Origin of the sequence: Arcicella sp. LKC2W (assembly GCF_034931005.1) — a bacterium.
Classification (GTDB): domain Bacteria; phylum Bacteroidota; class Bacteroidia; order Cytophagales; family Spirosomataceae; genus Arcicella.
Window position 1 is genome coordinate 57,672 of the sequence record NZ_JAYGIN010000021.1, and the last position, 57,671, is coordinate 115,342.

Annotated in this window: 43 protein-coding genes and 2 riboswitches (1 of these 45 only partly in view); of the genes, 26 read left to right on the forward strand and 17 right to left on the reverse strand. The window is 35.5% G+C overall.

The features are described 5' to 3' along the window. Positions 1-204: 204 nt before the first annotated feature. Positions 205-302: riboswitch (TPP riboswitch) on the forward strand. 260 nt (positions 303-562) lie between these two features. From thiS to moeB, 8 genes are all read left to right on the forward strand, one after another. After that, positions 563-766: a sulfur carrier protein ThiS gene (gene thiS / locus VB796_RS17265; protein ID WP_323347822.1), complete on the forward strand. Its 204-nt coding sequence runs from the start codon at positions 563-565 to the stop codon at positions 764-766. 221 nt (positions 767-987) lie between these two features. After that, a complete protein-coding gene (gene thiC / locus VB796_RS17270; RefSeq protein WP_323347823.1) occupies positions 988-2,844 on the forward strand; it encodes a phosphomethylpyrimidine synthase ThiC in 1,857 nt (618 codons plus the stop codon). 177 nt (positions 2,845-3,021) lie between these two features. After that, the gene (locus VB796_RS17275) at positions 3,022-3,624 is read left to right on the forward strand and encodes a thiamine phosphate synthase (RefSeq protein ID WP_323347824.1); all 603 of its coding nucleotides are present in this window, start codon (positions 3,022-3,024) and stop codon (positions 3,622-3,624) included. Positions 3,625-3,676: 52 nt separating this feature from the next. Further along, on the forward strand, positions 3,677-4,447 hold the full coding sequence (locus VB796_RS17280) for a hydroxymethylpyrimidine/phosphomethylpyrimidine kinase (RefSeq protein ID WP_323347825.1): 771 nt from the start codon (positions 3,677-3,679) through the stop codon (positions 4,445-4,447). Continuing rightward, the gene (locus tag VB796_RS17285; RefSeq protein WP_323347826.1) at positions 4,444-5,070 is read left to right on the forward strand and encodes a thiamine phosphate synthase; all 627 of its coding nucleotides are present in this window, start codon (positions 4,444-4,446) and stop codon (positions 5,068-5,070) included. Before VB796_RS17280 ends, VB796_RS17285 begins: the two co-directional genes overlap by 4 nt. A gap of 172 nt (positions 5,071-5,242) precedes the next feature. Beyond that, positions 5,243-6,004, forward strand: a complete 762-nt coding sequence (locus VB796_RS17290) for a thiazole synthase (RefSeq protein WP_323347827.1) — start codon at positions 5,243-5,245, stop codon at positions 6,002-6,004. Positions 6,005-6,006: 2 nt separating this feature from the next. Continuing rightward, on the forward strand, positions 6,007-7,116 hold the full coding sequence (gene thiH, locus VB796_RS17295; protein WP_323347828.1) for a 2-iminoacetate synthase ThiH: 1,110 nt from the start codon (positions 6,007-6,009) through the stop codon (positions 7,114-7,116). 100 nt (positions 7,117-7,216) lie between these two features. Next, entirely contained in the window at positions 7,217-8,269 is a 1,053-nt protein-coding gene (gene moeB, locus VB796_RS17300) for a molybdopterin-synthase adenylyltransferase MoeB (RefSeq protein ID WP_323347829.1), read from the forward strand. Positions 8,270-8,394: 125 nt separating this feature from the next. Here moeB and metE read toward each other — a convergent pair whose 3' ends face one another. Beyond that, positions 8,395-10,719 carry a 5-methyltetrahydropteroyltriglutamate--homocysteine S-methyltransferase gene (gene metE, locus VB796_RS17305; RefSeq protein WP_323347830.1) on the reverse strand — a complete coding sequence of 775 codons (2,325 nt, stop codon included), beginning with the start codon at positions 10,717-10,719 and terminating at the stop codon, positions 8,395-8,397. 168 nt (positions 10,720-10,887) lie between these two features. Beyond that, positions 10,888-11,088: riboswitch (cobalamin riboswitch) on the reverse strand. A gap of 468 nt (positions 11,089-11,556) precedes the next feature. On the opposite strand from metE, the gene VB796_RS17310 reads away from it, so the two are divergent. Beyond that, a complete protein-coding gene (locus tag VB796_RS17310) occupies positions 11,557-14,163 on the forward strand; it encodes a carbohydrate-binding domain-containing protein (protein ID WP_323347831.1) in 2,607 nt (868 codons plus the stop codon). Positions 14,164-14,433: 270 nt separating this feature from the next. Here VB796_RS17310 and VB796_RS17315 read toward each other — a convergent pair whose 3' ends face one another. The 5 genes from VB796_RS17315 to VB796_RS17335 all read right to left on the reverse strand — a co-directional run bounded on the left by VB796_RS17315 (position 14,434) and on the right by VB796_RS17335 (position 26,254). Next, entirely contained in the window at positions 14,434-17,706 is a 3,273-nt protein-coding gene (locus VB796_RS17315; RefSeq protein WP_323347832.1) for a glycosyl hydrolase, read from the reverse strand. 23 nt (positions 17,707-17,729) lie between these two features. Continuing rightward, positions 17,730-20,939 carry a TonB-dependent receptor domain-containing protein gene (locus VB796_RS17320; RefSeq protein WP_323347833.1) on the reverse strand — a complete coding sequence of 1,070 codons (3,210 nt, stop codon included), beginning with the start codon at positions 20,937-20,939 and terminating at the stop codon, positions 17,730-17,732. A 223-nt stretch (positions 20,940-21,162) separates the two neighbouring features. Next, complete coding sequence (locus VB796_RS17325; RefSeq protein ID WP_323347834.1) at positions 21,163-22,233, reverse strand: FecR family protein; 1,071 nt, start codon at positions 22,231-22,233, stop codon at positions 21,163-21,165. A gap of 341 nt (positions 22,234-22,574) precedes the next feature. Further along, complete coding sequence (locus tag VB796_RS17330) at positions 22,575-23,141, reverse strand: sigma-70 family RNA polymerase sigma factor (protein WP_323347835.1); 567 nt, start codon at positions 23,139-23,141, stop codon at positions 22,575-22,577. A gap of 488 nt (positions 23,142-23,629) precedes the next feature. Next, positions 23,630-26,254, reverse strand: a complete 2,625-nt coding sequence (locus VB796_RS17335) for a TonB-dependent receptor domain-containing protein (protein ID WP_323347836.1) — start codon at positions 26,252-26,254, stop codon at positions 23,630-23,632. Between the two features lie 166 nt (positions 26,255-26,420). On the opposite strand from VB796_RS17335, the gene VB796_RS17340 reads away from it, so the two are divergent. Next, complete coding sequence (locus VB796_RS17340; protein WP_323347837.1) at positions 26,421-26,642, forward strand: hypothetical protein; 222 nt, start codon at positions 26,421-26,423, stop codon at positions 26,640-26,642. Positions 26,643-26,650: 8 nt separating this feature from the next. Here the strand turns inward: VB796_RS17340 and VB796_RS17345 are convergent, their stop codons facing one another. The 3 genes from VB796_RS17345 to VB796_RS17355 form a co-directional block, all read right to left on the reverse strand. Continuing rightward, complete coding sequence (locus VB796_RS17345; RefSeq protein WP_323347838.1) at positions 26,651-27,349, reverse strand: LytTR family DNA-binding domain-containing protein; 699 nt, start codon at positions 27,347-27,349, stop codon at positions 26,651-26,653. Then, positions 27,339-28,382 (reverse strand): sensor histidine kinase, encoded by a 1,044-nt coding sequence (locus VB796_RS17350; RefSeq protein WP_323347839.1) that lies wholly within the window; start codon positions 28,380-28,382, stop codon positions 27,339-27,341. The genes VB796_RS17345 and VB796_RS17350 overlap by 11 nt, the downstream gene beginning before the upstream one ends. Positions 28,383-28,560: 178 nt before the next feature. After that, positions 28,561-31,212, reverse strand: a complete 2,652-nt coding sequence (locus VB796_RS17355; RefSeq protein WP_323347840.1) for an alpha-L-rhamnosidase — start codon at positions 31,210-31,212, stop codon at positions 28,561-28,563. Between the two features lie 461 nt (positions 31,213-31,673). Here VB796_RS17355 and VB796_RS17360 point away from each other — a divergent pair, with 461 nt between their 5' ends. Further along, the gene (locus VB796_RS17360) at positions 31,674-32,696 is read left to right on the forward strand and encodes a glycoside hydrolase family 53 protein (protein ID WP_323347841.1); all 1,023 of its coding nucleotides are present in this window, start codon (positions 31,674-31,676) and stop codon (positions 32,694-32,696) included. 572 nt (positions 32,697-33,268) lie between these two features. Here VB796_RS17360 and VB796_RS17365 read toward each other — a convergent pair. The 3 genes from VB796_RS17365 to VB796_RS17375 all read right to left on the reverse strand — a co-directional run bounded on the left by VB796_RS17365 (position 33,269) and on the right by VB796_RS17375 (position 38,343). Next, complete coding sequence (locus tag VB796_RS17365) at positions 33,269-33,658, reverse strand: DMP19 family protein (protein WP_323347842.1); 390 nt, start codon at positions 33,656-33,658, stop codon at positions 33,269-33,271. 1,013 nt (positions 33,659-34,671) lie between these two features. Continuing rightward, the gene (locus tag VB796_RS17370) at positions 34,672-35,013 is read right to left on the reverse strand and encodes a LytTR family DNA-binding domain-containing protein (protein ID WP_323347843.1); all 342 of its coding nucleotides are present in this window, start codon (positions 35,011-35,013) and stop codon (positions 34,672-34,674) included. Between the two features lie 117 nt (positions 35,014-35,130). Beyond that, the gene (locus VB796_RS17375; protein ID WP_323347844.1) at positions 35,131-38,343 is read right to left on the reverse strand and encodes a S8 family serine peptidase; all 3,213 of its coding nucleotides are present in this window, start codon (positions 38,341-38,343) and stop codon (positions 35,131-35,133) included. Between the two features lie 360 nt (positions 38,344-38,703). On the opposite strand from VB796_RS17375, the gene VB796_RS17380 reads away from it, so the two are divergent. Beyond that, complete coding sequence (locus tag VB796_RS17380) at positions 38,704-39,324, forward strand: response regulator transcription factor (RefSeq protein WP_323347845.1); 621 nt, start codon at positions 38,704-38,706, stop codon at positions 39,322-39,324. Positions 39,325-39,804: 480 nt separating this feature from the next. Here VB796_RS17380 and VB796_RS17385 read toward each other — a convergent pair whose 3' ends face one another. Then, positions 39,805-40,809 (reverse strand): replication initiation protein, encoded by a 1,005-nt coding sequence (locus VB796_RS17385; protein ID WP_323347846.1) that lies wholly within the window; start codon positions 40,807-40,809, stop codon positions 39,805-39,807. 1,787 nt (positions 40,810-42,596) lie between these two features. Between VB796_RS17385 and VB796_RS17390 the strand changes: the two genes are divergently transcribed. Beyond that, a complete protein-coding gene (locus VB796_RS17390; protein ID WP_323347847.1) occupies positions 42,597-43,538 on the forward strand; it encodes a ParA family protein in 942 nt (313 codons plus the stop codon). A 5-nt stretch (positions 43,539-43,543) separates the two neighbouring features. Further along, on the forward strand, positions 43,544-44,398 hold the full coding sequence (locus VB796_RS17395; RefSeq protein WP_323347848.1) for a hypothetical protein: 855 nt from the start codon (positions 43,544-43,546) through the stop codon (positions 44,396-44,398). 329 nt (positions 44,399-44,727) lie between these two features. Here VB796_RS17395 and VB796_RS17400 read toward each other — a convergent pair whose 3' ends face one another. The 4 genes from VB796_RS17400 to VB796_RS17415 all read right to left on the reverse strand — a co-directional run bounded on the left by VB796_RS17400 (position 44,728) and on the right by VB796_RS17415 (position 48,306). Next, a complete protein-coding gene (locus VB796_RS17400; protein WP_323347849.1) occupies positions 44,728-45,648 on the reverse strand; it encodes a hypothetical protein in 921 nt (306 codons plus the stop codon). A gap of 8 nt (positions 45,649-45,656) precedes the next feature. After that, on the reverse strand, positions 45,657-46,754 hold the full coding sequence (locus tag VB796_RS17405) for a cytochrome-c peroxidase (protein ID WP_323347850.1): 1,098 nt from the start codon (positions 46,752-46,754) through the stop codon (positions 45,657-45,659). 172 nt (positions 46,755-46,926) lie between these two features. After that, positions 46,927-47,742, reverse strand: coding sequence for an MbnP family protein (locus VB796_RS17410; RefSeq protein ID WP_323347851.1), 816 nt, complete (start codon positions 47,740-47,742; stop codon positions 46,927-46,929). Between the two features lie 171 nt (positions 47,743-47,913). After that, positions 47,914-48,306, reverse strand: coding sequence for a hypothetical protein (locus tag VB796_RS17415; protein WP_323347852.1), 393 nt, complete (start codon positions 48,304-48,306; stop codon positions 47,914-47,916). Positions 48,307-48,565: 259 nt separating this feature from the next. On the opposite strand from VB796_RS17415, the gene VB796_RS17420 reads away from it, so the two are divergent. The 12 genes from VB796_RS17420 to VB796_RS17475 form a co-directional block, all read left to right on the forward strand. After that, positions 48,566-50,185: an aromatic amino acid ammonia-lyase gene (locus VB796_RS17420; RefSeq protein ID WP_323347853.1), complete on the forward strand. Its 1,620-nt coding sequence runs from the start codon at positions 48,566-48,568 to the stop codon at positions 50,183-50,185. Positions 50,186-50,238: 53 nt separating this feature from the next. Further along, entirely contained in the window at positions 50,239-50,967 is a 729-nt protein-coding gene (gene fabG, locus VB796_RS17425; protein WP_323347854.1) for a 3-oxoacyl-ACP reductase FabG, read from the forward strand. A 5-nt stretch (positions 50,968-50,972) separates the two neighbouring features. Then, positions 50,973-51,395, forward strand: coding sequence for an acyl-CoA thioesterase (locus tag VB796_RS17430; protein ID WP_323347855.1), 423 nt, complete (start codon positions 50,973-50,975; stop codon positions 51,393-51,395). Between the two features lie 12 nt (positions 51,396-51,407). Then, complete coding sequence (locus tag VB796_RS17435; protein WP_323347856.1) at positions 51,408-52,556, forward strand: beta-ketoacyl synthase N-terminal-like domain-containing protein; 1,149 nt, start codon at positions 51,408-51,410, stop codon at positions 52,554-52,556. Further along, on the forward strand, positions 52,553-53,245 hold the full coding sequence (locus VB796_RS17440) for a hypothetical protein (protein WP_323347857.1): 693 nt from the start codon (positions 52,553-52,555) through the stop codon (positions 53,243-53,245). The genes VB796_RS17435 and VB796_RS17440 overlap by 4 nt, the downstream gene beginning before the upstream one ends. Positions 53,246-53,351: 106 nt before the next feature. Then, positions 53,352-53,621 carry a phosphopantetheine-binding protein gene (locus VB796_RS17445; RefSeq protein ID WP_323347858.1) on the forward strand — a complete coding sequence of 90 codons (270 nt, stop codon included), beginning with the start codon at positions 53,352-53,354 and terminating at the stop codon, positions 53,619-53,621. A gap of 16 nt (positions 53,622-53,637) precedes the next feature. Further along, positions 53,638-54,276, forward strand: coding sequence for a 4'-phosphopantetheinyl transferase family protein (locus tag VB796_RS17450; protein WP_323347859.1), 639 nt, complete (start codon positions 53,638-53,640; stop codon positions 54,274-54,276). Between the two features lie 145 nt (positions 54,277-54,421). After that, positions 54,422-55,609, forward strand: coding sequence for a beta-ketoacyl-[acyl-carrier-protein] synthase family protein (locus VB796_RS17455; protein ID WP_323347860.1), 1,188 nt, complete (start codon positions 54,422-54,424; stop codon positions 55,607-55,609). Next, positions 55,606-56,598 (forward strand): beta-ketoacyl synthase chain length factor, encoded by a 993-nt coding sequence (locus VB796_RS17460; protein WP_323347861.1) that lies wholly within the window; start codon positions 55,606-55,608, stop codon positions 56,596-56,598. The genes VB796_RS17455 and VB796_RS17460 overlap by 4 nt, the downstream gene beginning before the upstream one ends. Beyond that, positions 56,595-57,047, forward strand: coding sequence for a hypothetical protein (locus VB796_RS17465; RefSeq protein ID WP_323347862.1), 453 nt, complete (start codon positions 56,595-56,597; stop codon positions 57,045-57,047). Before VB796_RS17460 ends, VB796_RS17465 begins: the two co-directional genes overlap by 4 nt. After that, on the forward strand, positions 57,044-57,424 hold the full coding sequence (locus tag VB796_RS17470) for a hypothetical protein (protein ID WP_323347863.1): 381 nt from the start codon (positions 57,044-57,046) through the stop codon (positions 57,422-57,424). Before VB796_RS17465 ends, VB796_RS17470 begins: the two co-directional genes overlap by 4 nt. Before the next feature lie 192 nt (positions 57,425-57,616). Continuing rightward, positions 57,617-57,671, forward strand: the 5' end (the start) of a protein-coding gene (locus VB796_RS17475; protein WP_323347864.1) for a TonB-dependent receptor. 2,300 nt of this gene lie beyond the right edge of the window; 55 of the gene's 2,355 nt are visible here — the first part of the coding sequence; its start codon is at positions 57,617-57,619; the stop codon falls past the right edge of the window.

The window sequence follows — 57,671 nt, forward strand, 5'->3', positions numbered from 1 at the left end:
TTCTTTTATAAAAGAACATTTGAATGAATATTAGAAAATACAATTGCGTAAAATGAATTTCAAATGGATTGAAACTATTATGATTTATGTTTATCTATCTGAATTTCAATGGTTTGTGGTTTTTTGTTATTCGATTAAAAATCGGCAAAAAAATATTTTTTCCAATTGAAAAGCATCAGTATATAAAATTATCCTTTACATTTGTCCAAACTTTAGGGGTGCCTTTAATATTACGGGCTGAGATTATACCCTCAAAACCTGAACAGCGTAGTTGCTGCGTAGGAAAAAGTAAGGCAGACATTTCATAGCGATTCGGTGTATTCCGTTTTCAAAATTTCACTGCTTTTCTTGGTTAAATTTAATGAGTGACAATCAAACAAAATTGAAATTGTTGGGTTGCTTTGTTGAAATTTTATGACTGTTTTGGGTCTAAAAGCATTCGCTTTTTAGGCATAATCCCGTGTATTTTTTTGACCCATTAATTTTACCAATTTTCGCTTTTCCCATCATTAGGTCTTCTCCAAAAGTTCATTTGTAATTAATTTTTAAATCAATTGAACACATGAACATCTTTATTAACGACCAACCAACCGAGTTTGAACCTCCCCCAACAATCGTTGATATTTTAACAAAACTCCAAATTTTTGAAGTTCAAGGCATTGCCGTAGCCATTAATGACGAAGTCATCAGAAAAACCGATTGGCAAGAAATCACTTTAAATCAAAACGACCGCTTAATGCTCATTCGGGCTACACAAGGCGGGTAACACAGGTTTCAACCTGTAATTAATCTACGTAACACAGGTTTCAACCTGTAATTAATCCATGTAACACAGGTTTCCAACCTGTATTCTCTCATGTAACACAGGTTTCCAACCTGTAATTAATCCATGTAACACAGGTTTCTAACCTGTAATTTCTCATGTAGCACAGGTTTTTAACCTGTATTTAACCTCAATTGACAGGTTGGAAACCTGTCGTACTTTCAATGAAAAAAGCTGAAAAAACACCTCAAACAGAGGTTATTAGTAGAGCCCCATTTCCTGCCTCTAAAAAAATATATGTACAAGGGCAATTGCATGATATTCAAGTAGCTATGCGTGAAATTACGCTTTCAGATACTTCAATAAATGGTAAAATTGCCTCAAAAAATGCTCCTGTAACGGTGTATGATACCAGTGGCCCATTTACAGACCCGAACATTGATATTGATGTAAGAAAAGGCTTGCCACGTTTGCGTCAAAACTGGATTTTAGAGCGTGGCGATGTAGAAGAATTGGACTCAATTACTTCAAATTATGGACTTGAAAGATTGTCTAATCCAAGTTTGGATGCTCTTCGTTTTGAACATTTGAAAAAACCATTAAGAGCAAAAGCAGGACAAAATGTTTCGCAGTTGCATTATGCTAAAAAAGGCATTATTACGCCCGAAATGGAATATATCGCCATTCGTGAAAATCAAAGAATTGAGAGATTAAACAATATCGGACACCAACACGCTGGACACAGTTTTGGAGCAAATACGCAAAAAGGCTTAATTACGCCAGAATTTGTGCGTTCGGAAGTAGCCTTAGGACGTGCCGTAATTCCGAATAACGTCAACCATCCAGAAAGCGAACCGATGATTTTGGGACGTAATTTTTTGGTGAAAATTAATGCCAATATCGGAAACTCAGCCGTATCGTCGAACATTGAAGAAGAAGTTGAAAAGACCGTTTGGGCTTGTCGTTGGGGTGCCGATACCATCATGGATTTATCGACGGGTAAAAATATTCACGAAACCCGTGAGTGGATTATCCGTAATTCGCCCGTGCCAATTGGTACTGTTCCAATTTACCAAGCCCTTGAAAAAGTAGGCGGAAAAGCAGAAGATTTGACATGGGAAATTTTCAGAGATACCCTCATCGAACAAGCCGAACAAGGCGTTGATTATTTCACGATTCATGCGGGCGTGTTGTTGCGTTATGTACCAATGACGGCAAAACGGGTAACGGGCATTGTGTCTCGTGGGGGCAGTATTATGGCAAAATGGTGCTTGGCACATCACAAAGAGAACTTTTTGTACACCCATTTTGAGGACATTTGCGAAATCATGAAAGCGTATGACGTAGCGTTTTCGTTAGGCGACGGTTTACGTCCTGGAAGCATTGCCGATGCCAATGATGCTGCCCAATTTGCGGAATTAGAAACGTTGGGAGAACTGACCAAAATTGCTTGGAAACACGATATTCAAACCATTATTGAAGGGCCGGGACACGTGCCGATGCACCTCATTAAGGAAAATATGGATAAGCAATTACAAGAATGTCACGAAGCTCCTTTTTACACACTTGGACCCCTCACAACCGATATTGCTCCCGCTTACGACCACATTACATCAGGCATTGGGGCGGCAATGATTGGCTGGTTTGGCTGTGCGATGCTCTGTTATGTAACGCCAAAAGAACACTTAGGATTACCTAATAAAGAAGATGTAAAAGTTGGGGTGATTACCTATAAAATTGCGGCTCACGCTGCCGACCTTGCCAAAGGACATTACGGTGCTCAAATTCGGGATAATGCTTTGAGTAAAGCACGTTTTGAATTCCGTTGGGAAGACCAATTTAATTTATCCCTCGACCCAGATACCGCTCGTGAATATCACGATGAAACCTTGCCAGCAGAAGGAGCAAAAATTGCCCATTTTTGTTCGATGTGTGGACCCAATTTCTGTTCAATGAAAATTACGCAAGAAGTACGTGATTATGCTGATAATATGGGTGTTGACGAACAGGAAGCCTTAGCCAAAGGCATGGCAGAACGCTCAAAAAACTTCATTGAGGCAGGTTCAGAGGTGTATATTTAAGGATGATGATTATGGCACGCAGATACCGCAGATGCTTCGCAACGCAGATTTTTATTTTCAAAATATTATAAACTATCAACAATTTAGATTTTAAAGATTTCCTACAAATCTTTAAAAAATCTGTGAAAATCTGCGTTGCGTAGCATCTGAGTCATCTGCGTGCCAAAAAGACGAACCATGAAAAAAATAATCATTTCAAATCCGACTGATTTTGAGGGGGAAATTGGCTTGATAGAACAGTTATTAACAGATAATTCTTTGGTTTTCCATCTCCGAAAACCAGAGAAATCATCTGAAGAATTAATGGCATTTTTAAGGCAAATTTCTCCCAAATTTTATCGACAAATTGTGTTGCATTCACACCATGATTTATTGAAAAAATATAACCTCAAAGGCGTTCATTTTACCGAAACAATTAGGCAAAAACTATCTAACGAAACCTTGATTTCAACGGTAAAAACATTGCGAAAAAAAGGATTGACCGTTAGTTTTTCTTTGCATAGTTTGGAAGCCATTGAGCAATTGCCATGCAAAGCTGATTATGTTTTTTTGAGTCCTATTTTTCAAAGTATTTCAAAGGCTGATTATCCATCTGCTTTTTCAGTAGAAACATTAACACATTTCTTTGAAAATCGACAAAGTATTGTGCCTGTTTTAGCGTTGGGAGGAATAAGTAACGACAACATTGGAATAATACAAGCGATTGGTTTTCAAGGATATGCGTTGATGGGTTCGGTTTGGCAGGTAGGACAGATTTCTAATCTGTCAAGTAAGATTTAATTTCCCGAAAGTTCAAATTAAGGTAATAAAGAATATCCAACCTCAATAAACCATGAATAAAAGACCTTTTGCCCTCACCATCGCAGGTTTTGACCCATCGGGCGGGGCGGGACTCTTGGCAGATATTAAAACTTTTGAAGCTAATCAAATATATGGTTTAGGCGTTTGTACGGCTTTGACTGTACAACACGAAAATCGTTTTGATTCGGTGCAATGGGTTGATAATGAGTTGATTATTGAGCAAGCAAAATTACTGTTTGAGAAATATTCAATTCAATATGTTAAAATTGGATTGGTGAAAAGTTTAGAAGATTTATCAAAAATTATCACCGCATTATTGGCTTGGAATCCTGAGGTAATCATCATTTGGGACCCGATTTTAAAAGCCAGTGCGGGTTTTAACTTTCACGATAAAATCAATGTCATTACCTTAAAAACGATTTTAAAACAGATTTATGTACTAACGCCCAATTTACCCGAAGCGAATTTATTAGTAAATGACTCGATAAATACGGAACAGAAAGCCCAGATTTTAGCCGAAAATTGTGCAGTTTTTCTTAAAGGCGGTCATGGTAATTTGGACGAAAGTAAAGACGTATTATTTTATCAAAATCAACGATTTGAGTATTTCGCAAAACGAATTAAACAGGGTGAAAAACATGGTTCTGGTTGCGTACTTTCATCGGCAATTACCGCCAATTTAGCCAAAGGTTTGCCCTTAGAAAAAGCCTGTGAAGAAGCCAAAAAGTATATCACAGCATTTTTAGGCAGCAATAATAGTCTGTTGGGCTATCATCATTTTAATTCAAAAACAATAAAATGAAAATATCAAACTTACATTATATCACTCAAGATTTAACCCATATTTCGCATTGGGAACAAGCCCGTTTAGCTTGCGAAGGCGGAGCAGATTGGGTGCAATTACGAGTAAAAAATCAGGCATTTCCCGACTGGAAAGAAACCGCTTTGCGTACCCAAGAAGTTTGTAAAAACTTTGGAGCAACTTTAATTATCAATGATAATGCCCAAATAGCCTTAGAAATTGAAGCGGATGGCGTGCATTTGGGTAAAACCGATGGCTCACCGATTGAAGCAAGAGCGATGTTAGACGAAAAGTCTATCATTGGAGGTACTGCAAATACTTTTGAAGATATTCAGTTTCTGCACGAAGCAAAGGTAAATTATATCGGTTTAGGTCCTTTTCGCTTTACAAAAACCAAGAAAAATTTGAGTCCAATTTTAGGTTTAGAAGGCTATCAAGCTATTTTAGAACAGTGTAAAATGGCAAATTTATCATTACCAATTATTGGCATTGGAGGCATAACTTTAGACGATGTAGCTATGCTAAAAGCCACTCATTTGCACGGAATCGCCATTTCTTCTTTAATAAATTTAGCAGAAAATCCTGTTTCTGTTACGCAAAATTTGATAGCTGCTTTAAAGTAGGACAGGTTTTCAACCTGTCAGCCAACAAATTTTGAACAGGTTAGAAAACCTGTCCTACCAAATCCTTTTGAACAGGTTGGAAACCTGTCCTACCAAATCCTTTTGAACAGGTTAGAAACCTGTTGTACTCAAATAGACCCTTTTGACAGGTTGGAAACCTGTCGTACTGAAAATGAAAATAGCCAATAAAGAATTTACGTCAAGACTTTTTACGGGTACAGGAAAATTTAGTTCCAATGATTTGATGGAAGAAAGTCTGTTAGCCTCTGGTTCGGAATTAGTGACGATTGCCCTCAAACGGGTAGATTTACAAAATCCAGCCGATGATATTTTAACTCATTTGAACCACCCCCATATCAATTGGTTGCCCAATACTTCGGGCGTGAGAAATGCCAAAGAAGCCGTTTTTGCCGCTCAATTGGCTCGTGAAGCCATGCAAACGAATTGGGTAAAATTAGAAATTCATCCCGACCCAAAATACCTTTTACCCGACCCAATCGAAACCCTAAAAGCGGCAGAAGAATTGGTGAAATTGGGTTTTGTTGTGTTGCCTTACATTCACGCCGACCCTGTTTTGTGCAAACGTTTGGAAGACGTAGGCGTGGCGGCAGTAATGCCTTTGGGTTCGCCAATTGGGAGTAATAAAGGCTTACGAACGATTGATTTTTTAGAGATAATAATCGAACAAAGTAACGTTCCTGTTATTGTGGATGCAGGTATTGGGTCGCCTTCGGATGCCGCCAAAGCAATGGAAATTGGAGCGGATGCCGTGTTGGTAAATACCGCAATTGCCGTAGCACAAAATCCCGTTGCGATGGCAATTGCCTTCAAAATGGCAGTAGAAGCAGGTAGAATGGCTTTTGAAGCCAGATTAGCACCCCTAAATAATCACGCTGTGGCGAGTAGTCCGTTGACGGCATTTTTAAATTTATAACGATGAATTCTTTCCAAACGTTATTTCAGCAACATTCTTGGGACAGCGTCAAACAGAGTATTTTGGCAAAAACTGCCCAAGATGTTCAACACGCTCTGCAAACGTCCAAACGTAATTTGGAGGATTTTAAGGCGTTGATTTCGCCTGCTGCCATGCCATTTTTGGAAATATTGGCACAAAAAAGCCAACAGATTACCCAAAAACGCTTTGGCAAAACGATTCAAATGTACGTGCCTTTGTATTTATCCAATGAATGTCAAAATATTTGTACATATTGTGGCTTTAGTTTTGATAATAAAATCAAGCGAAAAACCCTCAACGACCAAGAAGTTATTGCCGAAGTTGAGGTATTAAAATCAATGGGTTTCGACCATGTTTTATTGGTAACGGGCGAGGCAAATCAGACCGTTGGCGTGCCGTATTTGAAGAAAGTAATTCAATTAATACGTCCGTATTTTTCGCATATTTCGATGGAAGTACAGCCTTTGGACGAAACAGATTATACTGAATTAATTGCCGAAGGATTAAATACCGTGTTAGTTTATCAAGAAACGTATCACGAAGAAGACTATAAATTGCATCATCCGAAGGGTAAAAAATCTAATTTTCAGTATCGGTTAGAAACGCCCGAACGTTTGGGGAAAGCGGAAATTCATAAAATGGGTTTAGGTGTTTTGATAGGTTTGGAAGATTGGCGAACCGACTGTTTTTATACGGCTTTGCACCTCGATTATTTGGAAAAAACATTTTGGAAAACAAAATATTCCATTTCATTTCCTCGATTACGCCCTTTTTCGGGTGGACTCGAACCCAAAGTAGTGATGTCGGATGCCGAGTTGGTACAATTAATTTGTGCTTATCGAATTTTTAATGAAGAAGTGGAGTTATCTATTTCAACGAGAGAGAATGAAATTTTTAGAGATAATGTAATAAATTTAGGGATTACGGCGATGAGTGCAGGCTCAAAAACAAATCCTGGAGGTTATAAAGTTGAGCCACAATCGTTAGAACAATTTGAAATTAGTGACGAAAGAAGTCCTGCTGAAATTGCCAAAATGATTCAGAATCAAGGATATGAACCCGTTTGGAAAGATTGGGATATGGCTTTTTAATAGTAACACAGGTTTTAACCTGTTTGTAACGTGGTGTCAGTTTTGAGAAACTGACACCAGAGCATAATAATTGACAGGTTTGAAACCTGTCCTACTTGAAATGAACACAAACCGTTATAATCGACAAATAATATTACCCGAAATTGGTGTTGAAGGTCAGCAAAAATTAATAGATGCCCGAGTATTAGTGATAGGGGCAGGCGGTTTGGGTTGCCCAATTTTGCAATATTTAGTAGCGGCAGGTGTGGGAAATATTGGCATTGTCGATGCCGACGTAGTATCTATTTCTAATTTACAACGCCAAATTTTATATACCCTTGCCGACGTAGATAAGCAAAAAGTAGTCGTGGCGAAAGCCCATCTTTTAGCTCAAAATCCAGATACAAACATTGAAATTTATCCCGTAATGTTACATTCTTCGAATGTATTGGATATTTTCCAAAACTATGATTTTGTGATAGATGGCTCTGATAATTTTGCTACCCGTTATTTAGTAAATGATGCTTGCGTAATCTTGAAAAAAGCCTTTGTTTCTGGTTCAATTTTCAAATTTGAAGGACAAATTTCGGTATTTAATTACCAAAATGGACCAACTTACCGTTGCCTTTATCCTGAACCGCCCACCGCAGGAAGCGTGCCTAATTGTTCCGAAATTGGCGTAATTGGTACATTAGCAGGCATTATTGGTACGATGCAAGCCGCCGAAGCCATCAAAATTATTACGGGAGCGGGCGAAGTGTTGAGCGGTAAATTATTGTTGTTTGATATGCTCACGATGCGTTCTCAAATTATTAAATTCAAAGCCATTGAAAGCAATAAAGAGATTACAAAACTGATTGATTATCAAGAATTTTGTGGCGATTTTCCAACTGATTCAACACAAAATATTAATGCCGAAACGCTACAAAGTTGGATAGATGAATCACGAGATTTTCAATTAATAGATGTAAGAAATCCGCACGAATTTGAGCGAGATAACATCGGTGGTGATAATATTCCGTTGGATGATTTATTAGAAAGCATCGCTCAATTAGCTTTACAAAACCCCATTGTTTTTTGTTGTCAAACAGGATTACGCAGTGCAAAAGCCCTTGAAATATTGGCAAAAGAAGGCATTGAAGGGAATTTTTATCATTTGGAGGGAGGTATTTAAGCGACGGATTTTAATCCAAAGACATTTTGGAAAAACATTCCGAAAATTTTAAACTTTCGGAATGTTTAATCGGCTTAATGAAACGACCTTATATTAAAATTCGTCGCTATAAAATCGGTCAAGTTTTATTCTGCCAAAGCCATTATTCTTAATTCTTGGGTTGCTAAAATCATATTCTGTAAAGCCTTTTCTGTCTCTGCCCATTTACGAGTTTTTAAACCACAATCTGGATTTACCCATAAATTTCGTGCAGGTATATTGACTAATGCCTTTTCAAGTAATTCTACCATTTCGTTCACTTCTGGCACTCTTGGCGAATGAATATCATAAACGCCCGGTCCAATTTCATTTGGATATTGGAAATTGACAAAAGCTTCTAACAATTCCATTTGCGAACGAGACGTTTCTATTGTTATCACATCGGCATCCATATCGGCAATGTGCTTGATAATATCGTTGAACTCAGAATAACACATGTGCGTATGGATTTGGGTCACATCTTTCACTTTCGAGGCACTCAAACGGAAGGCTTCAGTTGCCCATTGCAAGTAATTTTCCCAATCGGCTTTTCTGAGAGGCAAGCCTTCACGAATAGCAGGTTCATCTATTTGAATAACCTTGATTCCTGCATTTTCTAAATCCAAAACTTCATCACGGATGGCAAGTGCAATTTGGAAAGCCGTCGTTCTACGTGGCTGGTCATCTCTCACAAACGACCATTGCAAAATAGTGATTGGCCCTGTCAACATTCCTTTCATCAATTTATTGGTTTTTGACTGGGCAAATTTTGACCAACGAACCGTCATTGGAGTCGTTCGTTCTACATCACCATAAATAATTGGCGGTTTCACACAACGGCTACCATAACTTTGTACCCAACCATTTTGGGTGAAAACGTAGCCAGAAAGTTGTTCTCCGAAGTATTCAACCATATCATTTCGTTCAAATTCTCCGTGAACCAACACATCTAAGCCAATTTTTTCCTGCCAAATGATTGATTTTTCGATTTCCTTTTCAATAAAATTATCGTACTCAATTTGAGAAATTACGCCTTTTTTCAAATCTGCTCTCAACTTGCGTACTTCGTCAGTTTGCGGAAAAGAACCAATCGTTGTAGTTGGAAATAAAGGTAATTGCAATGCTTTCAATTGTAATTTCTGACGAATAGGGAAAGGATTTTGACGCACCGAATCAGTAGGTGTAATTTCCGCAACTCGTTGTTTTACAAATGGTTTGTGAATCAAAACTGAAGTTTTTCTATGTTCAATAACTCTTTGATTTTCAGCAAATGCTAATGAAATATTTAGGTCATATTTTGAATCTGCAATTTTCCCTAAGGCAACCACTTCTGTTAATTTTTGCTTAGCAAAAGCAAACCAACTTTTAATTTCTGGCGTTAAAACCGTTTCGTTTTTCTCCAAATCTAAGTCGCAAGGAGCGTGCAAAAGAGAACACGAAGGAGCAATCAAAAGTCTATCGGTAGCTAATTGCTCATTTGCCGTTTGAATAAAACTCAAGGCTTTTTTGTAGTCAGTTTTCCAAATATTTCGTCCATCCACAACACCCAACGACAAAGATTTATCTGAATCCACAAAATGTTTCAGGGTTAAAATATCACCTAATTGAGCAGGGCAACGGACTAAATCAATATGTAAACAATTGACAGGCAGGCTGGTAGCCAAATTGATATTGTCGCCAGAACACTCAAAATAGGTTGCCAAGAGAATTTTTAAGGCAGGCACACTTTCTCTGATAGTTTGGTAGGCTTTCTGAAACGCAATAATCTCATTTTCAGTTAAATCTAAGGTCAAGCATGGTTCATCTAACTGTACCCAAATAGCACCTTTGGCAGCTAATTCCTGTAAAATTTCAATATAAATAGGAAGAATTTTATCCAATAAATCAATCCTTTCAAAACCTGCTTCCTTTTCTTTTCCTAATAACAAAAACGTTACTGGCCCAACCAAGACAGGTTTTGTAATAATTCCTAAAGATTTTGCCTCTTCAAAATTCTGAATGGCTTTATTTGAAAATCGCTTAAAGTCTTGATTTTTAGTGAATTCTGGAACGATATAATGATAATTGGTATCAAACCATTTAGTCATTTCCATGGCCTGAATATCCGCCTGTTCGGTTTGCAAACCTCTCGCCATAGCAAAATATACATCAAGTTCAGAATTATGCTGATTGTCAACCAATACTTGATACCTTTCTGGAATTGCCCCTAACATCAACGACGTATCGAGTACATGGTCATAAAAAGAAAAATCATTGGATGGTACTAAATTCAAACCCGCATCCACCTGTGTTTGCCAATTTTGTTGACGAATTTTACTGCCAATGGTACGTAATTCTTCTTCCGAAATTTTGCCTGCCCAAAACTGTTCCAAGCCTTTTTTCAATTCTCGTTGGTTACCTATGCGTGGATAACCCAAATTGTGTGTAATCATGGTCTTTTTGTTTTTTTAAGTGAAAAAAACTCAAGACACCCAAACCGTCATTTAAAGTTGTATGCACACGATTTTTCCAACAACGTTATCCAAACGGACAAACTTGTGGTATCGTTTCAATGAAATAAAAATTGTTCAATGCGTGGCTTACACACTTTTCGTGAGCGTATAATCATTGAGATAGAAGGCAAGTCTCCTGACTGATAACATCTCTCCCGCCCTTCTCATTCTTTCGGAACAATGGGCAACGTGGGGATTGACTTGTTTCAAACTGAAACGGTTAAATACAGTAGCACGACTGTTCGTGATTCGCACACGATTCCTTTTTAATTTTCCCTTTACAGAAAAACCAACTATCCGATTGACGGGTATTTTTGAGATATTGCAAAGGTAAATATAGAAGGTTTTATGATTTTTGAAATTCTTTAAAATGTAAAATATATGGTTATTTTATCTATTATGTTGATTTTTTATTAAAATATTATCTTTAAATTATTGATTAGTTAGATAAATTATCATTTTGGATAAATGAGAAATTTAAAGTCAGGTTTGTTAATATTTTCATCTTCTACTAATAATTGCCCAAGTAGATTTTTGCCTAATTGAGATTTATCGTAACAATTTTTTAACAAGTATTTAATCTTGAAGCAATATGTAAAATCCTAACGGTGTATTTTATAGAAATAGATACCTTTATTAAGTGGGGCGATTGTGGTTGTATTTGGGTAATTAAGTTATACCCATTTTCAGTAGAACAAAAGATTATTACACATAATCGGTTCTTTTCCCTGTATAAATTTAATTCATGCTATTCTTGGCATTTTCTCTAAAATTAAGATGATGATTAAAAAAAGTCTCGTAGTCGTTAGCATCGTGCTGACCCTTATATTGAGTTTCCAGTCGTGCAAGACTGATGAAATAACAGCAGTTCAAACAGGAAGTATTACTGCACTTACTTGTTCAAGTACAACATTTTCGGCTGCTGCTACAAGCGGGGCTTCTTATACTGCTATTGCCAGCGTGCCTTATACTGGTGGCAATGGCGTTGCTTATACCGCAGGAACGCCCGTCGCTTCATCAGGAGTAACGGGGCTTACGGCAACTTTATCAGCGGGGACTTTGGCAACTGGTAGCGGAACTGCCAGTTTTGTGATTACGGGTACACCTGCAACGGCTGGAACTGCCAGTTTTCCTATTGATTTAGGTGGACAAAGCTGTACGTTATCATTGCCCGTAGTAGCTTCAAAAGCTAATATTTCTACCTTAATTTGTACCGTTGCTCCTGCCGTTGGTACCAATGGAACGGCATACACAGGCACCGTAACAATGGCTTATACAGGTGGAAATGGTGGAACTTATGATGTTTCGGTGGCATCTTCAACGGGTGTAGAAGGGCTTACGGCAACTTTAGCGGCAGGAACGTTAGCAAATGGTGCAGGAAATTTAGTTTATACCATTGCAGGAACGCCGACTTCGGCAGGAACGGCTACTTTTAATTTGAGTTTGGGCGGACAAAGTTGTACCGTTACGCTTGCCATTGCGGTAGGTTCTACGGGTACGGCAAGTGCTGCTAAAGATACCGTTGTGATTGCCTATTCAGGAACAAGTGCTGCCATTAATAATCCTTATCAGTCCTCTGGAGTAAGTGTTGCAGTAAGTGGTGCGGACGTTACTGTTACTTCTACCAATACGACCAAAGAAATCGTATATCTACTATCGGGTACTGCCTCAAAAGGTAGTTTCAAAATTTACAGTGAATATAAATATAACATTACTTTAAAAGGCGTGAGTTTGACCAATAGCACTGGCCCAGCCATTAATAGTCAGTCAAAAAAGAAGGGTACAATTAATGTTTTAGCAGGAACAAGCAATACCTTGATTGATGGGGCAACTTATGCTACCAGTAGCGAAGACCAAAAAGGTACTTTTTTCAGCGAAGGACAATTGAGTTTTATGGGAACTGGTACTTTAAATGTAACAGGAAATAGCAAACACGCCATTGTAGCAGATGATTATATTGAAATTAACGATGCCAATATTGTAGTAAAATCTTCTTTAAAAGACGGTATTCACGCAAATGATTATTTCTTGATGAATACAGGAACAGTTACGGTGACTTCTTCAAGTGATGGTATTGTGGCGGAAGAAGGTTACGTAGCCATTAATGGTGGAACCATCAATGTCAATAGTGTTGATGATGGAATAACGGCTCCGTATGAAGGCACAGATGCCACAATTACGCCTTATGTCTTAATAAAAGGAGGAAAAATAACGGTCACAACCACAGGCGATAAAGGTAATGCCATTAAAAGTGAAAGTTACACAACAATTGGAACTGCCGACGCTATAACTTTAACGGTTTCAGGGAAAGGTTCTAAAGGAATAAAAACAGGCGGAGATTTTACGCTGACTTCAGGAACGATAAAAATTACAACCACTGGAGCAGCCTATTATGTAACTGCTGATTTAGATATTGCAGCACCAGCAGGCATTAATTGTGATAAAAATTTGGCTATCAAGGGTGGAAATATAACCGTAAATAGCTCAGGAAGTGGAGCAAAAGGTATTAGTGTTGACGGTACTGCAACGATTAGCGGTGGTACAACAAATATAACTGCATCTGGTGCTAAATACACTTATAGTACAACACTCACGAGTGAAGCAAAAGGTTTTAAAAGTGACGGGGCATTCGTCATGAATAGTGGTGAACTAAATATTGCAGCAACCGATGATGGACTAAAATCAGGAACTTCCATTACAGTGAATGATGGGACTATCAACGTAACAAAGTCGTATGAAGGAATGGAGTCAATTATTATTACCATTGCAGGTGGTGTTACCAATTTAACCGCTTCGAATGATGGAATTAATACTTCTTACGGAACAGTTTCTGGTGGAACGGAATCAAACGATAACAGCCAATTAACAGTAAGTGGTGGTGTTTTGATTGTAACAGGTTCAGATGCGATTGATAGCAATGGGAACTTTACTTTAAAAGGAGGTACAACCATCGTAAATGGGAATGAAAGCGTAGATATTAACGGTAATTTTTTGGTAAACGGAGGTGTATTAATTGCTGGAGGTCCAAATTCGAATATGACTAAATCAATGGGAACGGCTTCTACTCAAGTAAGTATGTTTATTAAATCAAGTGCTTCAATTGCCACATCTTCACTTATTCACATTGAGGATGCTTCAGGCAAAGATTTAGTTACTTTTAAACCAAGAATTGCGACAAGTATTATCCATTTTTCCAATCCAAGTTTAGCAAAAAGTGCTGCTTACAAAATTTACTTCGGTGGAACTTACACTGGTGGAAGTTTTCTCGGAAATTCGTCCGCATGGGGATTATACAATGGCGGAACATATTCTAACACAGGAGCAACGTTAAAGTCCTCTCCTACTACTTCGGGGACGGCTACTGTAAATGCAATTTCTTTCTAAATTTAAGAAGCTGTTTAGGTTAATTTATTCGAGTTAAAAAAAGTAATTTTTAGGCTACAAATCATTCATAAAATTGAAACGTAACGCTGTTATGCTTAAATTTTATGAATGATTTTCACTCAAAAACTTATCATTTTCACGTTCAAAAAATTAACCTAAACAGCTTCTAAGAAAAATTGACTATAAATCAGTAGACGAAATTGTAAAACAAAAAGCGAAGGATGATTTTTCACCCTTCGCTTTTTGTTTTACTCAATTCATATAAAATCCTTATTTAAGAATCATAATTTTCACTTCTCCAATTAAACCCGACGGTAATAAAGGTTCTTGTCCTCTATAAAACGGCATGGTTGTAAAAGTGCTTTTGGTTTTCGCATCAGGTTGAGCATCGCCAATTAAGCGGTTTACCCAAAGATTTGTAACCTTAACTTGTATCGTATTTTCACCTGCTTTTACGGCTTCTGAAATATCCAAATTGAATGGTTTTTTCCAAGCAGTACCTACATTTTTTCCGTTTACAATTACTTCTGCAATGTTTTTTACGTCGCCTAAATCAATGACATATTTCGCTGATTTGTCGAAAGTAGCAACTTTAAATGTATTGTCGTAAGTAGCTGTTCCTGAGAAATATTTGATGTCATTATCTGAACTTTCCGACCATGATGATAATTTGTCGAACGTTACATTTTTATCATTAAAACCAACCTTCCAAGGCGTTGCAATTTGTGCTAAAGTCTTTTCTGTTTTTGTTGGATTCGTGAAACTATTAGCGGTTGTTTTTTCGCTGAAAACAATAAAAAAGGCATCCCAAGATTCAAATTTTAAAGGAATAATAGTTCTGCCATTTTTGATTTGGTATGATACTTTCTCGGTTTTTCCAGTTTGTGCATTCCATAATTCAGGAACTTTGCCTGTTACGTTAAAACTTACTTCCGCATCGGTAGCATCTGCTCCACGATTATTTAACCAATAAATTTCTTGATTAGCAGTTTGACGGTGACGGAACAAGATTATGTTTTTAGCATTCAAAATAATAACGTCTGGTTGTAGAGACGTTGTCTGCAACGTCTGCAAGGCTGTCACATTTGGTTTTGCCCAAATTTCATTCGCAAGTTTTTGAAAATCAGCATCATTATCAGCTAAACTTGGCGATTTTTCTGGTTTTGTACCCACTACTTTTATCCCTGCATCTACCAAAGTTTTGATTTTTTTCAACACGGGTAAAGTCATAAATTTAGCTGATTCATCTAACATCAAAACCTTGTAACTACTTCCGCTGTTGGCAACTAATTTTCCATCTTTCGCTTGAATGACATTTAACAGTGCAGATGAATTGACAAAATCAAACTCAAAACCCGCTGGAATATTGGGCAATTTATCTTTACATACTAAGGTCACATTGGTATTTTCTCCATAATAATAAAGAATATCAGCTACGTTTTTACCTTGTTGAAGCATATAACTACTACGTCCTAAATAACCCATCCAAGCCTTTCCACCTGCTTCTGCCCAAGTTTCCAGACGAGTAAAATATTGTCCGAAAGGTCCAAGTGAGAATCCCGGCTTTCTGTCGTCAAGTGGCTGATGCACAGAGGTATGAATCACAAAACGATTTAGTCCCGAAGCCATTTCCATATCGGCAGTACGTTTTAATTTTTCTGGATGCCAGCTAAACGCATTTTGAATAGAAGTCATAGATTCAGCCGCCACAATGTTTTGTCCGTAGATATTGGCAACCGATGCCGCTTCTCTAATATCGCCTTCACTGCGAGCTTCTTCTTCATTTCCACCTGCTAAACTTCCAGGAGTCCACATGGCAGACATTGGAATATCTGCATTGCGTTTTACGTCCATGCCGTCGGCTAAATAAATACGTCCATTTTCATGTGATTCTGTATAGCGTTTCATACCACGTTTGTGTAATTCTTCGCCAATAACGTCGTAATGATTTTCGGCAATCATTTCGCCTATGGTTTTTCTAAAATCCCATAAGAATTTTTCAGTTTCTTCAAGATTTCTTACCACTCTACCTGTCAATGCTGGAATCCATGAAATAATATCATAACCACGTCTTTGCTTGAATGCTTGCGGAAAATCTTTCGTCCAGTTCATGTGTCCAGCTTCGTAACTATCCAAAATCATGTATTGAAGTCCCTTCGCACCCATCAATCCACCTGTGGCATCTTTGTACATATCCAAATACGTATTGATGTATTTTCTAACGGCTTCTTTGTCTAATTTATCCACTTCCAAACCCGTCGCTTCTGGCGATGCAGGATGATTTTGGCGACCCGTAAGCGAATATCCAAAACGAACAACCATCCAATTCCCCGCAGGAACATCCCATTCAAGGCTTCCATCAACATTCATTTTACCTGTTAAATCTATCACATCTGTCGTCGGAATTGCCTCAACGTCTTTTGCTCCTGCCAATTTTCCATCTTCTTTCCACGCTGAAAAACCCGCTTTGTCTTCGGCTTGGTCGATACGAGATGTATTGAAAAGTACAAATTCCGAAATATTCGTTCCTGAAGGCTTAGGAACACCTGTCATGCCCATCATTGCCATGATAGGGTTTAATTCTCCTTTGAGCGTTTCAAAGCAAATACGCCAATATTTAGCCGTTGTAGTCGGAATTTGTGTCGTGATAAAAGGCAAGGTTGTATTAGAAACCTTAGCAACCGTTCTAAAATTCACACCATCATCACTCACTTTTAAACTACGATTGGTAGGACCGCCATTAAATTCAGACAATTCGCCCGCTTCTCCCATTCCAAGCCCAAACGCTTTGAAAGTTTGAGGTGAATCAAATTCATATTGTACCCACATATCCTGTCCTACTTCCATCGGAGGTAAAAGATAAGTTGTATTGGCATTGTGGTCGAGCATCAATTTGGTGTCAAAATCTCCCCCACTTTTAGACATTTTGGGTTGTAAGTCTAATAAATGTTTTTCGTTGCTCGGTAATTTATAAGCAACAACCAGAGCATCTGCTGAAAAACGAGGTTTTTCTCCAACATAACCACCCATAAGTCCGCCTCCATGTGTTTCAATATCGCCGTATTTCCCGATAACATCAGGTAGTTTAGGCAATTGAATCGTTTGCTTTTTTCCGCCTTCTACTAATGCTTCCGTAAAAACATATTTTTTCATGCCATCTTTAGGCTCAACCCAAGGCCCTCCCGTTACGCTCCACCCTGGTGAGCCAGCAATTGCCATTTCAAGTCCTTTTTTATCTGCCAATTCAGTGGTGAATTTAAACGCATCCTTCCAATCAGGTTGCATAAAAACCAATTTTTTAGGCACAATTACAGGAGTCATCAAGTTGGCATCAAAGTTTTGGAAACCACCAATACCAACTCTTTGCATCCATTCTAAATCTTTTTGGATACCATCTTTGGAAATATTGCCGTTCATCCAATGCCACCAAACACGTGGTTTTGCCGAATTTGGCGGACTTTGGAATTGACTTTTATCTTGTGCATAACTACCAAAACTTGATAGTATGCACAAGACTAAAATTGATTTTTTAGTTTTTTTCATGTTTATTTATTTTGCTCGTGTACTTAAAACTTATAACTAACCGTCAAAAAGTACGCTCTTGGTGGAATACTCACGGTTGAATATACGGCATTTGGGTTGGCTTCAAGCATTGCTTTTGTAAAACCGTCACGGTTGAGGGCAGCAGGAAAACCACCAGGTGCCGACCAGCCCATTACGCCATTTTGATTAAAAATATTGTTTATGTTTCCTTGTAATGAAACTTTTGAAGAAACATTGTAACCTAAAGATAAATTGCTTTGCGTATAGGCAGGTAATTTAAAAGCATTGGGTACATTGGCTTGGCGACTCCCCATATAAGTCCAGTCTAACGAAGCGTAAAGTTTATCATTTGTATAAGTTGGCGATACTCTGAACATCGTTTGGGGTACATTACCAGCTTCATTTCCAGAGAAATCTAAAACTTGGTCATCAGTTTTTCCATTTGCATTCAAAATCCAAGAACGGAAATTTACTGCCGTTGATTTTTGGAAAGTTGCCACTCCTTTGATAGATAATTGCTTGTTAATATTAAGATTTCCTTCTATTTCAATTCCTTTAGTTTCAAATGAATTATACAAAACAGGTGTGGCATAAATTGATGATAAATCAGCCGTTTCTTGTCCTGATTGTTGATTAGCTACGTTATTCAACAAACTATAAAATGGTGTAATAAATAAAGTAGCGTTGCTTGTTTTAGTTTTAAAACCTAATTCAACTTGCTGAATTTTTTGAGCAATTGGGTCTAAAAATTTCTGCGTAGCATCTGAATTTACGTTTACATATACATCCATATCAGGGGCTTTACTGCCATTTGAATAACGCCCATAAATAGCGTAACTATCTGTTATTTTATAGTTTAAACCCGCTGAATACGAAAAGGTACTCACTGTCTTGTCGTAGGTATAAGTATTTGTAATTTTACCTTCACTATTATCGTATAATGTTAATGGATTTCCGTCTGTACCACCATTCGTCAGTGCCACAGTTGAAGCAATTTGGTTTGTTCCTGCTACACCAACATTTTCGTAGCGAAGCCCCCAATCAAAATTTAATTTTTCATTCATTTGCCAATTATGACCAAAAAATAAAGCTGCATTATTTTGGGTCGCATCAATTATATTGAATGCAGCACTTCTACCGCTGCCACCTACTACTCCATCAGCATTGGTTAATTGATACGTTTTTCCATCAAAACCTGTATATGAAATAAGCGTTGGCGTTGGTCTTGGTGCGGTCATTTGGCTATACATCACGCCAATTCCTGTTCCTGAAAGTCTATGTAAACTCGAATTAGCATAAAAACCACCGAAGGTAAAACTCATATCTTTGATGCGTTTTGTCAAAGAAAATTGCTCAATAAACTCTTTCATATTATTGTTTTGATAAAAGAGCGGGTTGAATAAGACAGAGTTTTTCTGAACAGAAGCACCAGGTAAATTACTTTTATTTACCGTAAAATTAAAGCCTGCAAACTGACCGTTAATGATATTGGGAGCTTGTGTAATATTCGCCAATTCAGTACCTGTTGATAAATCTTTGAACGAATAATTGCCAAATTGTCCAATTTGTCCTGCAATGGCATACCAAACGATATTATCTACTGCAAAGGGATAAGCAACCGCAGTAGTATTCCAAAGCGAAGTTTTATCTGAGTATCGCATTTTGTTATCAAAAGTCCAACCATCGCCAAATGTTTTGTCAAAATTAAATCCTATCGACAAATCCTTTGAATGAATTTTATCTCGTGAATCAAAATGAACAGTTTCATTAGTTTGGTTGACCCTAACATCTGCCGTAACGGGTGGAATCAACACTGAATTAGTTTGGCTGACACCTGCGGGCAATTGAGGGTCGGTAAAACCAATGGTCGGTAAAAACTCAAACCACGCATTTTTATCATTCAAAAATTTTGCATAGAACTTTAATGAACCGCCTTTCAATTGTTTTACAATATTTGCCTTAATCTGTCCGCCATTATTCATCGGATAGCCAGGGTATCTTGCACCGTCAGCTTGTCTCCAAAATCCACCAATATTGTATGTTAAAGATTTGTCTTTATTTAGTGGGCCACCAATATTTGCATCAACTCTGTAGTATGGATTGATACCGTCGCCTTCTAAACCATATTTTGTACGAATTTCGCCTTCAAATGTTTTTTTGCCTGTTTTAGAAACATAATTGAAAATTCCACCTGGTGCATTATTTCCCAAAATAGAAGCCGTACCACCACGCACAGCCTCTAATCTTCCCAAGGTTGCATCTGAACGAAGGTAATAATCAGGCCCATAATTTCCGAAAGTTGCATTGGTAACAGGTAGTCCGTCTTCTTGCATCGAAATATAATAATATCCCGAAGCTCCATCATTTGAACCTACCGATACGCCACGAGAATAAACGGTATTACGGATTTCACCTAATGATGAATTGACATAAATACCAGGAATGTTTTTCAATAAATCAGCCGCACTTAGAGGGGCAGACATTTGTAATTGCTTGGTATTCAGTACCGAAATGGCAACAGATGATTCCATACGAGTACGTTTGTCGAATACGCCTGTTACCACTACTTCGTCCAGAGAAGCAATGTCTTCTACCAACGTAAGTTTAATTGTAGCTTGATTCCCAACTTTAATTTCTTGTGAAACATAACCGATAAAAGAGAAAATAAGAACGGCGTTTTCGTTGGGAACTTCAATGGAAAATCGACCGTCCAAATCAGTTCTTGTACCTTGTTGTGTTCCTTTTATTTGGATACTTACCCCTGGTAAAGATTCCCCTTTTTCACTGACTACAACACCAGTAATGTTTTGTTTAACAGAGAGTTTGGAATTAAACTCTATATCGCTCATTTTCCAAATTTCGATAGGTTTTATTATTTGTTCCTTTTGCTTTAGAATAATCTGATTGCCGCTCAATTGATAGTCAATATTGAGTGGCATAAATAATTTATTAAGCGTATAGGAAATACTTTCATTGAGACATTTTACAGAAACTTTTTGGTTAGCTTTAATAGCTTGTGGACTATAAAAGAATTTTACATTAGCGGTTTTTTCAATTTGAATGAGTATATTTTTTAATTTTTCGTCATTCGCTTCAATACTAATTTTTCGGTTAAGAATCTCTTGTGCTTCAGCATTTTTTGCAAAACCAAAGGCTACAAAATTGATAGCCAAGAGAATTTGTACCAACGAAATTTTCATACATTGGATGATTAAATCATGATTTTTTTTCATACTTTTGATTGTTTTGTTTGATTTTTGAGAAATTTTGAACACAACAATCCCCTTCAACCAAATTTTGGTTGTTTTGATTTTTGGGGACTTTCATCGCCAATGGTTGTTCGAGAACCATTGGCTTTTTTAGAAATAGGAATGATTTTTATTTATATCATACCTCGAAGATTTTAAGGTAGTTGATAGGTTTGTTTGTAAATTATATTTTTAATTGAAATTTCATTTATTCTCGACAACCGACTGAGTTTATCAAAATTTTTCCTTCCACTACTTCATAAGACCCTCCAATAATTTTTGTAATAATGTCGAGTTTCTGAAAAAGGCTCTCATTGTCGAATGTTCCTGTAACTTGGCAGCCGTGAAGCAAACCTTCATCAAATTCTATATCAATTCCATACGCTATTTCAATTCTTTTAAAAACCTCTTCAATTGGTGTTTCATTAAAGGAAAAACTGATTGGATTGGCATTGATAATAGTTGGTTTTTGAATAAGTTTTTTGTTGTATTGGTCAGATTCACGGTCAAAAATAGCCTGCTGATTGGGCAATAAAATCACACCTGTTAATTCGTTTTCGTGAATGGTCTTTTTCTTGTTTTTATAAACGCTTACTTTGCCTTCTTCAACCGACACCACAATGTCTTTCATACTTTCATAAGCTTTTACATTAAAGCGTGTTCCCAAAACTTTTGTTGTTACTTCATTAGCATACACCAAAAATGGTCTGGATACGTCTTTGGCAATGTCAAAAGTTGCTTCTCCCAATAGAATAACGACTCTTTTATCTTTATCAAAATTGGCAGGATATGAAATTTTACTTTTAGGAGCCAATTTTACTGCCGAGCCATCGGGTAAATGTACCAAAATAGCCTCTCTATGTTGATTCTCTTTTTCGATAACGTCTTGTTTCAATTCAGCTAAATTTGAATTGTAGGAAGATGTTTTATGTGTTAAAAAAACAGTTAAACAAACCAATATGACAGCCGCCGCTACACCCAACCAATGTGTTGGGTATTTAGAAAACTGGAAGATGTTTTTCTTTCTATTGGTTTCTTTTATTTTATTGAAAATGAAAGATTTAGTGTCTTCGGTTATTTCATTATTTTCATAACTGCTTAATCCTAAACGAATTGACTCAAGAATGCTAACTGCTTCTGTATAAGCGGTGTCTAAATGATGAGCCTGCCATTTAGTCCAGAAATTCACTGATAGGCTTGTCGGTTTTAGGTGTTGTCCAACAAACTCATCATCAGTCAGAAAATCTGATACGGCATATTTTGTATAGTCTTTTTCCATTCTGAAAATTTATTCTTTGATGTTAAGACACGCAGTATGAGGTTATATACTCACTAAAATTTTAAATAATATTGAAATAATTATAAATAAGTAGGTATTGGGGTTTAGTATTATAACTCACCATTAATCAAGCATAACCTGATTTTGTATCATTGTTAAGTAAGAAGCTGTTTAGGTTAATTTATTCGAGTTAAAAAAAGTAATTTTTAGGCTACAAATCATTCATAAAATTGAAACGTAACGCTGTTATGCTTAAATTTTATGAATGATTTTCACTCAAAAACTTATCATTTTCACGTTCAAAAAATTAACATAAACAGCTTCTAAAAGAAAATTCGAGCTTATAAATTAAACGAAGGGAAAGTTTTACGGAGTTTTTCAACAGCTCTAACAACCAAATTTTGAGCAGATTGGCGGTTGATACTCATCACATTGGCAACTTCACTGTATTCTAATTCTTCTACAAAACGAAGACGAAGGGCTTCTTGCTGACGTGGGGGTAATTGTGCGATAAGTTTATTGACTAATTCTTCTTTTGAAAAACCATAATTATTGAAAAATGCCATTTCATCTGAAATTGAATCTTCCCATAATTCATCAAATTCTCCATCTTTAATAGGTAAAAACTTACTTTCTCGACGTAAAATTTGATTTTGCATTCGGTTTTTTAACGCTTTCAACAAGTAAGAACGGATATTTGTAGGTGTGGTTATGGTTTTACGTTTCGCCCAAATTTCTGTAAAAACGTCATGAATACAATCAAAAACGAAATATTCGGATAATGAAGAAAGGCTCATGCCATATCGGTACATGGCACTAATATGTTCACGATAAATTATAGAATAGGCATCTTCGTCACCGTTTCTGAAGGATTCCCAAATTTCTATATCTTTAATTACCTGAAACATTGTACTCTAAAATAGCTTTTTTATTATTTTACAACAAAAAAATACAATTTCTACTGATTGACACTCATGTACTATCATGGAAAATACAAAAATAGTAACTGATTATTACTATTTTACTTAATTCTAAAATTTAGTCACAAACCTCAAAAACATCTTTTGTGTTGAATAATGTCACTCGGATAAGCAATATATTTTCGGAATTATAATGAGTTTGTCACAAGAAAAACAACGGAACTATCTACAATTTGTCGCAGAATAAAATTAGACCACAGATTGTACTGATTCAACGGATTTACACGGATAAATTTAAAGAAAAATCAGTGTAAATCTGTTTTATCTGTTCTATCCGTGGGCTAATTTTATTCTGCGACAAATAGTTTAAAGTTCTGTATCTTTTTATAATTAGTATAAATTTCGCTGTTCATCGGATTTAAAATAAAAGAGCAGACACTATGCCTGCTCTTTTATTTTAAATTTGTAATTCAATATTACTGCATTTGCATTCCTTCCATGCTTGAAGAATTACTGCTTTTCTTGAGTGAACTCATATCCATTTTACCAAAACGGAACGAAAGATTCAAACGAACAATTTGTGGATTTGATATTCTATAATAAGTCTGTGTAAAGCCCTCACCCGTTGATACTTGAGTATTTCCTCTGGTTTTGAAAATATCATTAACCGAAAGCGTAATTGATGCTAAATCATTTTTCAAGAATGTCTTTTTAACTGCTACGTCGAAACCATAAAACGGTTTAATATACCCCTGTGATGAACTTTGAGCTTGGTTCATTGGTGGGCCACCCATTCCTTGATTTTGTGTTATAGGTAAATTTGTTTTACCTTGATAGTCGCCAGAAAGTTGAATGACCCATTTTTTAGGAAGACTAATGTTATTATTTAACTTTCCAAAAACTGTCCAAAGAGCCTCCGTTGATGATATTTTGTCGATATTATCAATGTTAATTTTTGAATTATAAAAGTTGACATTTGCCGTTAAATCCCACCATTTTACAATCTTGTTAGTATAGGTAAATTCTGCTCCGTAATTAATACTTGAATTAGCATTGATGTACGTATTAATAAGGTCAAGTTTACCACTAATTGGATTAACTTCTTGATTCAAATATCTGGTTATCAGGTTGTTTGTGTGCTTATAATAAACCGAAGTTAGAAACGTAGCTGAACCTTTGGTTTTGCTATATGAAAACTCACTTGAGGTGGTAAATTCTGGTACTAAATCGGCATTACCACGTGTAATATTTAAACTATCACTGTAATCTACAAAAGGAATTAATTGAAAGAAATTCGGACGATTTACTCTACGAGTTACACTCAATTGAATTTGGTCGCTTTGGGTTAAGTTTTTGCTCAAAAACACTGATGGGAACAAACTTATTGGATAATTATTGCTGAATTTTTCGCCCGTATTCAATAATTTTCCGTCATAAGCAGAACTTTCACCTCTTAAACCCACTTTGTACGAAAACAACTTTTTCACTTTTCCTGCTACTGAAATATAAGCAGCATATACATTGTTTGTACTTTCGTAATTGGTAGATGCCGAAGTAATATTTTTGTAAGTGTCACTTCCTACCGCTTTCAAACTGTTATCGTTGATGTTTGACAGTTCATTAAGCTGAAATCTTAGACCTGTTTCGAGGGTTATTTCATTTTTTAGAGGCTTCACATAATCAGTCTGAAACGTCATAAATTTATTATCTCCCGAACCGATATTTTTCTGAATTTGTGTTCCTGTAATTTGCGTTCCATTTAGATAATTGGTTGAATACAAACCATCATTTTTGTTTGTACCTCCAAAATAAGTTAGGTCAACAGTTAATTCTTCGCCTGACTTAGCAAAAGAATGTTTTAAACCCAATTGCCCACCTCTTGGTTTAAAGCTACGTTCTGAAGCAGAAATACGATTGCTATAACTGGTAAATCCGTTTGTAGTGTTCTGAATATCAATGTCTTCTGAAGGAGAGAATTTTCCACTTCCAAAAATTCCTGCCATTGATAAACTTGTTTTATTAGTCAAATTATAGTCTAAACCCAATCTTGAAAACGTCATTGAACCTTTTGTTTTGCTTTCAATATCTTGGTAAACATTAGCATTTACTCCGCCAATTGTACTTGTTCTTTCGCTATATCCATTCGTATTATTTCTCATATTGAAGTTCATAATCATCAATGAAAGGTTTACTTTCTTTTGTTGAAGATTAAAACTTCCCATCACATTTGAACCGCCAAAACGGTCAGCTCCTGCATTGACAAAACCGTTATAACCATTGCGTTTATTTTTCTTCAAAACCACGTTGATAATACCCGCCATACTGCCAGAAGCATCGTATTTGGCTGAGGGATTGGTAATTACCTCAACTTTTTCAATCACATCCGCAGGAATTTGGTCTAAAGAAAGCGTGGTTGGTCTTCCGTCAATAAATACCGTTGGAGCCGCATTTCTAACTTTCACATTTCCATCAATATCCACTTGTACCGAAGGAATATTTCGCATCACATCAACGGCAGTTCCACCAGCAGTTACGATATTTTTATCAACATTGAATGTTTTTTTATCAATATCCATTTCCACGAGTGCTTTGGTCGCTTTTACCACTACTGCATCTAAAATTTTGCTATCCGTATCAAGTTTTAGTTTACCTAAATCCTTCTCGAAACCAGCCATAAATTTAGCAATCATAGCAGGGTCTGGTTGTTGACCAGGTTTTGGTGGCGTAAAACTTCCATCCATTTTAGGAAACTGAAAAGCAATCGGCATTTCAAGGTTTTTATAACCTACTGAACTGATTTTCAGCTTCAAACGTCCCATAACAGGCAAGTCTTTAAAGCTAAATTCACCATTCATTTCTGCTTGAACTGCTTTTACTAAAATATCTTTATTTTGCTTTGTGGCAGTATCTTGAACTGTTTTTAAAAGGACAACCGAAGCAAATTCAACGGGTTTTCCTTGTTCGTCAACGATTTTTCCGAAAACCTTTCCGAAGTTCATTTCTGGGGCTTTTCCTCCTTTGGCAGGAGCTCCAAAAGGCATTTGGGCAACACTTGTGAACGAAATAAATGCTGCCAATAGAGCAGAGAGTAAAATTTTCATTATGTATTTATTTTTAATTGAACGAAGTCGATTGATTATCAGAATCAAAAACTTGGGTCAAAGGTGTAAAAGAAGATTGATTCAATCAACCATTTGTATAGCAATGAATAGCAAGTGTATATCTGTGAGGATTCAGGGAGCGTAATGAGGAGAAATAGAAATAAGTTTGACTACCAATAACCAATTCTATTTTGGCATTTTAAAAATTTGTCCTAAAAGAGCCGTAGGCTCGGGAGATTTTGTAGCCCCGAAATTTATTTCGGGGAAAAGAAAAGGAATATTGAAAGGTTTTTGGTCATTTTCACCCCGAAATGAATTTCGGGGTGAAAAGATGGGGCAAGCCTACGGCTTTTTTCAAGAGTACCAAAGTAGAACTAATTTCCAGTAACCAATAATCTATTCAGAAAGAGCTTTTATGCTATCTACATATTTTTTGCCAACGGGCAATTCTACTGTTGATAATGAAACTTTTGATTGATGAAATCCTGTAATTTTTTGTTTATTGATAATGTATGAATTGTGAATTCGGGTAAAATATTTTTCGGGCAATTTACTCTCCATTCCTCTCAAATTGCTTCGAGTCATGAGTGGATGAACTCTGTCGGTTAGATAAATTTTGACGTAATCTTTTAGCCCTTCGATATAAATAATTTCGTTAAAAAGTAGTTTAACTTTCTGATATTCAACGTTAATTAAAATAGAGCTTTCTTCATTTTCCTCATTAAGTTTTTCACGAAGAGTGAGTTGGTCTTCTACTTTTTTTAGGGCAATTGCCAATCTTTCTTTTCGAATTGGTTTCATCAAATAATCAACTGCATTTAACTCAAAACCTTCTAAAGCGTATTGATGAAAAGCCGTGGTGAAAATGACTAACGGAGGTTTTTCTAAGTTTTTAATGAACTGCGTTCCAAGCATTTCGGGCATTTGAATGTCCGAAAATATCAAATCGACCTCATTTTTTTGTAAAAAATCAGGCACTTCCATCGGGCTATTAAATTTTTCAAGAATTTCTACATGGGCAAAGTCCAATAAATCGTCTTCCAAAATATTTAAAGCAAAGGGTTCATCGTCGATTAAAATACACCTAATTTTCATCTAAAATAAGTTTAAGTTTTACTTGAAAATAATCGTCTATCTGATTGATAGTCAGTTCATGACGATTGGGATAGAGTAATTCTAATCGTCTCTGAATGTTGGTCAGTCCTATTCCTTCATGATGTATTGTGGTTTGTTTTAAAAGAATTTTATTCTTGGAATTAAACAAAATTCCTTTGGGGGTTTTTAAAAATTCAAATGCTATATCGGGAGCATTTTTGCTGTCAATGCCATATTTAAAGGCATTTTCAACAAAATGAATAAAAAGTAAAGGTTCAATTAAAAAATTATTGATGTTTTCATCTACCTTAAAAACTACATTGCCTTCTATTGGTAAACGAAGCGTTTGTAATTCAATAAAATTCTTCAAATGTTCCATTTCTCGGCTAAATTCCACTTTATTGCCTTCCACTTCGTACAAAATATATCTCAGAATTTCGGAAAGTTTCATGACTGATTCCTCCGATAAATCTGATTTTTTTCTGATTAACCATCTAATATTATTGAGGGTATTGAACAAAAAATGGGGACTAATCTGCAATTTTAGCATACTCAGTTCGGCGGCAGTTTTTTCAAGTTCTATCAGTTTATTGAGTTCCTTTTGCTTGGCTTGTTCTTCATAGAGAAATAACATGGTACTCGTCAGAATACATAATAAAAAGATGATGGTGGGACCAATAACTAAGCGAATGAAAAATATATTTTGCTCCTCAAACCGCTTGAATTCTTCGACAGGACTAAAATGAATGGTTAGATAATTAAAGAAAATATAAATTGATAAAAGTATGAAAATTAGAACCGTGAATTTTATCCGTTTTTTATCGAAAAAATATTTTGGAGCAATAAAATAGATGTTCAAATAAAATGAAGTAGCAATAAAAAGAATGTTCAGAAAGTGTGTTTTGACGAAGTAAAAATTGAAATCACTGATTTTTTTTGGCTCGTACAAATAGCCAATAAAAGGCAAAAGAAACAATATCAGCCAAGTGATGAGATGTGATAAATACTGTTTAACAAAGGTTAAAGTGAACATTGTATTTTGTTTTTGTCTCATCGTATTTTTTTTGATAATTGATGACAAATGTATTGTTAATTCTGTTACAATGCTCAATCAAATACCATGTCAAATTTTAATTGCCAATTCAAAAATATTGTTTGAAAATCGCCTTTAGTTTATCAAAAAAACATCATCATCATAAATAATTGATACATTATTGAATTTCAAACTGATAACTTCCTGAAGTTAATGTATTGATTTTTAATTGTTTATGTGTGGGTGAAGTATTTTTTTCTTCTACTAAATATTGCTTTTGAATGTGCTGATTTAACTTGACATTTAATATTACCGTTGCCGTTGCATTAGCTGGAATTGTGATATTATAAACAATCTTCTTTCCTTCCCTTTTCCAAGATGAAATAATTTTTCCTTGTGGACTATCATGCGAAGCCTCAAAAGCGTTTAGATTTTCGACAAAATTGGGGGCTAAAATGATATTTTTAAACCCAGCCTGTGTAACGTCTGGCTTGATTCCCCCGATGCCTTTGTACAACCAAGCTCCAATTTCGCCAAACATAATATGATTCATCGAAATGTCACTTTTGGCATCAATTGGCCAGTTTTCAAAAAGTGTTGTTGCACCGTTGGCAATCCACCAACCCCAAGATGGAAAGGTTTCTTGCGAAGCTATTTTATAGGCCACATCTGCATAACCGTTCTCGCTTAAAGCATTCAAAATGGCTTTTGTACCTAATAATCCCACATCCAAATGGTTATTGTCAGCCTCTACTCGTTTGGCTAAATTGTTGGCAACTTTAGCCTTAAATTCTTCTGGCACTAAACCCCAATACAAGGGAACGCTTAATTCCGTCTGGAATCCGCTTCCATAAATCCCCGTTGTTTTGTTAAAATATTTGTTGTTGAAAGCGGTTTTTATCTTTTCTGCCAAAGTTGAATATTTTTCAAAATCTGCGGTTTTGTCAAATAATTTTGCCGTTTTTGCCAAAATGGTGACATCCACAAAATAGTAAGCGGAAGACGTTAATTCTACGGGTGTTTTTGATTTTACAGGAACCCAATCGCCTAATCCCCAAGTAGTTAATCCATTTGGGCTAATGGACTCAATATGATTGACATAACGTTTGAGGTTTTCATAATTGTCTGACAAAATTTTGGTGTCGCCATAAAACAAATAAATATTCCAAGGAATAATAGCAATGGTACTTGTCCAGTCTGGGCCATTTCCCCATTCATAACCCCAACCATCGGTAGGAATAATGGACGGCAAAACGCCATTGGTTTGTTGCTCGTCACGGTGGTCGGCGAGCCATTTTTCGTAAATAGTAATGCCGTCAAAATTATACAAACCTGTTTCGCTGGCGATATGAGCATCGCCTGTCCAACCATTTTTCTCTCTTTGCGGACAGTCGGTTGGGTAGCCAAATAAATTTGATAAATACGCATTATTAGTTGCCGTCCAGATTTTATTTATCGTCGGATTTGATGTATTTACTTTCCCCACCGCAGGGACATCGCTGTGCATAAAATAGCCCGAAAGACTTTCCTTTTTCAGTTCAATTGGCTCTGAACTCGTCACTTCTACATACTGAAAACCTTTATAATTAAAATGTGGCATGAAACTTTCTTCTCCCCTTCCCGAAAGTGTAATAATGTCCGTTTGAAAAGGGTCTTTATCATCCGTCGGACGATAATGGACATCAATATTCGATAAATCTGCCCTGCCGTTTGGATATAATCTTTCAGCGTGTTTTAAGCGTAAAATCGTTCCTGCTTTGCCCGAAACCTTGATTTTACTTACGCCTGAAATGTTTCTGCCTAAGTCAAAAACGAAAGTAGTGTCATTGATTTTATTCAAACTTTTACTCGAAATTTCTTCCACATTTCTAATTGGTTGTAGAGCCTGAGCCACGATATTATTAGAAGGAGCAGTTCTGAAAATAACATCTTTCCAGTTTTTATCATCAAAATTAGCTTTGTTCCAATCAGCTTGTTCCAGTCGGGCATCGTAATGTTCTGCGGTGTAAATGCTATTGAATATTATTGGACTTAAAGCCGTTTTCCAGTCTTTACCCGAAGCAATTACTTCGCTTGTTCCATCGGTATATTTTACCCGAATATCCATGCAAAAAGTGGGACGACCACGCCAAGGAGCTTCGTGAAAATACCAAACGGCAGTTGATTGATGATTGTACCAACCATTGCCCAAGAGTACGCCAATGGCATTTTTGCCCGTTTGTAATTGCTTCGTGACATCGTGCGTAACATATAAAGTACGTCTATCAAAACGAGTGTACATTGGGTCGAGGCGGTGATTACTGATTTTTTCACCATTAATATACAGTTCGTACAAACCCGCAACGGCAATGTAAGCCCGTGCCGAAACGATTTGCTTATTGGTCTGAAAAGCCTTTCTAAAATAAGGAGCAGGTTTAATATTTACATCCCTCGAATCACTAATCCAAGCACCTTGCCAATTGCCCATGTTCATCATGCCCGTTTCAAAAGTCGCTATTTCAGATTGTACAATTTGTCCATCTTTATCCCAAATTTTCACCCGCCAAAAGTATTTGGTAAAGGCTTGCAAAGATTTACCTTGATAACTCACCAAAGTTTGTGAAGTATTTTTTTGACCAGAATTCCATTCATTACCCGTGCCTTTGCTCAAAGCCATCGAATCAGTATTGACCGAAATCTGATATGCTTTTTGCTTTGCCCCTTGTCGAATATCCGCCAACTGCCAAGTAAAACGTGGCGAAGTGGCATCAATTCCTAAAGGATTAGCTAAATATTCACATCTTAAAGCCGTGACTTTACAAGGCGTATTGCCTAAAATAAGTTGATTCAACAGACAAAAAGTACATATTATGAATAGACAAATAGAGAAAGGTTTGAGGTTCATCGTTTTTTATGAGGATAAGTTAATGAAAGTATTGGCAAATTACCGAATGAATTTTTAGATACTATTCTCCTTTGTAGGTGATTTTAAGGGTTTTGATAAGTAGATTTTGAAGGCAGACTGTATTTAGATTACGGAATTATCTACTATTTGTCGCAAGACAAAATTAGACCACGGATAGAACAGATAAAACAGATTTACACTGATTTTTCTTTAAATTTATCCGTGTAAATCTGTTGAATTAGTACAATCTGTGGTCTAATTTTATTCTGCGACAAATTGTTGATAGTTCCGTTTAGCTATTTGAGGAGATTTTAAAATGGTATGAATCTTATTAATTTTTAAAACCGTTATTTAAGATTTTTTATTTAGTAGATTTATTTATGTAATTAATTGAAATACAAATGATTATGAAAAGAAGGAATTTTATTTTTTTAGGAATAATGTTGTTATTTATCAGTAGCAATATCAGTAATATGAAGTCAAATCATAAGCTCAATACCGATTTTGTGAAAGGAGCAGACATTAGTTGGATAACTGAAATGGAAGCTTCTGGACGAAAATTCTACGATTCCTCAGGTAAAGAAATGGATTGTTTTGCACTCATGAAATCTTTGGGAATGAATAGTATTCGTTTAAGAGTTTGGGTAAATCCTGCTTCCAATTACAATCATACGGCTGATGTTGTGGTTAAGGCTATTCGTGCCAAAAACTTAGGTATGAGAATTATGATTGATTTTCATTATAGTGATGATTGGGCTGACCCCTCAAAGCAAACTAAACCTAAAGCTTGGCAAAATTTAGATTTGGAAGGGTTAAAATCGGCAATTGGGAAGCATACAACCGAAGTTTTAACCGAATTAAAGAAAAATGATATTTCTCCAGAGTGGGTTCAAGTCGGGAATGAAACCAATAATGGAATGCTTTGGCCAACTGGCAAGGCTTCCATCAATATGGCTGGTTTTACTCAGATGATAAATGCTGGTTATGATGCCGTTAAGTCTGTTTTTCCCACATCAAAAGTAATTGTGCATCTTGCCAATGGTCACGACAATAATTTATTCAGATGGATGTTTGATGGTTTGACGGCAAACGGAGTGAAATATGATATTATTGGAATGTCCCTATATCCAACTTGGGCAGGTACTGACTGGCAAACTGCCAATGCTAAATGTTTAGTAAATATGAACGATATGGTGGCTCGCTATCATAAGGAAGTGATGATTGTAGAAGTTGGTATGCCTTGGGACAAAGCGGAAGATTGCCAGCAATTTATTAGTGATTTAATCGTAAAGACAAAATCAGTTTCAGAAGGAAAAGGTTTGGGCGTTCTTTATTGGGAACCGCAAGCCTATAACTGGGTTGGGTATAATTTGGGGGCTTTCGATAATTCGGGGAAACCTACCGCTGCCATGACTGCTTTCTCAAAATAAGTCATTTTTCTATTTTAGGGATTAAAATGATTAATCTGAATTTTACTTCCGATAATGAAAGGTTATCAGAAATAAACTGTTTCATAAACTCGGTTAAACTGATTATCTAATTTTCAACAAATGAAATTGCCTTCAATCAATTTTACGTAAGTTCTATACACTTAAATCCTGCCAAAACTATTTTGGTCATTTCCCAATCTTTTTAAAAGAGGAAAACATTTCAAGAATTATGATACATCTTCAAAATCAACAGAACTCTCAATCATTTGACGCAGAATAAAATCACAAAAAGCTTTGGTATAATTTTTCGGAATTATCTACTATTTGTCGCAAGACAAAATTAGACCACGGATAGAACAGATAAAACAGATTTACACTGATTTTTCTTTAAATTTATCCGTGTAAATCCGTTGAATCAGTACAATCTGTGGGCTAATTTTATTCTGCGACAAATAGTAGATATTTCCGTAATTTTATTCATTGAGAGTTCATGGTTTTAGATGATAATCCCAAATTTTACTCATAAAAAAAGCAGGCTTTCGCCTGCTCGATTATTTAGTGATTAGGTAATGTTAAGCATTTTCCTCCAAAAAAGATTCTAATAAGTCGTCCAAATTTTCATGCTCAATGGCTTGATACTGTTTGTCATAATGGCTAAGGTCTTCAATTGGTTCTCCATTTAAAGAATTCAATACATTTTGCAAAACGTTGAAGTGTTCGATACTTCCAATTTTTTCTAAATTCGAGAGTGCTTGTGAGGCAAACATCCCAAATGAACTGGCGAGATAACCGCTAAATCCCTCCGTTTTGACCTGATAATCTAACAATAAAGTTGTATAGACTGCTTGTTGTTGTGTGGGTAAATTAACCACATGATTATACCACTGGGGGTGATTGTTAACCATGCGTACATTCAAATCTTGTACTGCTAAAAGATAATATTCTTTAACTTTTTCTGGCATAATTGTCATAGGATTTAAGTTGGAAAATGAATTATTACTACTTACGCATTTTCATCATTGTAATTTATTTGAAAAACTCCGATTGATGCCTGGACGTATATAAAGAGCGTTCTAAAAGTACATTTATTTTTTTTCAAATACCTAATATAACCTCAGAAAGTACATATTGCCACTTAAATTGTCCATGTATGGACAATAACTATTTTAAAGAAAGAATGTTAAGAGCTAACGTATAGATGATTTAGGGCTATAAAGCATAAATATTGACTACCTATTCCGCATTTATAGAATGAAAGCCTATTTGATTGGCTTTTCTACTTACACTTTGAAAGTGTTAAGAATTGAAGAAATCACGTTTTGAATTACTCATTTACTGTTGGTTGCTTTATTTTGCCATCGTTTTTGTAAATAAACCTACAACAAAAGAAATACCTTTGAATTGGCTCAATATTAAAAATACCAAACAGAAAGTTTAAACAACGCATTGGTTTAAAAGCTTTCGGAACTATCTACAATTTGTCGCAGAATAAAATTAGACCACAGATTGTACTGATTCAACGGATTTACACGGATAAATTTACGGAATACTTAATGTCGCAAGTTAAATTTGAGTCGAAAAAACCTCACCCCCAACCCCTCTCCATCGGAGAGGGGGGGTGAGGTTTTGCGACATTAAGTACATACTTCCATAAATTTAAAGAAAAATCAGTGTAAATCTGTTTTATCTGTTCTATCCGTGGTCTAATTTTGTCTTGCGACAAATAGTAGATAATTCCGAAACTAAATAACAGGTTGGGCGGTTTAAATTAACCCTGTAATAATTTTATGGAGAATAGCCCAATTTTGTTGCATTGAGTGAATGTTTCCGTTTTAAACGCACTGTGCCTATTTTACTCACCGACTGACCGTGTGGTTAAAACCAAAATCTATCCCATGCAGGAGTCAATTATCAGTCAGCCGCCACCGCCGATGTTTGACTCTCTCGCATAAGATAGAATTTTAGAATATTAATTTTAGGCAACTACTCCTTTCAATACATTACGTCTTCTCCTTGAAATATTGGCTATTTGTCCATTACTCATTGTCAAAACTTCTTGTTCTGAATTGTAGGTTTTTATATAATTTGGATTAATCATGAATGCACGATGCACACGTATGAATCCGTTATTTTCAAGATGATTCTCATAAAATTTTATGGAATGTGACACGATTCTTTCTTTGCCTCCTTCCAAGTAAAATTTAGTATAATTAACATCTCCTTTTATGAGTATTACGCTATTAATCAATACTTTGACCGATGTTTTGTGATTCAAAATTAAGAGTGCATTATTACCTTTTTGTTGGTAAGTTTTCATAATATTTGATATGTTTTTAATCCAGAATCCTAATTTTAGTTTTTTGGTATTATCATTAAAAATAACTCCTGAATTGGGTGTGATTTCCACCTTTTGGCATTTTAGATAGTTATTTTATTAAAGTCCAAGATTGACCGCAATACCAGATGCTCCATAGTTCAATATACCTTTGACAGTCATGTCTTTTACTGTGGTAGTAGCATTTACCCTTACCGTATGACCAGCATCAATTATCACTACATCGCCAGCTTGTGGTGCTCTTCCTACATTCCAAGTGGTGTTTGATTCCCAATTTCCAGTAGCGATACTTATGACATTGGTGGTAGTATTAGTCAAACTTACCGATGAATTCACGATACCTATACATCCATTATTATTAATTGAAAATGCACTGTATATCCCTGATATTAGACCGTTTAGGTTGAAAGCTCCGCCAGCTACACTTACATTTTTGGAATTTCCCACACCTTTATAAGTAAGTGTATAATTGCCATTCGTGAGGTTACTGCTGAAAGCGATATTGCCATCTGGTGCGTTTGGTGGCGTTGGGTTGGTAACTGTTCCTATTGTAAAGTTTGGTGTAATATGGACAGTGGCAGTAACAGCCAAACGAGCAGCACTTTCTACATTTGAAATTGTTTGAGTAGCATAATAAATGGTACCATTAACTAATTGCGTATTGGTAGGTAACATACTTCCACCCGAAACAGTAGCATACCATTTGATAGCAGTACCTGTTGCTACTAAATCGGCTACGGTTTTTCCTGAACAAAATGTTTGTGAAGCCGTACCTGTTGGTGCTGGTGTTGAATTGCCTGCATTTACAGTAACCGTTAAAGAGGCTCTTGGTGATTCACAACCTGCCGCATTTACTTGACTTACATAATAAGTAAACATTCCAGGGTTAGTAGTAATTGGTGTTGGAGCAGTAGTGCTTGCAGAACCACCCGTTTGTGACGTACCATACCATCTTAAACTACTATTGGCATCGGCAGTAGCCACAAGTGGAACTGCTGTTGCATCCTGATTATAAGCAATAGGACTCGTTGCTGGGGCTTGAGGACTTGCACTTATGGTAATACTTGCCGTTGCCGTTGTGGGATTTGCACAGGCTGAAGTTGGAGGTGTTACTGTTACAGCATAAACATCGTTGGCTATGGCATTGTTAAGAGTAATATTCTGAAGTGATGAATAAGCTACTCCATTTCTTGTCCAAGCATAAGTCGGATTTGTTCCTCCATTAGTAACCGTAAGGGTTAAGTTTCCAGATGTTCCTGCACAAAATGTTGTAGGAGCAATACTTACCGAAGGCGTTACAGTAGCATTGACAGTAACACTGACTGCCCTTCTTGAACTTTCTGAACCATCCAAAGTTTGGGAAGCGTAGTAAGTACCCGAAGCCAATACCGTTGTGGTTGCCAATGCCGTACCACCAGAAGAAGCAGCGTACCATTTGATGTCAGTACCAGTAGCTACCAAATTTGCCACGGTTTGTCCAGCACAGCGAGTTTGAGCAAAAGCAGCAGGTGGGGCAACAGCAGTACCAGTTACTACCAACGATAGTGGCATAAGCGTAGCGGGCGAAGTAGCACTTTTTCTTATCACAATTCTATACTCCCCTCCTGCTACTGGATTTAAGATTTTAACTTGTTTGTAATTATTATTATTAACTTCAAACCAGCCCGTTTGCACGGTTGCATCTGCTGTTCTGTTAGCCATACCACTTGGTTTCCAAGGTCTGGTATCACTAAAAGGAGAGGTAATTCTCACCAACATATCATATTCATGTACTAATCTTGATGTGGTGGGGTCGGTGCCATTTGCTGATGTTTGCTCCGTACCTTTTTCGTCTGTCCAAGCCATTGATATAATTAAAGGTTCGCCACCTCTGGCAATCACCCAACGATTAATTTCCAATCGGTTGGGGTCAGTTTGTATATATGGGAGTAAATTATACGTTATTTCCTCCATGTATGAGCCTCTCGTTAATGTAGAATTAGGAGATGTACTTTGTGCCGTAGGGTTTCCTTCTGTACTTTTTGCTTTGATAACATTAGCGGCTTTTTCAACGTTGAGCAAACCCCAACCAAATTTATGGTCTGGTCCTGCTTGTCCTAAGTCTTCGGCAGTTCCCAACATCAGAGCTTTTAGGGTAGCAGCTTTCATATAATTGCCATACAGACTTTTATAATATTGTTGTAATAAAAGACCTGAGGCAGCAGCAGCGGGTGCAGCATAAGAAGTACCGCTCGACTCGACACCACTGCCACTGTACGAATTATCAGAAGGAATATTAGTGGTTTGGTTAGCAAATACAGATGAGTTAATCCCTGTACCTCTGGTTACAATTTCGGGTTTTACACGCCCATCATCGGTAGGTCCCCAGTTTGAATAAGTTGACATTGACTTGTCGGCGTTTAATGCCCCAACGGTCATTGCATTTTTGGATGCTGACGAACCTGTCATCAAATCATAACCAGATTTTGCGGAATTTCCATTATTAGATTGCTCATTCCCTCCCGCTACAAAAGGAAGATAGTAACTATTAACATTTGTAAGCGAATCCCATTTTTGGGCTTCTCTGTCATACGCTCCAAATTTCCAAAGGGGTGTAGTATTATCATTTGCTCCACCATAAGAGTGATTAGAAATCAAATATCCTCCAGCGGCAAAAGGTGCCATCTCGGCAAAATCATCACTAAAATCATAATTGAGAGCCGTTGCACTGTAGGCAATACCCCGTGCTGAGGGTTGATTGGCAATGTCTTTGCCCACGATTGTTCCCGATACATGGGTTTGATGGTCATTTCCTGGATAGGTAGTTACCCCATTTTCTATTTTACTACCATCCAGCGATTGTCCTGCCTGCATCGCCACTTTGCCTGTGAGCAATTCGTGCGTTGCCCGCACCTGTCCACCGTCCCAAATTCCAACGACCATATTCTGACCTGTAATATTAACACCCAAAGTACCGCCCGAATAAAGTTGATTTGCTTTAATCAAAGTTCCTGATTCTACGTTGCTTTTGGTATTGATATAAACAGGGTTTCCGTCTGCATCAATGTCTTTCAGAAAATAAAATGAACCGTTTTTTACGAAAGTTCTCTTGAAAGTTGGATGCTTTTGAAGATAGGCCTGTACTTTTAAATTGGTGGCAGTGGCTTCTTGCTTCAAAGCGGTTTCTGCCGACTGACGAGCATTTTTTGATTGTTTATTTTGAGCTTTATACTCCTCAACAATTTTCGCTCTGTCTTCGGCAGTTTGGGCTTTTGAAGAGATACTAAATATCAATAAATTCAATACTATGAGAAGTAAATATTTTGTGTGCATGGTTTTGGATGTGGTGATATGATGAGTGGGTTTTACTACTGACAAAATTAGAATAGATTATTTTTGTGAAACATAGGGGGTAACCCCCGTTTTGAGGTAAAAATTGATTATTAATGCACTGTTTAAGTACACTGTTTAATAAGTTTTCTGAATAATTTTCATCCTAAAATGTTTGATTGGAGAACTTCCCGAAAGTTTTAGAACTTTCGGAAGTTGAAATAACTTATTAAACAGTGTACTTAAGACTCCACTTTTAATTATTTTACCTCACTTTTCGACTATCAAACCTCTTTTCAAATAATTTAAAAATTATCATTGACTCAAACCCAAGTAGTAAAAGTTTTATCATTGAAATTCCCTATGAAAACGAAAGTAATAATCATTGATGACCACGCCCTATTTAATGAAGGAATGAGACTTATTTTGAAAGAATCAGGTTTTTTTGAGGTCGTTGAACAAGTTTACGATAGTCGTCAAGCTCAAATTAAATGTTTTTCTCTAAAGGCAGACCTTATTATTGTAGATTATAATATGCCTTATCTCAATGGTTTAGAGGTAGTTAGGCAATTAAATGCTTGGGATAGCGATACGAAAATCGTAATTGTGATTATGTATGCTGATAAGAAAGAAATAGAGCTTTTCAAAAAAGAGGGAGTAGATGCTTATATTACCAAAACTACTCCTGCTATTCAACTCATTGAAACGCTAAAAAAAGTGATGAAGGGTGAGAAAATATTTGCGTTCCAAAACAATGTGAAAGCAATAAGTGAAAATGATAGTTTTGCCAATAAACATCAATTCACAAAGCGAGAAATGGAAATATTGAGGCTCATTAAACAAGAAGAAACTACCGAAAAAATTGCAAATATGTTAAATATAAGTTTTTACAATGTTGAAACTCATCGCAAAAATATTAACCATAAATTGAAGTTCAAGAGTAAAAAGGAGTTTTATGACTTTTTGGATACAATTGAAGAGTAGAAATATCTTTTAGCTATTTTTCAAATCTACGTGTCTGGATTTTTGAAAATCAGTGCTTTCAAAGTTAGTTCTAATTTTTAATTGTTAGCTCACTCCGTTCTGCTGATACCATGATGAAGTACGAGCAGTTAAGTACAATCACGAATTACAACTAAATTAATTTATGGCTTTGAGAATTAGTTATTGATTATATCAAGCCCGTGTGATTAATTCTATTTAATTCTCAGTCGCTTCGTATATCTTTTTTTGAATATATTTAGTGTATAATGAGTTGATTTTTAGAAGATTACATTGATAGTATGCTTTGCCTAATATTTATATTCTCAAAATAAAAAATCTCCTAAAAAGCATTATGTAGCTAATTTGGGATTAATCCGAACATTTTTTGAGACGTTTATGATGTATTTTATTGGAAATGGATAAGTTTTATTTCACACAGTTTCATTCAGATGGTTTATAGAAATTAGTTACCACCACTATCTAAACCTTCGTTGTTTTCTTGGCAATCATCTCTAAACACGCCAGTATATAAGCCGTTTTATTCTTGACTTTTGGATGCAAATTATTTTCAAACTCAATGTGAAGTGTTGCAAATTTATTTAATTTATCCGTGTCGTTTAGAATTATGTTACGGTGATTTTCCCTAAAATTATATTTCGTTACCAAAATTTCTTCTAATTTCAGATTGACTAATTTTGGGTTAATAGTGGTTGCTTCCAAAAAATCTTGTTTTTCAGATTGACTAAGTTCGAAGGCTGTAAATACAGTAAATTGTAAATGAGTTACATTTCTAACTTTGTTACCACAATTTTCATAATCAAAATGTATTGGAATACCATTTATTTGTTTGAGTTCAAGTTTCACTGGTTCGAGAACACGCTTCTTAAAGTCATTCAAATTATTATATTTATCTTTATCTACTTGCAATAGCTTCCTAAGCTCGTCAATGCTGTAAATGAACGTTGTCCTATTTTGTCCCAGATGTAGCCTTATGAGTTTATACATCAAGGTTGAATAGATGGATTTAAAGTGAAGGATTGTTCTAAAATCGTAGCGAGTGTATTGAGTTCCTAAATTTGCCAAATATGGAGATAATTGAGCATTCGATTTAAACTCCAAATGTCCATTATTATCTTCATTATAACTTATACTCGAAAACATTGGTATATGTTTAAACTCTAAATTTGGTTTAGACAAATCAAAAAAGGTCATCACTTTTTGAGCCATGCTTCTGGTTACTGCTAATATTTGTCGTGGAGTAATAAACTCCTTGACCTTATCTAAAGGAATACGGATTAACATTCCATGATTTACATCGATTGAGCCATGGTCAATTTGATTTACAAAATATTCAAATAAACGCTGTTCTACTCGGGTAAATTGGGTATTACTAACCACGAGTTTATTGGGCAAATAGTTGTCTTTTCTATTTGGGGTATATGGGTGTTCGAGGTATTTCTCTGCTTCAAGAATTATGTTAGCCATAGTTGTAAGAATTGAGTAATAAAGTTAAGGATAAAATGCAAAAATGTCGCCTTATTTTGTAAAAATGTCGCCTTAAATGCGTAAAATTTTGTAAAAATGTCGCCTTACGAGTGTAAAAATGTCGCCTTAGCGTTTGTAACTATCTGAATAATAGATAGTTATAGGCTCTCTAAATCATTCAAATTATATGATAAAATTTAAAAATCAAGATAGAATTACTAAAAATAAAAGTATTTAGGCTTAGTTTAGCTAAAACCAGAACATAATCATTTATCTAATTCTTTCTATTTGAATAAAATCTGAACGGCTTTTTGTGTAAAAATGTCGCCTTAGCTGATTTGTAATGATAAATGTCACTTAATTGACCCTGTAAAAATGTCGTCTTAGTCTTAATTTGACTTCATTGAAGGCTATTTGACACTAAAATGGAGTTTTGGGAATCTAAAAACTCCAGATTTTACTAATTATTAGCATCTTGAGTAGGTTTTAGTGTAAAAATGTCGCTTAGAAGGGAAATTTACTTTTTTGATTCAGTTTATATTTTCTGATGAGCTATGAATGTAAGAGATTTAATAGTAAAATGCTCTAAATCAGTCGGTTAATGTTTGTAAAAATGTCGCTTAACGGAAAAAATTGACGCTATTTAATCTGTAACCAACAAGTTTTGTGTAATGAATGTAAAAACATAGTGATTGTTATATATATTAAAGTGTTATAAATCAGTTAGTTAGCGTTTGTAAAAATGTCGCCTAATCGTTTACTGATTTATGAATAGTTGGATTTTTAATATGCTAAATACGTGTAAAAATGTCGCTTTAGGTCATTAATAGCTTTGGTTTACCACAAATAACATATTTTAGCATTTATAATGATTATAAGGATTAGTGTATAATCCATTGATTTTAAGCGAATTACCATATCTGGTGTTTTGAACGACTATTTTCACGGTTTATTTTTTCAAATAGAATGCGTATGATAATACTTGTGTAAAAATGTCGCTTTAGGTTTATTTTGAGAATTGAGAAGATGTAAAAATGTCGCATTAACTATTGTTTGAAATACTTTAATTTGACGGATATTTCATAGAATAATACTTTTGTTTTAGTAGTCGCTTTTGTTTTAGCGGTCTGACTATCGTCTGACCGCTAAAACAAGCCAAATTAAAGTTTTTCAAGCACTATTTATGGCTCTCTTGTATTTTCACTTTTATGAGTTTTAAGTAAGAATAACAAATTAATTAATAATATTAAATATTGTCATCATGACGTAGGGGCGTATCGCATACGCCCAAAAAGTCGAGATGTGGGCGTATGCGATACGCCCCTACACAATATCAATTTATTTATTCCAAATACTTATACATAATAAAAGTAACTATGTAATGTTATCTTTCAATTTCCTCTCCCCTACTCTATTGTCGAGTTTTATATCGAATGTGTTTAAAATTTCTTACTCGGTATAAAATCTGGGTGTTCCAACAACTTCAATACAAAAAACGCTGTATTCAACGTATCAGCCTCTAATTTATTCTCAAATATGAAGTGCAAACAATGCTGATAAAATAGTTTATTTTTTCATATAGCAAACGGACAATTTGTCCGTTTGCTATATGAAAAAATAAACTGAGCTATATACTTAAAAATACAAAAAATAACATTCGTGGGTGATTCTATTGTAGGTAAAAAAGCACCGTTAGGGTCTGAATTAATAAGTTTACTATTCCGAAAATAAATTTGCTATTTGTGTAAAAAGATATACATTTGTATATCTTTTGTATAAATAATTGTATGATAACACAAGAAAAAATTGAACGCTTTTTTCAAACCAGAACAGGCTTGAATGTATCTCAAATAGAAAAGGAATCAGGAATGCCTGCAAGGACATTGCATAGGGCTTTTCAGGAAAAAAAAACGATTCCAAGCAAATATCTACCTGCTTTGGAAAGTGTTCTCCGTCAATATGGTTATTCAGATTCTCTTTTTGAAAAGGCAACTATCATTTCAGTGGTCAATCATAAAGGTGGAGTTGGTAAAACCACAACTACTATTAACGTAGGAAAAGCACTGAGTTTGATGGGAAATAGAGTTTTACTGATTGATATGGACTCACAAGGGAATCTTTCTCAATGCTATGGTATTCATCAACCGTCAGAGCAAATTATAAATGCTCTTTTAGATGATGACTCCCTACCGATTGTGGAAATTAATGACCGCTTACATCTTTCGCCATCTGATATTACAATGGCAGATAGAGAGTCTGAGTTTTCGAGTGCAGTTGGTGCTGAAAGAAGACTGGCATTAAAGATTCAAGAAATTGAAAAGAATTATGATTATATCCTAATTGATTGTCCGCCAAGTTTAGGTATTTGTACCATAAGCTCATTGGTAGCATCAAATCAATGTTTGATTCCGATTCAACCAGAAGCCAGTGCATTTCATGGTGTTGATAATCTTTTCAAAAGGATTAAGCAAGTTCAAACTTATAGTAATCCTAATTTAAGGATTAAAGGAATTGTGTTCACTATGGTTCTAAATCAAAATGTTCATAAAGCTTTGATGGAACAGATTCGAGAAAAATACAATAATTTTAACGTGTGTGAAAGTATGATTGATAACTCAAAATATCTAAGAGAGTCGCAAGTGATGCAACAAGATATTTTTACTTATAATCCGAAATCATTACCAAGTGAACAATATAGTAATTTGGCTAAAGAATTAATAAATGCGTAATACCGATGAAAAAAGATATATTTAAAAAAGCTATCCAAAAAAATACTGAAGCAATTCCCTTATCATTACTCGAAACGGAATCTAAAATCAAAAAAGAGTTTATAATTATTGACCAACTGAGAGATTTTATCAGTCCGCTAAGTAAAGAAGAATCGGAGGGACTTGAGCAAGATATTCTCAAAGATGGTATTTCTGACCCCTTAATTATTTGGGAAACAACCCCCGATGTTGTAGGAATCGAAAATTCAACCAATAAGTCAGTTTATGTGTTGGTAGATGGACATAACCGTTATAGAATTAGTCAGAAATATAATTTGGACTTTCGGATAATTCTGAGGAACTACAAAGACATTCAGGAAGTGAAGGATTCGATGTTGAACAAACAGTTGAATAGACGAAACCTGACCCCAGAACAAATTTCGTATTATAGAGGTTTGAAGTATAATAATGTTGTCAAAAGTCAAGAAGGATTGCCCAAAACTGTCAATGTAGCGTTTAATTTAGCTGAAGAATTTAATGTGAACGAAAAGACAATCAGGCGTGATGCGGAATTTGCCAAAGGTTTAAATAAACTTACGCCAGCATTGAGACAAGATGTATTGACAGGAAAAACCAAAGTAAGTAAATCTGATATAGTAAGTTTGGCAAAAGTAAATATCGACGAAACTGTAAATTTGAGTTCTCCGCAAGAAATTGTAAAAACGATTGCCAGAGAGAAAACGCAAAAAATAGGAGAGGAGAATCCAACAAATGTGAGTGATTTAGAAAACTCAATCAGAGAATTAGCGACTAATAAATTAGACAAACAGGCGTGTATAATTTTATTAGAAAAAATAAACACTTTGATGAATTATTTGTAAAATTCAATTATCTACAATTTGTCGCAAGACAAAATTAGACCACAGATAAAACAGATTTACACTGATTTATCTTTAAATTTATCCGTGTAAATCCGTTGAATCAGTACAATCTGTGGGCTAATTTTATTCTCCGACAAATTGTAGATAGTTCCGTAAATCTTTAATTATCCCGTTTATTCGGAACGTTGATTCAATTTTCGTTATTTTCCCGAAATAAATTTTGGGGTTACAAAATCTCTCGAACTTACGACTCTTTTGGTACAAATTATAAAGCACCAAAGTAAAGTAGATTTATGGGAATATTTAATTTGTTTCATCTCAACTGATTCTTAAATCATAATGGTAAAATGTACGTTTAAGCGACTATTGGTTTTTAACTCTCCATTAGCTAAGTTTTGAGTAATTGGACTTTGGTAATTGATACCAGCAGATATTTTTTTATGGTAAGATTCTAACCCAAAACTACCCAAAAGGGCTTCACCGCCTGTTCTGGTATTTTGGATACCTCTATCAACATCATAGGCAGCGTTTTCGTACGCAAATCCAATATTGGGAATAAGCATTAAGTTAGGGTTTATATTGACAAAACGAATTACTGAAATATTACTATTTATCCGATTCCCAAAACGATATTCATTAGCGTTTTGGGAATTCATTTTATACGAAAAATCAGAATTCATACCCCATTTCTTGAAACGCATGGTATAGAATACATTAAGTGTAAAATCGGTGCTTCCTGTACCTAATTGAAAATTTGGGTTTGCCACTTCGCTATCGCTCAAATAATCATATTTATACTTTCCTGACGGTAATTTAAAGCCACTGCCCACTAATAAATTATGGTGAAATTGATGCTGAAGTGTATCAGTTAAAGTATTGATTAAATTATAATTTATCAATAAAGACATATCTCCAATACCTTGAATATCAAGTTGTTTTCCTGTTTTGACGATAGTCTGTTTATTGAAATTGTAAGGAATAAAAGCTAATACCTGCACTTTTTTGAGAGGGTAAACTCTTGCCCATAATTCGGTTTTCCAAAATTGTTCTTGGGTTTGTAAATTCACACTTTTGACATGAGAATCATAACTGCGATATCCATAACGCAAGCCCACAAAACTCTTGTGTGACTGTGGCATGATTCCCCAAAAAGAACCGCCATTTCCGCAACCGCAAAGGTCACAAGCCAATGTTTTTTGACTCGTTCCCCAAAGGCAAAGCAGTAAAATAATATAAATGTTGTTTTTCATGTCTGTTTTCATTGTGGCGTAAACCGTTTATCTGCTAAAAATTGACGGTCGGTTAACGTTTTTAAAAATGCAATAATTTGAGTTTTTTCTGTGGTAGTAAGTGCTATGCCCAATTGCCCATTTTGGTATAAAATCGGGTCGAGATTTTGAGTATTTGTCACAGAGTTGCTATAATGATTTAAAACTTCTTCCAAAGTTTGAAATCGCCCATCGTGCATATATGGCTTAGATGCTTCGATATTTCGTAAACTGGGTACTTTAAATTTATTTTTGTCTTCAGCTTGTTCCGTAACATTGGCACGTCCGTTGTCATAAACAGGAACTAAGGTTACTTTTTTTTCACCGTTCACAATCGTAATAATAGATTGAGTGCGTTCGGTAGGAGGTAAGCCATTATTCCTAAAACTTCCATCCGAAAATAATTCCCCTGCATGACAAGAAGCACATTTTTGTTTAAAAATGGACAAACCTGATAATTCGGTTTCTGATAATGTTGCTCCTGCTTCTTTTCTCATATATTTATCGTATCGAGAATTTACTGAAACCAGCGATAACATAAATTGAGAAAGTGCCTTTAAAAACCGTTCAGACGTAATTTCTGTTGTGCCAAAAGCATTTTTGAACATGGCTGGATATTTAGACGTTTTGCGAAGTTTTTCAAGCACATTTCCTGTTTTTTCATCCATTTCTACTGGATTTTCAATGGGAGAAATCGAGAAAAGGTCTAAATCAAATACGCCACCGTCCCAACCAAATGTTTTTTCCCAAGCCAAATTTTGAAGAGCAGGAGCATTCCTTAATCCAATTTGGTTATCAATTCCATGACTCAAATCGTGCAAATGATGCGTAAAAGCATAATCTTGTCTGTGACATTCTCCGCAAGGCATTGAACCATCTCTGGAAAGAATTCCATCATAAAACAGACTTTTTCCAAGTTCAAAACCTTCTTGTGTGATTGGATTTTTATCTAAATTATAAGTTGGTTTTGGGAAATTATTTGGAGCAGTAAATAGTTTTTCGGGCTGAATAGTTACAGATTCAGTCTTTGAACATTCACTACATAAAAATATAATTATTATCAATGAAGTAATTTTAAGTGTTCTCATGAAATGTCAATTTTGATGAATCATTTTTCAAATTAAAACAGTTACCGCTAAAGCAAAAAGAAAAGACATTTACTAAACTTTATCATGCTCAACGTAATACTTAGAAGTGGCTGAAAGACGTTATCCGTTCTTTTCAGCCACATTTCTTATTGATTTAGAGGTGAAATGGTTATCAATGAGCCACGTTATGAATATGGTCAACTGAGAATATTTTGGCAACATTATTGGCAATCGGAGTAGCTGCTGCCATGCCATGAACCACATTTGTTGAGGTTAGTTTTAAGGTAGTTACCCCATCAAAAACTTTAGAAACATCAGCAAAAAGGTGAACTTCTGGGGCAATATTGGCACGTACAGTGGCGGCATCTGCAAACGATAATGTGACTGTACGAAGGTTATTAATGGTAGCGGAAGTTCTACCTCCAAAGCCGCCAACATGGTATTCAAATTTCTTTAAGCCTGCTGAATTGCTTGGAACAACTGACGAAATTCCTTCTATTTTAGTGAAGATATAACCCGAATTCCAAGCCCAATACATATTATCATTGCCATAAGAAGTTGGGTCAAGTACGCCAATACGCTGGCTTACATCCGAAATACTTTTTACGCTATCTACGCCAACCGTAAAAGTTACTTCTTTGTAATTGCCTGCGGGAATATCCTTCAACTCAGCATTGAGCGAAGATGCTACTGATTGACGAACTAAAAAGTAATCATTCGGAGATTTTACGACTGTTCCATCTTCTTTTTTGAACGAAACATTTGAGATAAAATAATTGAGCGTTGTTATCGTAAAATTCTCTCCAGAAGTATTTTTATAAACCCCCGTACCCAACACTAAAGTTTTGTCACCCACACGATTTTCAAAAGATAGAACAATGGAGTTTTTATCGTTAGGATTAATTTCATCCGTTTTTTTACACGAAACAATTGAGAAAGAAAGAAGACCTAATAAGGCTATAATTGATAAAATTTTATTCGTTTTCATTTTTGAATATAAGAAATTACTGGAGTTGCAAAAGCAATCCATTGATTGTTAGGGGAATACGCAATGCTTTATGTAAAGTATTTAGCTGAAAAGACTAAATCTTACACACAAAAAATTACACATAAAGAAAGAAGGAGGCTTTATAAGCCTTAAATGATGGGTCAAAATGACCTACGCCAAGCACGGAGGGTGAAAAAATGAAGTGGTAAAAACAGTATAAATAGATAATTGGTAAGTAAAATTAGATTTAGGGAAGATTTGTTTTACATCTAAATGATACGCAGAAAAGGTAGTAGTTTCAAAAACTTCTTCCAAAATTTTCTTAATAGATTGACCTTGTTTTTCCGTTTGTTTGGTAGCGTTATCTTCAGCTATTTTATGAAGTTTTTTCGCTAAATAACATTGACCGTTACATTTTAATTGAGGTTTGAAACGGTTTTCACAAAGATTTTGAATGATAAAATCTCGTCGTAACTCAAAGTCCAAATAAACAACAGGCACAAGTAGCGTTTTGATACTGATAAGTACCAATAAAAATAACGCTATGTAGTTCTTTACCGTCATGGAGTTTTCTAAAATTCGGCACAAATATACAGACGAAATAATAGGTTGATGCCTCGAATGTCAAATTTGCTGATAAAAATCATGAAAATGGGATGCGTTTCAAATCTTGAAAAATCAAATTAGTATAGTTAAAAATGGGTTTTAGTATAATTTTTTTTAGGGGACATATCCGATTTAGTAATTTTCAAATGTGAAAAACACCCGATTACCGATAAACCATATTGATAATTAAAATTACTAAACTGAAAACCATACTGACATGAAAATTACGATTGGTAATGACCATCTGACCCTCGAAGATTTTAAGAAAATTTTATTTGAAGACGCTAATATCGAAATTGGTAATAAAGCCACCAAGAGAGTGGAAAAATGCTATAATTTTTTGGCGGACTTTACTAAAAATAAGCTCATCTATGGTATCAATACTGGTTTTGGTCCAATGGCTCAGTATCGTATCGAAGAAGAAGAGCAAACACAATTGCAATATAATTTAATCAGAAGTCACACCACAGGAATGGGAAATGCTATCTCACCTATTTTTGTAAAATCCTTAATGGTGGCTCGTTTAAATACCCTTCTGAAAGGCTATTCGGGCGTACATCCTGAGTTGGTAGAACTCCTTTGTGAGTATATCAATAACGATGTTTTACCTGTTATTTACGAACACGGGAGCGTTGGAGCAAGTGGTGATTTGGTTCAATTATCTCATTTAGCTTTATCCTTAATTGGTGAAGGAAAAGTGAGCGATTTGAAAGGAAATATTCAAAATACGGAAGTTGTCATTCAAGATTTAGGTTTAGAACCCTTCAAAATTCGTTTGCGTGAAGCCTTGGCACTTATGAACGGAACATCAGCCATGACAGGCATCGGAATTGTCAACGCAATTCATGCTCAAAACCTGATGAATTGGAGTATTCTTGCGTCTGCAATGATTGTTGAATTGGTGGAATCTTTCGACGACCATTATTCTTACGAACTCAATGCCGTTAAACTGCACGAAGGTCAAGCTCATGTGGCTAAAAAAATGCGTAGTGTGCTTAAAGACAGCACTTTAGTGAGAAATAGGAGAGAGCACCATTACGAAAAGAAAGTGACGGTGAATGTCTTGAAAGAAAAAATGCAAGAGTATTATTCTATCAGATGCGTTCCTCAAATTTTGGGCCCAATTCATGACACCATCGAGCAGGTTATCAATGTGTTAATTGCAGAGGTAAATTCGGTAAATGATAATCCGATTGTGGATGCTGAACGTGGCGATGTGTATCACGGCGGGAATTTTCACGGTGATTATGTCTCTCTCGAAATGGATAAACTGAAAACTGCCATTACCAAATTATCCATGCTTTCTGAACGTCAATTGAACTATTTATTGAACGATAAACTAAATCAAATTTTACCGCCATTTGTCAATTTAGGAAAATTAGGTTTCAATCTTGGAATGCAAGGAGCTCAATTTGTGGCGACTTCAACGGTTGCCGAAAATCAAACTTTGTCTTTCCCGATGTACGTGCATAGTATTCCGAATAATAATGATAACCAGGATATTGTGAGCATGGGAACAAATGCGGCACTTTTGGCGAGTAAAGTCATCGAAAATACCTTCCAAATTTTGGCAGTTGAATTTCTGACCATCATTCAAGCCGTTGATTATTTGGGTTTTGAAGATAAATTGTCAAGTTGCTCACAAAGAGTTTATCAGCAACTCCGAGAACTCGTTCCTGTGTTTTCTAACGATACCATCATGTATCCAAAAATTGGAGCAGTCAAAGATTATTTATACACCACCACCATTGACATTACCTCAAAAGGCTGTAAAATGGTGAATGCTGAAGAAGCAAATACAGAAATTGAAATGGAAGTAGAATGTTGTCCTGTTTAAGTAAAATTGAACAAACTTATCAAACGTATATAGAAAAAGGTTAATCCAAAAATATGAAATACGCATTAGTTACGGGTGGTTCTCGTGGAATCGGTAGAGCCATTTGTTTAAAAATGGCAGAAATGGGCTATAATGTGCTGATAAACTACGTCAGTAATGAAGAAAAAGCTCGTGAAGTACAAACAGAACTTATTGAAAAAGGCGTTAAAGCTGAAATTTTACAGTTTGATGTTGCCGACCAAACGCAGGTGGACGACTCCATCAATACTTGGATAAGCAATAACCCAGAGGCAAGAATTGAGGTTTTGGTTAATAATGCGGGAATCAGAAAAGACCGCTTATTGATGTCGATGACTAATGAAGAATGGTATGGCGTGATGAATACTGGAATTGGAGGTTTTTATAATGTTACTCGCTTGATTATCAGAGAGATGATAAAGAAAAAATATGGGCGAGTAATCAATATTGTATCGCTTTCTGGACTTACGGGTTTACCGGGGCAAACCAATTATTCAGCTTCAAAAGCAGCTATTATTGGTGCAACAAAGGCTTTGGCACAAGAAGTTGGACGTAAAAATATTACAGTCAATGCCATTGCACCAGGTTTTATTCGTACCGATATGATTCATGATATTAGTGAAGAAGCCCATAAAGGAATGATTCCGATGAAACGTTTTGGCGAACCTGAAGAGGTTGCTGAATTAGTCGGATTTATAGCTTCTTCAAAAGCGTCATACATTACCAGTCAAGTTTTGGAAGTAAACGGAGGATTACATTCTTAAATAATATGGAAACTTTACAAATGACTTCTACCAAAGAAGTTCTCGTTCGCTTTAATGAAGTGGATTCTATGTCAATCGTTTGGCACGGAAATTACGTCAAATATTTGGAAGATGGGCGTGAAGATTTTGGGCAAAAGTTTGGTCTTAGCTATATACACATACAAAAAGCAGGCTATCTTGCTCCAATCGTTGATTTGAAAATTCAGTACAAAAAATCTTTGTATTATGGCGATAGCGTTTTGGTTGAAACCACTTTTGTGGAAACAGAAACTGCCAAATTGTTTTTCAAATATCGGTTAATTTCTCCAACCAATTCCAAAGTATTGTGTACTGCCACTACTACCCAAGTTTTTTTAGATACCAAAGGAATATTACAACTCACGCTACCTGATTTTGTCCAAAATTGGAAGAAAAAATGGTTTGCCTAATTTTCATGGATTATGAAAAATACCTACGTCATTGCCACCAATGTAGTTAGTCCTTTGGGATTTAGTACAGAAGATAATTTCGAGCATATTCAAGCTCAAAAATCAGGATTAAGCTTTCAAGAATTTGATTTTACCAACGAGCTTTTTTGTGTTTCTAAAATGCAAGAAAGTATTGTGAATCAGCGATTTAAAGTTTTTGGAGACTTCAAAGACGAATACTCTAAATTAGAAAAAATGTGTATTCTGTCAGTTGCCGATGCCCTAAAACAAACTACTTATAATTGTTTGGGAAAAGATTCGGTTTTGATATTTTGTTCGACCAAAGGGAATATTGATTTATTGGAGAATATTGTTCAAAATCAACGTTTTGATGTAGGACTTTTACTTGCTGAAACGGCTCATAAAATTGCTGAGTTTTTAGGTTTTGAAAATAAACCAATTGTAGTTTCAAATGCTTGTGTATCAGGCACTCAGGGGATTTTGGTGGGCAAAAGATTCATTGATGCAGGAATTTATAATAATGTAGTGGTTTTGGGAGGAGATTTGGTCACTAAGTTTACCGTTTCGGGCTTCAAGGCTTTCAATGCGTTGAGTGCCGAACCTTGCCAACCATTTGACGATAATCGCAAAGGAGTAAATTTAGGAGAAGGTGCGGCAACGGTTATTTTAAGTAATAAATCTAATGAAGACAAAGACCAAATTATCGTTAAAGCAGGCTTTAGCTCAAACGATGCAACTCATATTTCTGCTCCTTCACGCACGGGGCAAGGGCTATTAAAAGCCATTCAAAAAATATCAGAAGTGTCTGATTTAGAAGATATTGACTTCGTTTCTGCTCACGGAACGGCTACTCGTTATAACGACGATATGGAGTCGCAGGCATTGGCAAGGGCTGATTTGAATTTTGTACCCATTCATAGTCTAAAAGGCTATTTTGGGCATACTTTAGGGGCGGCAGGTGTTTTGGAATCGGTCATGGGAATTGCATCTTTACAACATAATCAGACCATTATTTCTAAGGGATTTGAGGTATCTGGAACGGTTCAAAATCTCAATCCCATCAAGTCGGTAGAAAACAAACCATTGCGTTCATTTTTAAAGACATCTTCAGGATTTGGTGGTTGCAATGCTGCCGTATTATTTAGCAAAATAAACCTATGAAAACATCCATCCAACACATTTGTCATATCAGCCAACAGACTATTAGTTTGGATGGCAAAATGGTCTTTCATCTTGATAATCAATTGGAATCCAATGAGTTTTTGAATGAAAGTTATCGTTTTTTGCAAATAGATTATCCAAAGTTTTTCAAAATGGATATTTTGGCAAAAATAGCTTTTGTTGCTACCGAATTTATTTGTAAGGGTTTGATTCTTAAAGATATAAATAAAGATTCAGTCGGGATTGTACTCGGTAATAAATCGTCCAGTTTGGTAGCAGATTTAACGCATCAACGGAGTATTCAAGATAAAAACGCCCACTTCCCAAGCCCAGCCGTTTTTGTATATACTTTGCCCAATATTATGATGGGAGAAATGAGTATTCGTCATGGATTTAGCAATGAAAATACCCTTTTTATTTCGGATAAATTTGACCCTGAAACCTTAGAAAAATATACAAATCATCTTTTTAAAGAGCGAATTATTGAGCATTGTATTGGTGGCTGGGTGGACGCACATCCAGGAAATTATGAAGCATTTATCTATTTCGTAGGTACAGGAAAATCTACTCTTTGGGGTGAACATACGGCAGAAAATATTTTAGCTTTGAAACAACATTCAGCCGAAGAAATTACAGAAAATTGCCATAAAATACCTTTTGTATCAGAAACTATTTCCTCCGAATATTGATAATAGTATCGTTAAAATGGCTATTTGTATAAATTATTTACAATCGCCATTCTTTGCAAATAAATTCGTACACAATTTAAAATCAACCTCTTAGATATTTACTAACATGGAAAAATCAGCACTAATTGACGTATTAAAAATTCAAATTATCCAGCAATTAAATTTGGATATTGACCCTAAAACTATCACCGAAGATTCATTTTTATTTGGCGATGAGGGACTTGGACTTGATTCAATTGATGCCCTTGAATTGGTCGTTTTATTGGATAAAAATTATAATATCAAAGTAGGAAATCCTGAAGATGTAAAAGAGCATTTCAAATCGCTAAGCACTTTAGCAGACTACGTTCTTGAAAATTCTTCAGTGGTTGCTTAATTAAACTTTTACAACGATGTTGGCTATCTATTACACCCAAAAATCAGAAGTGATGACTCCCTTATTTTGGGAGTGGTGTCGCCAGCAATTACCCCCAATAATTAGGGATAGAATCGAAAGAAAAGTTAGTCGTGAAAAAATCCAAACCAGTCTTTTGGGTTATTTACTTTTGAAAGAATCCTTTGAAAGAAATGGACTTCCTCAGGCGATTGATATGATAAAACAGTCGCCAACGGGACGACCAAATATTGTGCAAGATTTTGATTTTAATATTTCTCATTCTGCTCAATATGCCGTTTGTGCTTTTAGCAAAAAATATAGCATTGGCATTGATATTGAGAAGATTAAGCCTATTTCATTAGAATTCTTACAGAGTTTTTTTAACCAAGATGAATGGGCAGAATTACACCAAAATGAAAATACACAAGAGCAATTTTACCGACTCTGGACTAAAAAAGAAGCCGTAGTGAAAGCTGATGGACGAGGCTTGAATATTCCTTTGAAAGAAATAATTATCAAAAATAATCAAGGATTTGTAGAACGTGTAAAATGGTTTTTGCAGGAAATTCCATTAGACAAAAACTATATGATGCACGTCGCAACAAACGAACCCATCAGCGAATATCAACGAGTAAAAATCAGTTTTAAAGGATAGGTTATTTCCCAATAAATACAATGTTTTATAAGTTTTCTGAATAATTTTCACCCTAAAATGTTTGATTGGGGGACTTCCCTAAAGTTTTTTCCACTTTCGGGAAGTTGAAAAAACTTATTAAACAGTGCAATAAATCTCTGAAATAATGAATATTTACATCACAGGAATGGGCTGTATTTCGGCTCTTGGCAACGACATAAACCAGACACTTTATCATCTTCAAAATGAAAAATCTGGCTTGACTTACATGGATTTCGTCGAAACAGAATTTAAACAAAAATTCGTGGCAGGAGAAATCAAAATGAGTAATCAAGATTTGGCAAATCGTTTTGGAATTTCTGATAAAATTCCAACTCGTACCAGTTTGTTAGGGCTTTGGGCAGCTCAAGATGCGGTGGCACAGTCAGGGATTGAAATTGTCGATAAAACCTATAAAACTGGATTTATTTCTGCCTCAACAGTCGGCGGAATGGTTAATACTGAACGACATTTCGATAAATACTTAAAAGGTATTGATTATGAGGACTTTGTGAGTTCGAATGATATGGGAGACAGTACCGAATTTATTGCCAATTCATTAAAAATAAAAAGGTTTGTTACAACCATCAATACCGCTTGTGCGTCCTCATTAAATGCCATTATTTTAGGTACAAGAATGATAAAGCAAGGAATTTTAGACCGTGTAATTGTGGGAGGTTCAGATGCTCTTTGCAAGTTTACGATTAACGGTTTTAATGCTCTCATGCTTTTAGACACAGAAGCTTGTTTGCCTTTTGACGCTCGAAGAAAAGGAATTAATTTGGGAGAAGGAGCAGCGTATTTAGTCCTCGAATCAGAGAAAGCAATTAAAGATAAAAGTAAAATATTAGCAAAAATCAGTGGTTATGGAAGTAGTAATGATGCTTTTCATCAAACTGCATCATCACCCAATGGCTACGGTTTGCAATTGGCAATGAAAGCAGCCCTAACAACGGCATCTTTAAGCACCACAGATATTAACTATCTCAACGCTCATGGAACGGCAACTCCCAATAACGACCTTACCGAAGGCTGGGCGATTAAGGAAACATTCACCGAGGGCATTTCATTTAGTTCTACAAAGAGTTTTACGGGACATACTTTAGCGGCTTCAGGCTCTATTGAAGCCGTGTTTTCTATTTTATCAATCAATAACAATTTCATGCCCGCCAATTTAGGGTTTAATCAAGCCATCGAAGAACACGGGTTAATACCCATCAGCACTACCCAGCAAGGAGTTTCCTTAAAACATATCATGTCTAATTCTGCTGGCATGGGTGGCTCGTGTTCTTCTATTATCTTCTCAAAATCATGAAAGCATACATCAACAGTATTCACTGTATGGCTGCACAGGAAGTTGTAGGCAATACATCATTTAAAATAACAGACCCAAATTTTGCTGAAGTTTTGGGAAATAGTGGAGAACTCCGCCGTATGTCAAGATTGGTAAAATTGGGAATGTACGCTTCGCAAAAATGTATCCACGAAACGGCAACTGAGCAGGTAGATGCCATTTTGGTTGGAACAGGATTGGGCGGAATAGAATCTTCTGATAAATTCTTGGTACCATTACTCGAAAATGAAAATGCTACTCATTCTCCTACACCATTTATTCAATCATTGCCAAATTCTATTGCGGGGCAAATAGCCTTAAAATTAAAATGTTATGGCTATAATATGACTTATGTACATCGTGGATTTTCGTTTGAAAGTGCCTTAATGGATGCCTTAATGTTGATGGAAGAGAATCTGGAAAACAAAAATATATTGGTCGGAGGTTTGGATGAGTTAGTCGATAGTTACATCATTCAAATGAGAAAAGCGGGGTATTTAAAAGATAAAACGGAAGATTTAGGAGTTGTTTTGGGCGAAGGAGCAACATTTTTACAAATTTCTTCTGAACCAAATACACAAACGCAAGCAGTTTTAAGAGATTTAAGAATGCTATATCGTCCAGAAAATGACACTGAAATTATAGACGAAATATATCATATTTTGAATGATAATACTCTTGAAATCAATGATATAGATTTTGTGCTGATGGGTTCGTGTGGTGATAAAAACTTAGATGCTAAGTTAAAGAATATATCAGATAATCAGTTTGCCAATCATTCAAAAATGAATTTCAAAGAACAATGTGGAGAATATTATACATCGTCGGGTTATGCTTTATGGCAGGCAGTCCAGCTTTTAAATAATACTTCAAGTTTGTTTGATGAAGTTCCCAAAGCAGTCAATAATGTACTGATTATTAATCATTACAACGATATAAATTATAGTATTTTTCTAATTTCAAAACCATGAACATACTCGAAATAGATTTACTGGTAAATGTTGAAAATGTAGCAACTTTTCTACCTCAACAAGAACCTTTTATCATGGTTGATTCATTATTGGCAACGACAGAAAATACGGCTATTTCTCAATTTTTAGTAAAATCGGATAATGTTTTAGTCAACGATGGCATATTGCAAGAATCTGGTTTGATAGAAAATATTGCTCAAACAATTGCCCTAAAAGCAGGCTACGAATCGGTTTTGAGAAATGAAAAACCACAAATCGGATTTATTGTACAAATCAAAGAAATTTCAATTTTTGATTTTCCAAAAGTGAGTGAAATCATCACTACAAAAATTGAAATTATGATGCAATTACCACAAATGTTAGTGATAAAAGGTGAGTCGTTTGCTGATGAAAAAAACTTAATGGTCTGTGAAATGAGAGTATTTTTAGATAACCCTACAAAAGCATGAAAGCATTATTAGAGCATAATTTTGGGAAAATTATCAATACAGAAACGCATGAAAATAAAGTGATTTTTGAAGTCTCTCTCAATACAAATCATGAAATTTACAAAGGTCATTTTCCTTTCAGACCCATTGTTCCAGGTGTTTGTACTTTACAATTAGTGAGAGAACTATTAGAAAATCATTTGGGTAAAAAGTGTATATTTTTGAGGTCAAAAAATATAAAATTCAGTGGAATGATTGACCCAAATGTTACACCTCAAATAACCATAGAAATTCAACTTCTACCCACCGATTCTCCCCAAGAATTAAAAATCAAAGCTCTTGTATTTTGCAAAGAACTCACATTTTGTAAATATGATGGTGAGTATTTAAAGCAATAAAGTGAAAATGTTTTTTGAGTAAACCACTGATTTTTAAATAATTAATTAGGCGGCTGTACTTGTTGGAGAGAAAGACCCTTCATCAATCATTAAATAGGGACTAAGTTTTTTTAACTTGCGACAAATAGTACATTCACCCAGTATTTAAAAATATTCTAAATCTGGTTTAGCAAAACTTTAATAATTTATCTAATGAAAAAAGTAATTTTTTTATCCATAATCTTCATTGCGGGGATTTTTGGAAATC

Bases quoted from the DNA above. Each gene is read 5' to 3' on its own strand.
- thiS (WP_323347822.1), top strand. From the start codon at position 563: ATGAACATCTTTATTAACGACCAACCAACCGAGTTTGAACCTCCCCCA.
- thiC (WP_323347823.1), top strand. From the start codon at position 988: ATGAAAAAAGCTGAAAAAACACCTCAAACAGAGGTTATTAGTAGAGCC.
- VB796_RS17275 (WP_323347824.1), top strand. From the start codon at position 3,022: ATGAAAAAAATAATCATTTCAAATCCGACTGATTTTGAGGGGGAAATT.
- VB796_RS17280 (WP_323347825.1), top strand. From the start codon at position 3,677: ATGAATAAAAGACCTTTTGCCCTCACCATCGCAGGTTTTGACCCATCG.
- VB796_RS17285 (WP_323347826.1), top strand. From the start codon at position 4,444: ATGAAAATATCAAACTTACATTATATCACTCAAGATTTAACCCATATT.
- VB796_RS17290 (WP_323347827.1), top strand. From the start codon at position 5,243: ATGAAAATAGCCAATAAAGAATTTACGTCAAGACTTTTTACGGGTACA.
- thiH (WP_323347828.1), top strand. From the start codon at position 6,007: ATGAATTCTTTCCAAACGTTATTTCAGCAACATTCTTGGGACAGCGTC.
- moeB (WP_323347829.1), top strand. From the start codon at position 7,217: ATGAACACAAACCGTTATAATCGACAAATAATATTACCCGAAATTGGT.
- metE (WP_323347830.1), bottom strand. From the start codon at position 10,719: ATGATTACACACAATTTGGGTTATCCACGCATAGGTAACCAACGAGAA.
- VB796_RS17310 (WP_323347831.1), top strand. From the start codon at position 11,557: ATGATGATTAAAAAAAGTCTCGTAGTCGTTAGCATCGTGCTGACCCTT.
- VB796_RS17315 (WP_323347832.1), bottom strand. From the start codon at position 17,706: ATGAAAAAAACTAAAAAATCAATTTTAGTCTTGTGCATACTATCAAGT.
- VB796_RS17320 (WP_323347833.1), bottom strand. From the start codon at position 20,939: ATGAAAAAAAATCATGATTTAATCATCCAATGTATGAAAATTTCGTTG.
- VB796_RS17325 (WP_323347834.1), bottom strand. From the start codon at position 22,233: ATGGAAAAAGACTATACAAAATATGCCGTATCAGATTTTCTGACTGAT.
- VB796_RS17330 (WP_323347835.1), bottom strand. From the start codon at position 23,141: ATGTTTCAGGTAATTAAAGATATAGAAATTTGGGAATCCTTCAGAAAC.
- VB796_RS17335 (WP_323347836.1), bottom strand. From the start codon at position 26,254: ATGAAAATTTTACTCTCTGCTCTATTGGCAGCATTTATTTCGTTCACA.
- VB796_RS17345 (WP_323347838.1), bottom strand. From the start codon at position 27,349: ATGAAAATTAGGTGTATTTTAATCGACGATGAACCCTTTGCTTTAAAT.
- VB796_RS17350 (WP_323347839.1), bottom strand. From the start codon at position 28,382: ATGTTCACTTTAACCTTTGTTAAACAGTATTTATCACATCTCATCACT.
- VB796_RS17360 (WP_323347841.1), top strand. From the start codon at position 31,674: ATGAAAAGAAGGAATTTTATTTTTTTAGGAATAATGTTGTTATTTATC.
- VB796_RS17365 (WP_323347842.1), bottom strand. From the start codon at position 33,658: ATGCCAGAAAAAGTTAAAGAATATTATCTTTTAGCAGTACAAGATTTG.
- VB796_RS17370 (WP_323347843.1), bottom strand. From the start codon at position 35,013: ATGAAAACTTACCAACAAAAAGGTAATAATGCACTCTTAATTTTGAAT.
- VB796_RS17375 (WP_323347844.1), bottom strand. From the start codon at position 38,343: ATGCACACAAAATATTTACTTCTCATAGTATTGAATTTATTGATATTT.
- VB796_RS17380 (WP_323347845.1), top strand. From the start codon at position 38,704: ATGAAAACGAAAGTAATAATCATTGATGACCACGCCCTATTTAATGAA.
- VB796_RS17385 (WP_323347846.1), bottom strand. From the start codon at position 40,809: ATGGCTAACATAATTCTTGAAGCAGAGAAATACCTCGAACACCCATAT.
- VB796_RS17390 (WP_323347847.1), top strand. From the start codon at position 42,597: ATGATAACACAAGAAAAAATTGAACGCTTTTTTCAAACCAGAACAGGC.
- VB796_RS17395 (WP_323347848.1), top strand. From the start codon at position 43,544: ATGAAAAAAGATATATTTAAAAAAGCTATCCAAAAAAATACTGAAGCA.
- VB796_RS17400 (WP_323347849.1), bottom strand. From the start codon at position 45,648: ATGAAAAACAACATTTATATTATTTTACTGCTTTGCCTTTGGGGAACG.
- VB796_RS17405 (WP_323347850.1), bottom strand. From the start codon at position 46,754: ATGAGAACACTTAAAATTACTTCATTGATAATAATTATATTTTTATGT.
- VB796_RS17410 (WP_323347851.1), bottom strand. From the start codon at position 47,742: ATGAAAACGAATAAAATTTTATCAATTATAGCCTTATTAGGTCTTCTT.
- VB796_RS17415 (WP_323347852.1), bottom strand. From the start codon at position 48,306: ATGACGGTAAAGAACTACATAGCGTTATTTTTATTGGTACTTATCAGT.
- VB796_RS17420 (WP_323347853.1), top strand. From the start codon at position 48,566: ATGAAAATTACGATTGGTAATGACCATCTGACCCTCGAAGATTTTAAG.
- fabG (WP_323347854.1), top strand. From the start codon at position 50,239: ATGAAATACGCATTAGTTACGGGTGGTTCTCGTGGAATCGGTAGAGCC.
- VB796_RS17430 (WP_323347855.1), top strand. From the start codon at position 50,973: ATGGAAACTTTACAAATGACTTCTACCAAAGAAGTTCTCGTTCGCTTT.
- VB796_RS17435 (WP_323347856.1), top strand. From the start codon at position 51,408: ATGAAAAATACCTACGTCATTGCCACCAATGTAGTTAGTCCTTTGGGA.
- VB796_RS17440 (WP_323347857.1), top strand. From the start codon at position 52,553: ATGAAAACATCCATCCAACACATTTGTCATATCAGCCAACAGACTATT.
- VB796_RS17445 (WP_323347858.1), top strand. From the start codon at position 53,352: ATGGAAAAATCAGCACTAATTGACGTATTAAAAATTCAAATTATCCAG.
- VB796_RS17450 (WP_323347859.1), top strand. From the start codon at position 53,638: ATGTTGGCTATCTATTACACCCAAAAATCAGAAGTGATGACTCCCTTA.
- VB796_RS17455 (WP_323347860.1), top strand. From the start codon at position 54,422: ATGAATATTTACATCACAGGAATGGGCTGTATTTCGGCTCTTGGCAAC.
- VB796_RS17460 (WP_323347861.1), top strand. From the start codon at position 55,606: ATGAAAGCATACATCAACAGTATTCACTGTATGGCTGCACAGGAAGTT.
- VB796_RS17465 (WP_323347862.1), top strand. From the start codon at position 56,595: ATGAACATACTCGAAATAGATTTACTGGTAAATGTTGAAAATGTAGCA.
- VB796_RS17470 (WP_323347863.1), top strand. From the start codon at position 57,044: ATGAAAGCATTATTAGAGCATAATTTTGGGAAAATTATCAATACAGAA.